Annotated in this window: 53 protein-coding genes and 2 tRNA genes (1 of these 55 cut by a window edge); 36 read left to right on the top strand and 19 right to left on the bottom strand. The window is 67.3% G+C overall.

Going from position 1 to position 56387, the window contains the following annotated elements; genetic code table 11:
- From ACLJPX_RS22535 to ACLJPX_RS22580, 10 genes are all read left to right on the top strand, one after another.
- Positions 1-48, top strand: partial view of a dienelactone hydrolase family protein gene (locus tag ACLJPX_RS22535; protein ID WP_410601799.1) — the 3' portion only. 585 nt of this gene lie to the left of the window's left edge; 48 of the gene's 633 nt are visible here — the last part of the coding sequence; the start codon falls outside the window, past its left edge; its stop codon occupies positions 46-48.
- Positions 49-95: 47 nt separating this feature from the next.
- Entirely contained in the window at positions 96-575 is a 480-nt protein-coding gene (locus ACLJPX_RS22540; protein WP_233223067.1) for a hypothetical protein, read from the top strand.
- Positions 575-1699, top strand: coding sequence for a PPE domain-containing protein (locus ACLJPX_RS22545; protein WP_410601800.1), 1125 nt, complete (start codon positions 575-577; stop codon positions 1697-1699). Before ACLJPX_RS22540 ends, ACLJPX_RS22545 begins: the two co-directional genes overlap by 1 nt.
- On the top strand, positions 1699-2460 hold the full coding sequence (locus tag ACLJPX_RS22550) for an ESX secretion-associated protein EspG (RefSeq protein WP_410601801.1): 762 nt from the start codon (positions 1699-1701) through the stop codon (positions 2458-2460). The genes ACLJPX_RS22545 and ACLJPX_RS22550 overlap by 1 nt, the downstream gene beginning before the upstream one ends.
- A 19-nt stretch (positions 2461-2479) precedes the next feature.
- On the top strand, positions 2480-4456 hold the full coding sequence (locus ACLJPX_RS22555; RefSeq protein ID WP_410601802.1) for an acetoacetate--CoA ligase: 1977 nt from the start codon (positions 2480-2482) through the stop codon (positions 4454-4456).
- 33 nt (positions 4457-4489) lie between these two features.
- Positions 4490-6145, top strand: coding sequence for a phosphatidylglycerol lysyltransferase domain-containing protein (locus tag ACLJPX_RS22560; protein ID WP_410601927.1), 1656 nt, complete (start codon positions 4490-4492; stop codon positions 6143-6145).
- A gap of 65 nt (positions 6146-6210) precedes the next feature.
- Positions 6211-6300, top strand: a tRNA-Ser gene (locus ACLJPX_RS22565).
- Between the two features lie 41 nt (positions 6301-6341).
- Positions 6342-6415 (top strand) — tRNA-Arg (locus ACLJPX_RS22570).
- 99 nt (positions 6416-6514) lie between these two features.
- Entirely contained in the window at positions 6515-7567 is a 1053-nt protein-coding gene (locus ACLJPX_RS22575; RefSeq protein ID WP_410601803.1) for a DNA cytosine methyltransferase, read from the top strand.
- Positions 7568-7607: 40 nt separating this feature from the next.
- A complete protein-coding gene (locus tag ACLJPX_RS22580) occupies positions 7608-8834 on the top strand; it encodes a DNA cytosine methyltransferase (protein ID WP_410601804.1) in 1227 nt (408 codons plus the stop codon).
- Here the strand turns inward: ACLJPX_RS22580 and ACLJPX_RS22585 are convergent.
- Genes ACLJPX_RS22585 through ACLJPX_RS22595 form a run of 3 tightly spaced genes read right to left on the bottom strand, consistent with a single transcriptional unit; the run spans position 8770 to position 12721 of the window.
- Positions 8770-9609, bottom strand: a complete 840-nt coding sequence (locus ACLJPX_RS22585) for a DUF6339 family protein (protein WP_410601805.1) — start codon at positions 9607-9609, stop codon at positions 8770-8772. The genes ACLJPX_RS22580 and ACLJPX_RS22585 overlap by 65 nt on opposite strands.
- 41 nt (positions 9610-9650) lie before the next feature.
- Positions 9651-10631, bottom strand: coding sequence for a hypothetical protein (locus tag ACLJPX_RS22590; RefSeq protein WP_410601806.1), 981 nt, complete (start codon positions 10629-10631; stop codon positions 9651-9653).
- A complete protein-coding gene (locus ACLJPX_RS22595) occupies positions 10628-12721 on the bottom strand; it encodes a helix-turn-helix domain-containing protein (RefSeq protein ID WP_410601807.1) in 2094 nt (697 codons plus the stop codon). Before ACLJPX_RS22595 ends, ACLJPX_RS22590 begins: the two co-directional genes overlap by 4 nt.
- A gap of 419 nt (positions 12722-13140) precedes the next feature.
- Between ACLJPX_RS22595 and ACLJPX_RS22600 the strand changes: the two genes are divergently transcribed.
- From ACLJPX_RS22600 to drmB, 4 genes are read left to right on the top strand one after another with little or no spacing between them, the layout of a single operon-like run.
- Positions 13141-17898, top strand: coding sequence for a DEAD/DEAH box helicase (locus ACLJPX_RS22600; protein ID WP_410601808.1), 4758 nt, complete (start codon positions 13141-13143; stop codon positions 17896-17898).
- Positions 17898-19793, top strand: coding sequence for a UvrD-helicase domain-containing protein (locus ACLJPX_RS22605; protein ID WP_410601810.1), 1896 nt, complete (start codon positions 17898-17900; stop codon positions 19791-19793). Before ACLJPX_RS22600 ends, ACLJPX_RS22605 begins: the two co-directional genes overlap by 1 nt.
- Positions 19790-23008, top strand: a complete 3219-nt coding sequence (locus ACLJPX_RS22610) for a helicase-related protein (RefSeq protein WP_410601811.1) — start codon at positions 19790-19792, stop codon at positions 23006-23008. Before ACLJPX_RS22605 ends, ACLJPX_RS22610 begins: the two co-directional genes overlap by 4 nt.
- An 8-nt stretch (positions 23009-23016) precedes the next feature.
- Complete coding sequence (gene drmB, locus ACLJPX_RS22615; protein ID WP_410601812.1) at positions 23017-24867, top strand: DrmB family protein; 1851 nt, start codon at positions 23017-23019, stop codon at positions 24865-24867.
- A 2-nt stretch (positions 24868-24869) separates the two neighbouring features.
- On the opposite strand, the gene ACLJPX_RS22620 is transcribed toward drmB, so the two are convergent.
- Positions 24870-25253: a very short patch repair endonuclease gene (locus tag ACLJPX_RS22620; protein WP_410601928.1), complete on the bottom strand. Its 384-nt coding sequence runs from the start codon at positions 25251-25253 to the stop codon at positions 24870-24872.
- A gap of 207 nt (positions 25254-25460) precedes the next feature.
- On the opposite strand from ACLJPX_RS22620, the gene ACLJPX_RS22625 reads away from it, so the two are divergent.
- Positions 25461-26768, top strand: a complete 1308-nt coding sequence (locus tag ACLJPX_RS22625) for a restriction endonuclease (protein ID WP_410601814.1) — start codon at positions 25461-25463, stop codon at positions 26766-26768.
- Here ACLJPX_RS22625 and ACLJPX_RS22630 read toward each other — a convergent pair.
- Entirely contained in the window at positions 26710-27363 is a 654-nt protein-coding gene (locus ACLJPX_RS22630) for a TetR/AcrR family transcriptional regulator (RefSeq protein WP_410601815.1), read from the bottom strand. The two genes, ACLJPX_RS22625 and ACLJPX_RS22630, sit on opposite strands and share 59 nt — an antisense overlap.
- A 46-nt stretch (positions 27364-27409) precedes the next feature.
- Here ACLJPX_RS22630 and ACLJPX_RS22635 point away from each other — a divergent pair, with 46 nt between their 5' ends.
- Together ACLJPX_RS22635 and ACLJPX_RS22640 are read left to right on the top strand one after the other, a co-directional pair.
- Entirely contained in the window at positions 27410-28066 is a 657-nt protein-coding gene (locus tag ACLJPX_RS22635; protein ID WP_410601816.1) for an SDR family oxidoreductase, read from the top strand.
- A gap of 17 nt (positions 28067-28083) precedes the next feature.
- Positions 28084-28977 carry an SWIM zinc finger domain-containing protein gene (locus ACLJPX_RS22640; RefSeq protein ID WP_410601817.1) on the top strand — a complete coding sequence of 298 codons (894 nt, stop codon included), beginning with the start codon at positions 28084-28086 and terminating at the stop codon, positions 28975-28977.
- Here the strand turns inward: ACLJPX_RS22640 and ACLJPX_RS22645 are convergent.
- A complete protein-coding gene (locus ACLJPX_RS22645; protein WP_410601818.1) occupies positions 28974-29966 on the bottom strand; it encodes a tetratricopeptide repeat protein in 993 nt (330 codons plus the stop codon). The two genes, ACLJPX_RS22640 and ACLJPX_RS22645, sit on opposite strands and share 4 nt — an antisense overlap.
- A gap of 155 nt (positions 29967-30121) precedes the next feature.
- Between ACLJPX_RS22645 and ACLJPX_RS22650 the strand changes: the two genes are divergently transcribed.
- Both ACLJPX_RS22650 and ACLJPX_RS22655 read left to right on the top strand, forming a co-directional pair.
- Positions 30122-30790 carry an HNH endonuclease family protein gene (locus ACLJPX_RS22650; protein WP_410601819.1) on the top strand — a complete coding sequence of 223 codons (669 nt, stop codon included), beginning with the start codon at positions 30122-30124 and terminating at the stop codon, positions 30788-30790.
- A gap of 28 nt (positions 30791-30818) precedes the next feature.
- A complete protein-coding gene (locus tag ACLJPX_RS22655) occupies positions 30819-31475 on the top strand; it encodes an alpha/beta fold hydrolase (RefSeq protein ID WP_410601820.1) in 657 nt (218 codons plus the stop codon).
- Here the strand turns inward: ACLJPX_RS22655 and ACLJPX_RS22660 are convergent.
- Complete coding sequence (locus ACLJPX_RS22660) at positions 31453-32088, bottom strand: nitroreductase family protein (protein ID WP_101611860.1); 636 nt, start codon at positions 32086-32088, stop codon at positions 31453-31455. The two genes, ACLJPX_RS22655 and ACLJPX_RS22660, sit on opposite strands and share 23 nt — an antisense overlap.
- 55 nt (positions 32089-32143) lie before the next feature.
- Here ACLJPX_RS22660 and ACLJPX_RS22665 point away from each other — a divergent pair, with 55 nt between their 5' ends.
- The gene (locus ACLJPX_RS22665; RefSeq protein ID WP_410601821.1) at positions 32144-32620 is read left to right on the top strand and encodes a MarR family transcriptional regulator; all 477 of its coding nucleotides are present in this window, start codon (positions 32144-32146) and stop codon (positions 32618-32620) included.
- Here ACLJPX_RS22665 and ACLJPX_RS22670 read toward each other — a convergent pair.
- The 3 genes from ACLJPX_RS22670 to ACLJPX_RS22680 form a co-directional block, all read right to left on the bottom strand.
- A complete protein-coding gene (locus ACLJPX_RS22670) occupies positions 32589-33014 on the bottom strand; it encodes an ATP-binding protein (protein WP_410601822.1) in 426 nt (141 codons plus the stop codon). The genes ACLJPX_RS22665 and ACLJPX_RS22670 overlap by 32 nt on opposite strands.
- A 77-nt stretch (positions 33015-33091) precedes the next feature.
- Positions 33092-33865, bottom strand: coding sequence for a SigB/SigF/SigG family RNA polymerase sigma factor (locus ACLJPX_RS22675; RefSeq protein ID WP_174720497.1), 774 nt, complete (start codon positions 33863-33865; stop codon positions 33092-33094).
- Complete coding sequence (locus tag ACLJPX_RS22680; protein ID WP_101611863.1) at positions 33862-34278, bottom strand: anti-sigma factor; 417 nt, start codon at positions 34276-34278, stop codon at positions 33862-33864. The genes ACLJPX_RS22675 and ACLJPX_RS22680 overlap by 4 nt, the downstream gene beginning before the upstream one ends.
- Before the next feature lie 136 nt (positions 34279-34414).
- Here ACLJPX_RS22680 and ACLJPX_RS22685 point away from each other — a divergent pair, with 136 nt between their 5' ends.
- The 6 genes from ACLJPX_RS22685 to ACLJPX_RS22710 all read left to right on the top strand — a co-directional run bounded on the left by ACLJPX_RS22685 (position 34415) and on the right by ACLJPX_RS22710 (position 37580).
- Positions 34415-34723: a WhiB family transcriptional regulator gene (locus tag ACLJPX_RS22685; RefSeq protein ID WP_101611864.1), complete on the top strand. Its 309-nt coding sequence runs from the start codon at positions 34415-34417 to the stop codon at positions 34721-34723.
- 214 nt (positions 34724-34937) lie between these two features.
- A complete protein-coding gene (locus ACLJPX_RS22690) occupies positions 34938-35291 on the top strand; it encodes an STAS domain-containing protein (RefSeq protein ID WP_101611865.1) in 354 nt (117 codons plus the stop codon).
- A gap of 57 nt (positions 35292-35348) precedes the next feature.
- Positions 35349-36134 carry a metal-dependent hydrolase gene (locus ACLJPX_RS22695; RefSeq protein ID WP_410601823.1) on the top strand — a complete coding sequence of 262 codons (786 nt, stop codon included), beginning with the start codon at positions 35349-35351 and terminating at the stop codon, positions 36132-36134.
- A 61-nt stretch (positions 36135-36195) separates the two neighbouring features.
- Positions 36196-36771, top strand: coding sequence for a TetR/AcrR family transcriptional regulator (locus tag ACLJPX_RS22700; RefSeq protein ID WP_410601824.1), 576 nt, complete (start codon positions 36196-36198; stop codon positions 36769-36771).
- A gap of 53 nt (positions 36772-36824) precedes the next feature.
- Entirely contained in the window at positions 36825-37148 is a 324-nt protein-coding gene (locus ACLJPX_RS22705) for a hypothetical protein (RefSeq protein ID WP_410601825.1), read from the top strand.
- A gap of 36 nt (positions 37149-37184) precedes the next feature.
- Positions 37185-37580: a hypothetical protein gene (locus ACLJPX_RS22710; RefSeq protein ID WP_410601826.1), complete on the top strand. Its 396-nt coding sequence runs from the start codon at positions 37185-37187 to the stop codon at positions 37578-37580.
- 45 nt (positions 37581-37625) lie between these two features.
- On the opposite strand, the gene ACLJPX_RS22715 is transcribed toward ACLJPX_RS22710, so the two are convergent.
- Both ACLJPX_RS22715 and ACLJPX_RS22720 read right to left on the bottom strand, forming a co-directional pair.
- Positions 37626-39263, bottom strand: a complete 1638-nt coding sequence (locus ACLJPX_RS22715; protein WP_410601827.1) for an ABC transporter permease — start codon at positions 39261-39263, stop codon at positions 37626-37628.
- Complete coding sequence (locus ACLJPX_RS22720; protein WP_410601828.1) at positions 39260-40156, bottom strand: ATP-binding cassette domain-containing protein; 897 nt, start codon at positions 40154-40156, stop codon at positions 39260-39262. The genes ACLJPX_RS22715 and ACLJPX_RS22720 overlap by 4 nt, the downstream gene beginning before the upstream one ends.
- 94 nt (positions 40157-40250) lie before the next feature.
- On the opposite strand from ACLJPX_RS22720, the gene ACLJPX_RS22725 reads away from it, so the two are divergent.
- The 6 genes from ACLJPX_RS22725 to ACLJPX_RS22750 all read left to right on the top strand — a co-directional run bounded on the left by ACLJPX_RS22725 (position 40251) and on the right by ACLJPX_RS22750 (position 45917).
- Positions 40251-40751: a GbsR/MarR family transcriptional regulator gene (locus tag ACLJPX_RS22725; RefSeq protein WP_101611871.1), complete on the top strand. Its 501-nt coding sequence runs from the start codon at positions 40251-40253 to the stop codon at positions 40749-40751.
- Between the two features lie 102 nt (positions 40752-40853).
- Entirely contained in the window at positions 40854-41579 is a 726-nt protein-coding gene (locus ACLJPX_RS22730) for an SGNH/GDSL hydrolase family protein (RefSeq protein WP_410601829.1), read from the top strand.
- Between the two features lie 115 nt (positions 41580-41694).
- Complete coding sequence (locus ACLJPX_RS22735; protein ID WP_410601830.1) at positions 41695-41862, top strand: hypothetical protein; 168 nt, start codon at positions 41695-41697, stop codon at positions 41860-41862.
- A 330-nt stretch (positions 41863-42192) separates the two neighbouring features.
- Entirely contained in the window at positions 42193-42798 is a 606-nt protein-coding gene (locus ACLJPX_RS22740; RefSeq protein WP_101611873.1) for an RNA polymerase sigma factor, read from the top strand.
- On the top strand, positions 42795-43274 hold the full coding sequence (locus ACLJPX_RS22745) for a hypothetical protein (RefSeq protein ID WP_007030725.1): 480 nt from the start codon (positions 42795-42797) through the stop codon (positions 43272-43274). The genes ACLJPX_RS22740 and ACLJPX_RS22745 overlap by 4 nt, the downstream gene beginning before the upstream one ends.
- A 114-nt stretch (positions 43275-43388) precedes the next feature.
- Entirely contained in the window at positions 43389-45917 is a 2529-nt protein-coding gene (locus tag ACLJPX_RS22750; RefSeq protein WP_410601831.1) for a CHAT domain-containing protein, read from the top strand.
- A 298-nt stretch (positions 45918-46215) separates the two neighbouring features.
- Here the strand turns inward: ACLJPX_RS22750 and ACLJPX_RS22755 are convergent, their stop codons facing one another.
- Complete coding sequence (locus tag ACLJPX_RS22755) at positions 46216-46656, bottom strand: SRPBCC family protein (protein WP_410601832.1); 441 nt, start codon at positions 46654-46656, stop codon at positions 46216-46218.
- Positions 46657-46705: 49 nt separating this feature from the next.
- Here ACLJPX_RS22755 and ACLJPX_RS22760 point away from each other — a divergent pair, with 49 nt between their 5' ends.
- Positions 46706-48670 (top strand): FUSC family protein, encoded by a 1965-nt coding sequence (locus ACLJPX_RS22760; RefSeq protein WP_410601833.1) that lies wholly within the window; start codon positions 46706-46708, stop codon positions 48668-48670.
- Positions 48671-48673: 3 nt separating this feature from the next.
- Here ACLJPX_RS22760 and ACLJPX_RS22765 read toward each other — a convergent pair whose 3' ends face one another.
- Positions 48674-49297 (bottom strand): AAA family ATPase, encoded by a 624-nt coding sequence (locus tag ACLJPX_RS22765; protein ID WP_410601834.1) that lies wholly within the window; start codon positions 49295-49297, stop codon positions 48674-48676.
- Positions 49298-49385: 88 nt separating this feature from the next.
- Here ACLJPX_RS22765 and ACLJPX_RS22770 point away from each other — a divergent pair, with 88 nt between their 5' ends.
- The 3 genes from ACLJPX_RS22770 (at position 49386) to ACLJPX_RS22780 (ending at position 51200) form a co-directional block, all read left to right on the top strand.
- Positions 49386-49724 (top strand): hypothetical protein, encoded by a 339-nt coding sequence (locus ACLJPX_RS22770; protein WP_101611878.1) that lies wholly within the window; start codon positions 49386-49388, stop codon positions 49722-49724.
- A gap of 234 nt (positions 49725-49958) precedes the next feature.
- A complete protein-coding gene (locus tag ACLJPX_RS22775) occupies positions 49959-50891 on the top strand; it encodes a TauD/TfdA dioxygenase family protein (protein WP_410601835.1) in 933 nt (310 codons plus the stop codon).
- Positions 50892-50954: 63 nt separating this feature from the next.
- Complete coding sequence (locus ACLJPX_RS22780) at positions 50955-51200, top strand: antitoxin (RefSeq protein ID WP_101611883.1); 246 nt, start codon at positions 50955-50957, stop codon at positions 51198-51200.
- Positions 51201-51269: 69 nt separating this feature from the next.
- Here ACLJPX_RS22780 and ACLJPX_RS22785 read toward each other — a convergent pair whose 3' ends face one another.
- The 5 genes from ACLJPX_RS22785 to ACLJPX_RS22805 form a co-directional block, all read right to left on the bottom strand.
- Positions 51270-52223, bottom strand: a complete 954-nt coding sequence (locus tag ACLJPX_RS22785; protein WP_410601929.1) for a prephenate dehydrogenase — start codon at positions 52221-52223, stop codon at positions 51270-51272.
- A gap of 48 nt (positions 52224-52271) precedes the next feature.
- Positions 52272-54290 (bottom strand): FAD-dependent oxidoreductase, encoded by a 2019-nt coding sequence (locus ACLJPX_RS22790; protein ID WP_410601836.1) that lies wholly within the window; start codon positions 54288-54290, stop codon positions 52272-52274.
- A gap of 10 nt (positions 54291-54300) precedes the next feature.
- Entirely contained in the window at positions 54301-54837 is a 537-nt protein-coding gene (locus ACLJPX_RS22795; protein WP_101611886.1) for a PadR family transcriptional regulator, read from the bottom strand.
- Between the two features lie 112 nt (positions 54838-54949).
- Positions 54950-55798, bottom strand: a complete 849-nt coding sequence (locus ACLJPX_RS22800; protein ID WP_410601837.1) for an SAM-dependent methyltransferase — start codon at positions 55796-55798, stop codon at positions 54950-54952.
- 27 nt (positions 55799-55825) lie between these two features.
- On the bottom strand, positions 55826-56293 hold the full coding sequence (locus ACLJPX_RS22805) for a MarR family winged helix-turn-helix transcriptional regulator (protein WP_410601838.1): 468 nt from the start codon (positions 56291-56293) through the stop codon (positions 55826-55828).
- Positions 56294-56387 lie beyond the last annotated feature (94 nt).

Raw genomic sequence — 56387 nt, forward strand, 5'->3', positions numbered from 1 at the left:
GAGGCCTGGCAGCGCACGTTGAATTGGTTCGACGCCCACCTACGCTGACTCCATTCGCGCTAACATCCCCCTGAGATGTGACAGGGGAGGGTCGAATGGCACAGTCACCCAAGGTGCCCGTGACGCCACAAGCCGCGTTCGGTGCTTCGGCGCCGGCCTTGGCGCCGGTGGCGGGTCAGATCCGGGACACCAAGACCGCTGCCAAGAAGGGGACCGTCAAGGTCACCGAGGACGCCGCCAAGAAGCTCGTCGACGCGCTGCTGAAAGCGCGTCACGAGCTCAACGCGCTGATCAAGGACTCGACGGAGTTCAAGGCGCCCTTGAAACTGGGCGACAACTTCGTCGGGCACACGATGAGCGAACGATTCCAGGGCGCGGCGACCGAGGGGACCGAAGCGGCCCTGCCCGTCCTCAAGGACTTCGCGGTGGTGCTCAAAGACCTCCAGCTCACCGTGATGGCGGCGCGCAAGATGTACGTCGCCGCGGACGAGGAAGGCCAGGAGCAGCTCGAACGGGTCGCCCGCCGGTTCGACCTCGAGGACATGGTCGAACCCGAGCGGAAGGACGAGCACTGATGCGCATCCTGCCCTCGCCGTGGCCGCCGCCCGAGCCCGAGCCGCAACCCGGTCCCGATCACCTGCGCGCAGACATCGACTGGATGAGCTACTCGCACCGCGAGCTCTACGAGATGGTCCACAACGAGCTGGACCTCGCGAGCGCGGAAGCCGTCGCCGCACAGTGGGCGAAGATCGGCGCGTTCCTGGACAGGGCCGCTTCCGAGCTCAAGGCGGCCATCGTCGCCACCGCCGACGGCTGGACGGGCGAGGGTGCCGACAGGGCCCGTGACGCCGCGATCAAGCTCGTCGACTGGGCCGACGAGACCGGCTGGCGCGCGGAGAACGTCGCGAACTGCGTACGCCGCCAGGCGGACATCGCCGAAACCGCGCGGCGCACGATGCCCGAGCCGCCGGGAGCCACGCCCCGGCCGAAGGTGCCGGAGCCGCCGAGGCGTCGCCCGATCCCGGTCTCCGATTCGACGCAGGCCATGTCGGCGTCGGCGCCCTCGAATCCCGGCTTCGCCGACGCTGGGCGGATCGTCGCCGAACCGGCCGACGAGAGGGCACAGGACTCGCACCGTCAGGCCGCCGACGTGATGACGCGGATGCAGCAGAGCTCCGGCGAGGTCTACGAAAACGTCCCTCGCTTCACTTCGTACGGCAAGCAGCCGCAGCTACTCAAGAGGCCCGAAGAGCCGGAGCCGCGGCCGAAACCCGAACCGGAACCGGTGCCGCCACCGGACGACACGACCCGCAGCAGCGGCACCGACGACGTCGCCCCGATCCAGGTGCGGGAGCCCGCCGAGGCGCCGCGCGGGCCCGGCGCGAGCAGCGGCGCCTTCGTGCCGTCGCCGCCAGGAACCTCCGGCGGAACCCAAGAGCAGCTCGGACAGGGCGGCCGATCCGGCGCCGGCGGCGTCGGGCCGTCGGGTCAACCCGGTCAGGTGGCCGGGACACGGGCCGCGGCCGCGGGCATGGGCGGCTTCGGCGGGATGCCGATGGGGATGGCGCCCCAGCAAGGACGTCAGGGCGAAGAAGACCACAAGGCGCCGGACTACCTCGTCGAGGATGCCGACATCTGGGGGCTGAGCGGGCAGGTGACCCCGCCGGTCATCGGCGAAGACCCGAGAGGGGGCCGCTGATGGATTGGATCCGCCTGCACATCGGCGAGCTCTTCCTGCTGTGGTCGGCGCACGGGCGCGACGAACTGCCCGCGGTGCTGGAGGTTCCGCACGTCGGGCGGACGCCGGAGTTCCGCGCCGAACTGGTCGGCACGGCGAGCCGGACACTGTCGGAACGCGGCCTCGGCACGGTGGAGTCCCCCGCGCCGGAACTGGTGGGGCTGCTGCACACCCTCGCGAACAGCGAACTGACGCTGGACCTGCGGCTCGACGGCGATCCCGCGTACCGGGCCGTCGGCTGCGTGTCCGATCGCGGCGCGGTCGCGATCGGCGTCGCGGGCACCGACGTCGAGCTGTCCGCGCTGCGGGAACCCCTCGTCGCCGCGACCCTGCTGCAGGCGTTGCCGCCGTGCGAGCAGGGGCGGGGCCTCTCGGTCAACCTGCGCGTCGACGACTACACGGCCGCGTGCGAGGCGGGGGAGCGTGGCGGGCAGCCGGCCTTCTCCGACGTCCTGCGCGACGCCGGGCTGCGCGAACCCGAGGTCATCGTGATGGTGCGGATCGCGACGCAGCGGATCGGCAGAGGACGGCTCGGGGCGGCCAGGAAGTCTTGGGAGGGCCGCTGGGAGCGCGGAGAAGGCACGCTGACCTGGGTGGACACCCCCGACGGCCGCTATGGGCTTCGTCGCGATCGAGGGTGGCTGACGGTCACCCCGCTCGACGCGGGGCGCCTCAAGACGATGGCGTACGAGCTGTTCACCGGGGCTCGCCAAGTAGGTTAACGAGGGTTAACATCGCGGGGTGACGCACACCGCCGACGCCCCAGAAGTGCTCTGGCGCCCCGAGCCGAGCCGCCTGTCCGACACCAAGATCGACGCGTTCCGCCAGTGGCTGCGCACCGAACGCGGCGTGGAAGTCGACGACTACAACGAGTTGTGGGAGTTCTCCGTGCGGCGCGGACCGGAGTTCTGGTCGGCCGTCGGCGAATTCCTCGGCCTGCGCTGGCACGACCAGCCCGGCGAAGTGCTCACCGGCGAGATGCCGAACGCCCGGTGGTTCGAGGGCGGCACGCTGAACTACGCCGAGCACTCGCTCATGCCTGGTGTCGCAGGCGCCGCGAAGGCCGACGACGAGATCGCCGTGATCTTCCACCGCGAAGACGGCCTCTCGTCACAACTGACGTACGGCGCCTTGCGTTCCGCCGTCGCTTCCGCGAGGGAGGGCCTGCGGAAGCTGGGAGTGTCCAAAGGGGACAGAGTCGTCGCGCTGGCGCCGAACTGCCCGCAGACGCTGATCGCCTTCCTCGCCACCGCGAGCCTCGGCGCCGTCTGGTCGTCGTGCTCGCCGGACTTCGGGGTTCGCGCGATCACCGACCGCTTCGCGCAGATCGAGCCGAAGGTGCTGATCGCGGTCAACGGGTACGTCTACAATGGACGGTGGTTCGACAGCCGTTCGACGGTGAACTCGTTGCGGGACGAGATCGCCACGCTCGAAGCGACCGTGCTCATCGACTACGCGGGTGGCCGCCTCGACGGAACCCTCGACTGGGACACGCTGCTCACCGACAACGCCGGCGCGGAACTGGCCTTCGAGCCCGTCGAATTCGCCCACCCGCTGTGGGTCCTGTACTCCTCGGGGACCACCGGGCTGCCGAAGGGCATCGTCCACGGGCACGGCGGGATCACCCTCGAACACCTCAAAGCCCTTGCCCTGCAAAGCGATCTCGGCCCGGGCGACCGATTCTTCTGGTTCACCACCACCGGCTGGATGATGTGGAACTTCCTCATCTCCGGCCTGCTGACCGGGACGACGATCGTGCTCTTCGACGGCAGCCCCGGCAGCCCGGACCTCAACGTGCTGTGGCATCTGGCCGAACAGCACCGCGTCACCTACTTCGGCACGTCGGCGCCGTACATCCAGAGCTGTCTGAAGGCCGGGATCAAACCGGCCGAACGCTACGACCTCACCGCGTTGCGCGCCTTGGGATCCACCGGCGCGCCGTTGAGTGTCGAGGGCTTCCGGTGGATCGTCGACGAGGTCGGTAAACGCGTCCAGATCTGCTCGGTGTCCGGCGGCACGGACCTGTGCGCGGCGTTCGTCACGTCGGCCCCGGACGTCCCGGTCTGGCTGGGCGAGCTTTCGGTGCGCGCGCTCGGCGCCGCCGTCGCCGCGTTCGACGAGCAGGGGAAACCGGTGGTGGAGACGGTCGGCGAACTGGTGATCACCGAGCCGATGCCGTCGATGCCGGTGTTCTTCTGGAACGACCCGGACGGCTCGCGGCTGCGCGAGGCGTACTTCGAGATGTACCCGGGGATCTGGCGGCACGGCGACTGGATCCGGATCACCGGCCGCGGCTCCGCGGTCATCTACGGGCGCAGCGACTCGACGCTCAACCGCGGCGGCGTCCGGATGGGCACGGCCGAGTTCTACCGGGTCGTCGAGTCGTTCGACCAGGTCGCGGATTCGCTGGTGATCGACACTTCGGCGGCGGGCAACGAGGAGGGGCAACTGCTGTGCTTCCTCGTCCTGGCCGACGGCGTCTCGCTCGACGAGGTCGAGCCCGCCTTGCGCAAGGAGCTGCGAGGAGCCCTCTCGCCGCGACACGTGCCCGACCGGTTCGTCCAGGTGACCGAGGTACCCCGCACGCTCAACGGCAAGAAATGCGAGGTTCCGGTCAAGAAGATCCTTTCGGGGGTTTCACCTGACCGCGCCGTCAGCCGGGATGCGCTGCTGAACCCCGACGCCCTTGTACCGTTCGTGGAGCTGGCAAGGAGCTGAACGTAGGGGCGGGACTTGGCGGGCGCGTGGCGGGTGGCGGGTGCCACCTCGGTGGTGGTGGTCACCTGGGTGACGCGACTGGCCGGACTGCTGGCCCTGGTCTCGGTGCTGGTCCCGGCCGGGCGGCGCACCCTGCGCGGGCACGTCGCCGAATGGCTGGAACTGCCGCACGAGGCCACGGTCGGCGCGGCGACGGTCGCGCTGGTGACCGGTGTCTTGCTCGTGCTGCTCGCCGCCGGCCTCAAACGGCGGAAGCGACGAGCCTGGCAACTGGCGGTCGCCGCCGCGGTCCTGCTGACCGTGTCGCACCTCGGCCTGCGACACGTCCTCGGCGCCGGCCTCGTGTCGCTCGCGCTGTTGATCGCCCTGATCGCGACGCGGCGCCACTTCATCGCGCTCCCCGATCCGGTCACTGGACGGTGGCGCGCGGTCCGGGTCTTCCTGCAGCTGACGGTGGCCGGGGTCGCGATCAACTTCGTGCTGCTGTCGGTCGCCAGGGCACTGGATCCCCTGGACGTCGGTGACAGGCTCGCCCAGTCGGTCCTGGCCCTGGTCGGCGTCAGCGGCCCCGCGGTGTTCCACGCGCTGTGGCTGGAGGACCTGTCGGCGGCCGTCGGACTGCTGTTCGGCATCGGCGCGGTCCTGCTGGCCGCGTACTTCCTGCTCCGCTCGGCCGAACCCGCGCCGGAGCTGACCGATGACGAGATCGAGCGGCTCAGGGCGCTGGTGGGCGAACGGGACTCGCTGGGGTACTTCGCGCTACGCAGGGACAAGTTCGTGGTCTTCTCGAAGTCGGGGAAGGCCGCGGTGACCTATCGCGTGATCGCCGGTGTCGCGCTGTGCTCGGCGGACCCCCTCGGCGACCCGGAAGCGTGGCCGGGCGCGATCGAGGAGTACCTCGACGTCTGCCGCCGCTACGCCTGGACCCCGGCGACCATGGGCTGCTCGGAACTGGGCGCGACCGTCTGGGCACGCTTCGGCCTCGAGGTCCTGGAGATCGGCGACGAAGCCGTCGTCGACACCGGCACCTTCACCCTCGAAGGCCGCACCATGCGCGGCGTCCGCCAAGCCGTCTCGCGCACGAAGCGAGCCGGGTACGCCGTCCGCGTCCGCAAGACCGAAGACGTGCCTCCCGCGGAACTCGATGAACTCCGCGGCCTCGCCGCCACCTGGCGCGGCACCGACACCGAACGCGGCTTCTCGATGGCCCTCGGCCGCATGGGCGATCCGGGCTCGGTCCTGGTCACCGCCGAGCACGAGGGTCGCGTTCGAGGCTTGCTCCAGTTCGTCCCGTGGGGCGAGAAAGGCCTCTCGATGGACGTCATGCGCCGTGACCGGACCGCGGACAACGGCGTCAACGAGCTGATGATCTCCGAACTGCTCCTGACGACCCCCGCCGACCACGTGTCCCTGAACTTCGCCGCCTTCCGCGCCGTCCTGGAACAAGGCCAGCGCATCGGCGCCGGCCCCGTCGCCCGCCTGTCCGCCCGGACGCTGCGATTCTTCTCACGTTGGATCCAGATCGAGACCCTCTACCGCTTCAACGCGAAGTTCCAGCCTCGCTGGGTCCCGCGCTATCTGGCGTACCCCGCGGCCCGCGACCTACCCCGCGTCGGCATCGCCGTCTTCGAAGCCGAAGGACTCGGAGGGCGCTCTCCGCTGCTGCTCAGAGCGCTGCAACGGATCTAAGGGGGGTCCCTTTCGCGGGGGTTCGCGGGGTGTGTAACCTATCTGGGCAGTGGTCGTTCGACCTGGGAGGCTTCGCCTAGTCTGGTCTATGGCGCCGCACTGCTAATGCGGTTGGGGGTAACCCCCCCTCCCGGGTTCAAATCCCGGAGCCTCCGCTGGCACCTGTTCCGGCAGGTGCTAGATTAAAACTGAACAAGCGCCCGTAGCTCAGCTGGATAGAGCATCTGACTACGGATCAGAAGGTCAGGGGTTCGAATCCCTTCGGGCGCACGTCTGGTTGAGACAGCACTAAGGCCCTCCCGTTCGCGGGAGGGCCTTTTTGTCTGTCCAGTGTGGACTGAAGGGAGAGCCTTCAATCAATCGGCGTCGTTGAACATCGTTCTGGGTTACGCTGAAATACGTCCGATGGTCGAGGGGCGCGTGAGGACTATGCCGGAAGCAGAACGATTTTCCTCGCTCGATGTCTGTTCTGGAGCGGGTGGGCTCGCGCTGGGCTTGGAACAGGCAGGCTTCGATCCTGTTCTTCTGCTGGACAATCGCGATGTAGCGTGTGAAACGCTGCGAGCGAATCGCCCTGGTTGGGATGTCCTCGAATTGGATCTGCTCGAGTTCGTTCCAGACGAACACCAGCAGGTGTACGACGTCGATCTGCTGTCTGCAGGCCTTCCGCGGGTGAAGGCATCGGCGACGGTCAACCGGACTCGTGGAAGTGACATCGAGCTGGAGTTGCTCAAGGCGACCATCATGCTGATGCACGGAGTTCAGCCGCGTGCGCTCCTGGTCGAGAACGTTCCGGACCTCGTCACCAAGGACGCCTACAGCGCGATCAGGGGGTTCGTCGGTGCGGAGCTCGACCACCTGGGCTATCGATACGAGTGGTTCGTGGTCAACGCGGCCGACCACCAGGTCCCACAGAATCGTGAGCAAGGCGTCCTGGTGGCGTTCAAAGGCGATGCCATGGATGCCTTCGAAATGCCCGAACCGAGCCTGGAACCTCCGGTGACGGTGGGTGAGGCGTTGGAAGAGTCGATGAAAGCGCGAGGCTGGGCCCAGGCGAGCGAGTGGGCTCGGCAGGCGAACAAACTTGCGCCGACCTTGGTCGGTGGATCCTGGGAACGAGGAGGTCCGGACCTCGGACCGACGGGGTCGAAGCGGGCGTGGGCCAAGATGGGCGTGGACGGCGCCACGGTCGCGAACGAGGTGCCAGGTCCCGACTTCGTGTGGGACCCGGCGCTCGGCCGGGGCGGCATGGTCAAACTGACCGTCGAGCAAGCCGCACGCCTGCAGAGTTTCCCCCCGGACTGGCGGTTCGAGGGCAGGAAGACCGTTCGTTATCGACAGGTCGGCCATGCTTCGCCGCCACCCGTCGCGCATGCGTTGGGATGTGCCATTCGTGCCGCACTGACACGCGGTGGAGCCTGATGATTTCAAGGCCGTCCTGCACGAGTTAAGCTTCCACCCCATGACCCCTGTGCAGCCGCAGCTGTTCACGACTGCGCAGATCCAGATGGTGGACCTGTTCGCCGGGCCTGGCGGGCTGGACGTCGCCGCACACTGGTTGGGTGTGCACGTCGACGGTATCGAGTGGGATGCCAATGCCTGCGAGACCAGGATCGCCGCAGGTCTCGGCACCAAGCACGACGACGTGCGGGCCTACGGGCCCAAGGACTTCCCCGATGCCACCGTGCTCTCGGGCGGACCTCCGTGCCAGACGTACACCGTCGCGGGGGGCGGCGCCGGTCGTCGTGCACTGGACACGGTCCTCGGCTTCGTCGAGCGGATGGCCGCAGGCGACGACATCAGCGCCGAACTCGAGAAGATGCACGAAGACGACGAGCGCGCAGGCGACGACAGTCGTAATGGCAAAGAACGATCCGGCCTGGTACTCGAGCCGTTGCGCTGGGCATTGGAAGCTCTCGACTACGAGATGCCTTACGAAGCCATCGTGCTGGAACAGGTTCCGACGGTCCTGCCGGTCTGGCAAGCATACGCCGGTGTTCTGAAGGAACGTGGTTACAAAGTCGCCTGCGGCGTCTTGCACACTGAAGAGTTCGGGGTCCCGCAGACTCGTCGTCGCGCGATCCTCATCGCACGACTCAACGGCGAGGCTTCATTGCCGACGCCAACGCATCGTCGGTACTACAAAGGCAAGGAACGGTCCGAAGGAGCAGCCACTCTCAAACCGTGGGTGACGATGTCCGATGCCTTGCGAAACAGGGACGAGCCGTTCGAAGTGGTGTCGAACTACGGTACCGGCGGCGATCCCAAGTTGCGGGGAAGGCGCAGGTCCGACGAGCCTTCCGCCACGGTCACCGGCAAGATCTCACGGAATCGGCTGTATTCGTCCGGTTCGCCCAAGCGCGAGCTCGATCGGCTGACGAAGGAGGAAGCCGGCCAACTGCAGACCTTCCCCTGCGACTACCCCTGGTCCGGCAAAGAGATCGCGCAACAGGTCGGCAACGCCATTCCGCCGCGCCTGGCCGCACACGTGCTCGCTGCGGCCTTGGGGGTCGAGTTCAAAGCCGAGGACCTTGACGCGGTTGTCGCCGCGAAGTGGGATCCGGGAATTTACGACCGACCTCAGCTGCCCTCGACGCCTGTCGCGACTCCGTCCGAAAAGGACGCTACTCCGGAGAGTCGGCAGCCTTCTTCCGTTGTCGCACAGGCGCCTCTTCGAGTAGTTGTCTGAACAGGGGTATCAGGACCTTGACTGCGTCCTCGCTGACTTCGCCGTCGTCCGGTCCGTCGGGAAGACGGTCCCAGTGCACCGGGGCCATGTCTTCGGCCTCGGTGATCCAGTCGTGCACCGCGTCCTGATCCGCCGGCTCGTCCGGCGCCAGAACGTCGTACAGCAGGGTGCTCCCTGCCGTGTTCACGGCGGACGACAACGCGTTGGCCCGGTCTCCCAGACGTGAAACGTTCGAGCGCTTCAACTCTTCGAGCACGCGAATGATCGCGAACGCGGTCGGACGATGGTCGATGACGTCCAGGCGCATCGTCGTGTTCAGGACGTCTTGAACGCTGCAGGCGACTTCCACCGGCCTGTAGTCGTCCGCGTTGCGGAACAACTCGGCCGCCCACCACAGACGGGCGAAGGCCTGGGTGTAATGCGGGCCGCTGAACCGGGCGGCCGGCGTGATCTCGGCGCCTTTGTGGCGCCACACCACATAGTCCGGAGCCGCGATCATGGAGAGGAAGTTCCACAGGCGACTGTCGGCAGCTTCGGCCCTGGTCATCCGCAGGGTGGCGTGCAGTCTCGGTGCCAGCCAGCCGTCGGCGTCCACAGGTCTTCCCGCGAAGCGCTCCATCGCCACGTCGAGCAACTCCCGGATCGGTGCGATCCCCCAACGGGCTTCCGTCGGCGGAAGAGAAACCGATGCCTTGCGGAGGGCGACCAGCGGCGGTTTCTCCTGCCCTGACTGCATACCGCGAGTCAGGAACTTGGCCACCGCCGCGTTCGGCAACAAACCCAGAACGAGCGGGAGGTCGGCCTTGTTTTCAACACTCATCGTTCATCGCTCCTGTCCGAACGATGAACAGACCGCACGGCGTTGGTCAGCTTCTTGGTGATCTGACTTCGCCTGCCTGCCGCGTACTGGACACTCGTCTGGAGCTCGGACCAACCGAACCCCTTGGTACGACGTTCGTTGATGTCGAAGAGGGCGTCCGTGAGCTGCCGTCCCGGCAGCACGTCCGGCAGCATCATCCGGACCACGGCCTCGCGCCAGCCGACAGGCATCTGAGGTGTCCCGTCTTCGTCCAGATCCAGGTCGCTGATGGCGGTGTGGAACATGGCCGTCCAGGCGTCCTGTGCGACCTGGCTCGCCGTCATCTCACGCAGCATCTTCTCCTCAGGACTGCCGCCTGTGCCGTGCAGGGCATCGATCAAACCCTCCACCGCGCTCGTGTTCAGATAGACCGTCGGGATGTCACCAGTGGTTTCGACGATCCATGGTGACTCCTTGAAAGGATGCAACCATTCGTGCGGCCCTTCGCGGAAGTCGACCTCCACGATCTCGATATCGCGCTGTCGGACCGGGGTGGTGACCTTGAGGTCCACGAACCAGTCCTTTTCGGTGGCACCGATGAAGCGGCCCGCCATTTCGCCGAGTGTGGCGACAACCGTCAGACCGAGTGAGGCGCGATTGAGATGGCGGGCATGCGCCAGTTCGATGCTCCCGCGCCAGCTACCGTCACGGGAACGGGTCAGACATGTTGTCGACCGGGCGTTGGTGGCTTTCTCGGTGAGTACCGCCAAACACACCGGATCGACCCAAGGCCCTTCGGCGAGCTCCTCATCGGGGATCTTGGCGGCGAGGTGCAGAGTCGCAACTTCCCATTCTTCCCGTCCGGTTCGATGCAACGCCACTGTCTGCTCGACCTTGGACACGTGCGAGTACGGGAGCTCCGCGCCGTCCACACTCACGGCCGTCACGTCGAGACTCACGTCACCGAAGAGCGTCGGGTAGGGGAATGCTGCTCTCACGCGACACCTCCGCGGGCCTTCTGGACGTCCACGACCAGTCGGGACAGGCGACCTTGAACAGGATGACTTCCCGGATCCGTGACACCGATGAACGAGGCCGATCGCATCCCCGGCGGGACGACCAGATTGCCGTTCTCGATGTCGCAGTTCTTCGCAGGGGTGAGAAGGCTCCACTCGACGGCAGGGCGCCCGCCGGACCTGACGTCGAACTTGGCGACCGGTGTCAGCAACCACGGGTCTTCCGCGTTGGGCAGCTTGATGTCGACACTCACGTGCCAGGCGCCCGTGTCGTCCAGCTGAGCGTTGATGCTCCGGACCGTCGGCACGCCCTGTGCGCGTCTGCTGCCGGCGGCGGCGCCGTCGAGTTTCAGCAGCTCCTTCAGAACGCTCGGGCCACCCCGATGGCCGATCTCCCGACGCCCGACAAGCTCGCGTACCGCTTTGTCGATCTCTTCGAGGAACTCGCTGATGCGGGACAAGGCTCCTCGCTGGTACAGGGACGTCAGTTCTTCCGTGCGATCCCACTTGTGGTGCTCAGGGGGCTCGGACGCGCGGAGAAACTGTTCCGCGAGGTCGACGTCTTCGCCTTCGTTCTCGGTCGCATGGCCTGCGAGAAGGACGGCCTGGAAGGCGTCGGCGCCCAGTGGGAGATCCCTGGGCCGCCTGTCGAGGATCGCCATGCGGTTGCCGCGCATGCAAACCACTCGGTTGGTTCGTTCCTCCCCTTCGGCACGGGTGAGCAGAAGGACGGCGGAGTGTCTTGCGCCTTTGCCTTGGGCTCGACCTTCGCCTTTCAGTGGAGTGACGAACAGTGGTACTTCGACACTGGCCACTTGATCGCCCGCGGTCCGCTCGGTCACGGTCTCGTTGTCCAAATACGCCTTGAGGGCTCTGCTCAGCGCGGGATGGTGAGTATGGGGATTGACCTGTTGTTCGGGCACGAGCACCCGGCCGTTGCGCAAGGTCGTGACGCGGGCTTCGAGCAGCGCGCCTGCCCGATCACCACCGATCATCGCGGCCCAGAAACCATCGGCCAGCGAACGCACCAGCTTCTCGTGCATCTCCTCGAGCGATTCCGCGTCCCCGGAGGCGTCATGCGCCCCGACGATGAGGAACGACGTGCCAGTTTCCGCGTTCGAGCGTTCGAGCTGCAGCCCTCGAACGGACTCCTCGTCCGCCCACCACGACCGGGAGACACCCTTGTGGCTCTGAGTGGTGTCCGGTTCTCCGAACCAGGCAGGCCCCGCGTAAGCCGTCTTTTCCACGGTTCGCCAAGGCAAGTCGAGCCTGCCGATGACACGACGTTCGGTCCGGCCCTCATGGGGAATCGACAGCGTCGAGTTCATCAAGACCAGACCGAAGCGACTGGTGGCCCACAGGGTGACTTTCCCGAGCCCGTAGGAACCGCCGGCTCGCTTGCCGGACTGCTTGTGGCTGTCGAGCTGCCTTCGGACGACAGCCGCGAAGCGACCGTCGCTGTACTCGGGGCCGGTGAGGCCGGCGGCGTTGTAGTCGTCCACCCTCAACAACAGCAGCGACCTGGTTCGGTCCAGGTCGTCCAGCGCCGCTCGCAGACTTCGGGAGACCTTCTGTTCCGCCGAAGCGGCTTTGTCGTAGTGCGGGCGTAACCTGTCCCACTGCAAGGCCTCGAGAAACGAGTCGAGGTGTGCGCCGCTCAACTCGTGCAATGTGTAGTGGACCCGGACCGGTTTGGAAGGATCATGGCGTTCGTCGAGCGAGTTCTGGGTCGCCTCGCGGGCGAGGACGGCCAGGTCGGCGTTGAAGGCGAAGGCGGCGGCGTTGCCGTATTCACGTCCGCCGTCCGCATGTGCCGGCCTGTGGTGCCACTCCAGCGGGAGCTTGGCGACCACGTCCGCGGTGCGGTTGTGCAGAGAGGCCACGTCGATGCCGAGGAACTCGGCGATCCGACGCTTGACTTCCTCGCGAGGTTCGGAGCGGCTGGTGATCCAGGCGGACACGGCGGCACGGGTCAGGTCCAGATATTGCGCGAGCTCGGCTTGGGATTTCGATGCCCGACGCAGCTGCCGTCCGAGCCACGGACCGAAGTCCTCGGCCTGTTGAGCGCTCATTCGCGTGGTCGCCTTCCCTGATATCTCACGGCCTCCTCAGGAGACCCCAGGGTGCAGCCTAGCAGGCCAGTTTGACACTTGCGCGTTGTAAACTTAGGTTTGATTGACCCTCGGTCGGCTGATGTTGTCCGGGGTGTGGGAGAGTATGGCTCCTCATCGCTCCGGCAGGCAGACGAACGGTTCGGAGCGTCGACTCACCTCGAGGGAAGGAATCGGGCCGCGACAGTCCTCTGATCAACCGACTCACAACCGAATCCCAGCGCGGCCCATGGTCGGGTCGTAGTTCCACCGTGCCCGAATGCGTGTCGAACGTGTGCGGCACGCGATGGTGAGCCGCGCCCTCGAATCCCGATCCGACTCAGGAGCAAGGTGGCGGTGGTCGTTGAGCCCGTCGCCCAAGGAATGAGAGAGAAGTGGCGATGACCGATCGCGCGGCCAGTGCCGTGCTCGTCATGATCGACAGGCTCGACGGCCTGGCGCTGAGGACCTACGCGCTCGACCCCGATCGCATCAAAGAGGATGCCAACGCCGAACGTCGTATCCACCAAGGCGGCTACGGAGAACGCCAGGTGTTCGAGCTGGTGCAGAACGGTGCGGACGAGATGCGGGCGCCCGAACACCGGAACGGCACGATCCAGGTCGTTCTCACCGAAACCCACCTGTACTGCGCGAACGACGGTGCGCCCATTTCGGAGCAGGGAGCGGACACCATTTTGCGCATGGGGGTGTCGCAGAAGAGCGGCAGTCAGATCGGTCGCTTCGGTGTCGGAGTGAAGTCGGTGCTGACCGTGACCGACACCCCGCAGTTCTTCAGTCGGTCCGGGGCGTTCGGGTTCGACGCGCAGCGTTCCGCCGGGGAGATCCTCGCGGCCGTCAACGCCGCACGGGTGGAGAACGGCGAGGAACCGTTGGAAACGGTGGGCGATACTCCGGTGCTGAGGCTCGCTTGGCCGCTGGACGAGGACCGGGAACGCTCGTCCGATCCCGTCCTCGACGAGCTGATGGGTTCCGGGGTGGCGACCGTCGTCCGGCTGCCGTTGGTGCTCGGCGTCGGTGATCTGCTCGGCAGGGACGTCCTCGAGTTTCCTCGCCTGTTCCAGGTGTTCTCGCATCACGTCCGTCGGATGGTGCTCGAGGATCGCCGCGAGTTGCCGGTCGTCCGTCGTGAGATCACCGTCGAGCACGACGGAGTGCGTCACGTGATCCACGAGGCTCGTGCTGGCCGGAAAGCGCGCTCGGAGCAGTACCGCGTGTTTTCCCGGAAGCACCAGGTCGGCGAGCGCACGCGGCTCGGTGCGGGTGAACTGCACGACCGTGTCGTGATCGACATGTCCTGGGCCGTTCCGGAGTACTCGGTCACGAAGAACGACCGCGGGCAGACCGTGTGTCAGGTGCCGCATGAGAGGGGAGAGTTCTGGTCGTTCTTCCCGACCGAGTACGCGACGACGCTCAGCGGTGTCGTCAATACGGCGTGGAAGACCAACGAGGACCGGCAGCACCTCCTGTCCGGAAGCGAACTCAACATCGAGCTGCTCGGCGCCGCCGCCGACCTCGTTGTTTCCTCACTGCCGGACCTGGTGGAGGCCGAAGACCCTGCCGCGTTCTTGCCGCTGCTGCCCGGACGTGCCAAGGAGTCGCCGAACTGGGCGTGCGAGTACCTGACCGAAAGGGTGTGGGCCCTGGCCGCGGTCCGGCCTTCACTTCCCGATCAGGACGGGGTCCTGCGCAAACCCGCCGATCTGCGCGTCCATCCGGAGTTGAGCCAAGCGGCGCTGAAGCTGTGGGCCGCTTATCCCGGCAGGCCGAAAAATTGGCTGCACGGGTCGGCGGACATCAGCGGGTTGCGCAGGGGAAAGGTGAACCACATCCTCGCAGCGTCGGGTGAGGAGACCGAGAGTGTCGCCTCATGGCTGGAGGCTCTTGTCGAGGACGGAACGCCGGAGGCTTCCATCGCCGCCATCCGGATCGTGGCGCATTTCGAGGAAATCGCGGCCGATGACTTCAAGATCCGTCAGATCGCGGCTTCGGCGCGAACGGCCGAGGTCGTCCTGACCGAAGGTGGTGAGTTCGTCGCGCCGACAGCCGGCCGCGTTTTCCGGCTCAACGACGAAGACGGTCTCGAGGATGACCTGGTGTACGTGGATCGCAGGATCTCCGGTGATCCGGAGATCCTGCGAGACCTCGACCGGCTCGGCATCCGTGAAGCCGATGCCGAGGGACGCCTCCGCAGCGTCCTCGACCAGGGGTTCTCCGGTTACGGCGCAGAACAGTGGACCAGGTTCTGGGAGCTGTTCCGCACGGCGGGCGGAGTGGACCTCGTGAACGTGGTTCAGGACAAGTCGGCCGGGCTCCGGGTCATGACCGTGGCCGGGGTGTTCCGTCCGATCGAGTCCTGCCTCCTGCCAGGAGCGGTCGTGCCCGAAGACGGCTCGCGTGACGCTCGCGTGACCGTGGATGTCCGATTCCACACCGACGATCTGGCGGCTCTGCGGGAACTCGGCATGACGGACCGACCGACCACGGGCCATCGACCGCCATTGAACGGCTGGTTCGACGAGTACCACCAGTGGGCGCATGATGACTACTGCCGGACGCTGAAGGCGACTGCGAGCAGGGTGCAGCTTCAGACGGTGGTATTGAAAGGCCCTCCGACGGCCGGACCGTTGCACCTGTTCCACAAGCTGTCCGACGAAGGCAAAGCCGCGTTCCTGTCCACGATGCCCGACGAAGGCTTGATCGAACACTGGACGAGGCAGATCGGCGCCAAGGTGAGCACCAGGGCGCGGGTGCTGTCGCCGGTCAATTGGTTGCTGCGGACCCAGGGCATGGTCGAGACCTCGACGGGGCTCGTCGCCGTGAGCGAAGCGGTCGGACCTCAGCTGAGCGAGTTCGCGTCCGCGCTCCCTGTCGCGGACATCAGTCCGGACAAGGCTCGACGGTTGGGGATGACCGTGTCCGTCGACGACCTGGATCCATGGCGGTGGGCCCAGTTCCTCGGACGTGTGCGGGCGAGCACTGATGACAGGTTCGTCGGCAACGCGTATGCCCTGCTCTCCCGGTACGCCTCCGATCTCGTCGAGGGAGAAGAGACCATGCGTTGCCAGGTCGGCCAGGCGTGGGAGCTGCGGCCGCGTGGTGACATCGCGGTGGCCACGACCGATGACGAGTACGCCACCCTTGTCCAGGAGAGCCATCCCGCTGTTCTGGTGGATTCCCCGGAACAGATCGACCAGGTCGAGTTCATGATCCGTGAGCTCGGCATGCGCCGAGTCGCCGATGTCGTCGAGAAGCGCCTGCGCGCGGTCTACAGCAGGCCTGCCGCCTTGATCAGCGACGAATACCCGCCGCTTCGGCAGCGTCTGGGTGCGATGGCAGTCCAGGGACTGCGGCTGCAGTGGTGCAGCGAGCTCGAGGAGATGACCAGAACTCCCCAAGGCACGCGGACCGCTGCATTGAGGAGCGCCCGACAGGACAACACGGTGCTCGTTCCGGAGGACACGTCTTCCGAGGACGTTCTCGTCTTGGCAGACAAGGAATTCGGTTGGGAGCTTGGCGTCGTCGGGTGCCAGAGAGTCCTCGAGGCGCACCGCGATCAGCAAAAGAACAGTGCTGTCCAAGCACGTCTGGACACGATCCGGGAAAGCGACAGTCTGGTCGAGAAGATCTTCCTCCTGGTGGGAGAGGACAATCTGCGCGAAGGGCTGCCGACCGGGCTGGTCGCGAGTGAAGAGTCGGAGACGGGCCGGGAGCCGGATGGCCACAGGCTGGCTCAACTGGCGTACAACGCGCACGACGATGGTGTGCTCCGAGTGCACGCGAGGGACATCGCCGAGCGTTTCGAGACCGCACCGACCCATTTCGATGGGGGGCCGGCGGCATTGCGGTTCGTGACCGATCTCGGCCTCCCCGACTCGTTCGCCGGCGTTCGGATCCCTGCTCCTCCCATGCGCGAGGAGGCCGACGGTCCGACCGCGTTCCCCGAGCTGCACGACTATCAGGAGGTTCTCGCGATCCGCCTGACCGAGCTGCTGCGGGCCGAGGTGCCGAAACGCGGAATGCTGAGCTTGCCGACGGCGGCGGGGAAGACCCGTGTCACGGCCGAGGGGGCGATCCGGTGGGTGCGGGAGGACGGCGTCCCCGATGGGCCGATCCTGTGGATCGCACAGACCAGCGAACTCTGTGAACAGGCTGTTCAGTCCTGGAAGCATGTCTGGGAGAAAGTCGGCCCCGAGCGGTCGTTGGTCATCGACCGCCTGTGGACGACGAACTCCGCGACGCCCGTCACCGGTCGGCCGCACCTTGTCGTCGCGACGGACGCGAAGTTGCGGAGCTGTTTAGGCTCGGATGAATACGCTTGGTTGCGCAACGCTTCGATCGTTTTCGTCGATGAAGCTCACGTGGCGATTTCCCGCGAGTACACGTCGATCTTCGAGCACCTCGGTCTCACTCATCGTGAGACCGAGCGTCACCTCGTGGGTCTGACGGCGACGCCGTTCCGCACCGACGCGGAGTTGACGAGACGACTGGTGCAGAGGTTCGGCAACCTGCGCCTGGACGACGGGATCTTCTCCGGCGAACCGATTCTCAGCCTGCAGGACCGCGGAGTGCTCGCCCGGGTGGAACACCGTGAGCTGTCCGGCGCGGACATCATGCTGGACCCTGACGAGCTGAGTGGGATCAAAGGTTTCCTTCCCCGAAGTGCGGAGCAACGCCTTGCCGAAGACGACGCCCGCAACAAGCTTCTCCTGGAAGAAATCGCGGCTCTGCCGGAGGGCTGGCCGGTTCTCGTTTTCGCGACGTCGGTCAGTCATGCCAAGTTCCTGGCAGCCAAGCTGGGCGATCGAGGGGTCCGATCCGCTGCGATAGACTCCGCGACTCCGCCGCCGGAGCGACGGCAGCGAATCGAGTCCTTCCGGAAGGGGCGGATTCGGGTTCTCACCAACTACGGCGTTCTGTCTCAAGGATTCGACGCACCGGCGACCCGTGCGGTCGTCATCGCCCGGCCCGTGTACAGCCCCAACGACTATCAGCAGATGATCGGGCGGGGACTGCGTGGTACCCGCAACGGCGGCAAGGACAGCTGCCTGATTCTCGACGTGCGTGACAACATCACGAACTTCCACCAGGACCTCGCGTTCACGAAGTTCGAACACCTCTGGCAGAAGGGACAAGGGTGATGGCGCCAGAGGACGTCGGATTCACACTCACGCCTGCTCAGCAACGAATCGTCACCAGCGCGCGGGACGCCAAAATGCTGGTCCCGGCGCAAGCAGGGGCGGGCAAGACCACCACGCTGGTCCATCGGGTCGAACACCTCATGAAGGCCGAGGGAGTCGGGGCCTCGGAGATCCTGATCTGGACGTTTTCCCGTGCTGCCGCTCAGGTCCTGCGCGGCAGGGTAGGGCGGAACGCGGTCGCCGGCAGACGAGTGCGCGCCCAGACTTTCGACAGCTGGGCGTCATCGTTTCTTTCCGAAGTGGGCTACCCGCCCGAACAGCTGGTGAGGATGACGTTCGACGATCGGATCGAGCTGGCCAGACAAGAAATCCTGAACGGCGCCGTCGAGAACACCGAACGAGGTAAGCCCACCCACGTCATCATCGACGAGGTGCAGGATCTTGTCGGGTTGCGGCGCGATATGGTCGAAAGCTTCCTCGATCATTTCCCCGATATCGGGTTCACCGTCGTCGGTGACACAGCCCAGTCGATCTACGGCTTTCAGGTGGCAGACCCGCAGGAGAGGGCGGACGAGACAGGTTATTTCTTCAGCTGGGTGCGCGGTTCTTTCGGGGACGAAGTCCACGAAGTGGTGCTGGACGACAACTTCCGTGCCCGTACCGTCGAGGCGCGGGTGGCGCTGCCTCTCGGAGCGCACTTGCGGAACGACGAAGAGGCGGCAGCCCGTCTCCCGCAGCTCCGGTCTTGCCTCGCCGCTCTTCCACTCTTCGGAAGGCTCGATACACCCTTTGCGCAGGACTCCTTGAGGTACTTTGACGGCACGACGGCGATTCTGTGCCGTGACAATGCTCAGGTTCTGCTGATGGCCGAGCAGCTGATGAAGATCGGGATACCGCACCGCATCCAGAGGTCGCCCAGGTCGGGCGCCGCCCCTGCCTGGGTGGCGGGGTTGATCGGTGCCACAGGCGTGGCGACTTTGAGTCAGGAACGATTCGAAGAGCTGTTGCCCGAGTTCGGCTTGCCCGGAGATCTCGACGTCGCCGAAACGTGGCGTTCGTTGAGGACAGTCGCGGGAGCCGCTCGTAACCGGCTCGACCCGGAAGCCCTGCGCCGGGCGACAGCCGACGGCAGGTTGCCGGACGACCTGACGGCGTTGCCTTCCCGGTCCGTCGTCGTGTCCACGGTTCATCGCGCCAAGGGGCTGGAGTTCGACCGTGTACTGGTCGCCGGCTTCTCCGCACAAGAGCAGCGCCGGATCGACGAGAGCGACTTGGCCGCCGAGGCGCGGCTTCTGTACGTCGCGATGACACGTCCTCGCGACGATCTGTTTCGCGTCGAAGGCCCCAAGACCTGGGCATTGCGCAAGGGCGAACAGCTTTACAAGCCGATCGCGCGTTGGTACGCGGCCGGTCACAAGAATTGGGTCCGTGCCGGCATCGAGAGCATCGAGACCGACGTGTGCCACGAAGCCCCCGCGGGCGTACAAGCACCGGGTAGGGATCCAGTGGCCGCAGCGAAGTACTTGCTCGATTCCGTTCTGCCAGGGAACTCGGTGAGTCTCGACAGGGTTCACGATCTGCCCTCGTCGGACACCGAAACACCGCCGTACGGAATCTTCCATGAGGGCATGCCCATCGGCGAGGTTTCAAGAAACTTCCGACATGACCTGTGGCGTCTGCTCAAGCAATCGGCCAACTTCCGCGTGGAGCGATGGCCGTGTCGGATCACCGGCCTGCAGATCGACTGCGTGGAGACGGTCGTCGGCCCCGGCGCTCTCACTGAACGCCACGGCCTCGGCGACCGCGGCGTATGGCTCGCTCCTCGCTTGTGCGGCCTCGGCCGATTCGACTGGACCCACGCCGAGCGACTCCCGGAAGGACATGCCCACTCGTGACCACTTCCCCCCACGCGGCGCACTATTCGCTGCGCACCGAACTTCGTGCCGCCTTGCGCGCAGACCTGCTCGGTCCCCAGGGAGACGCAGAGGAGATCCTGGCCTCAGATGCTCCGGTCACGGCGTATCCCATCGGTGTCCTGTTCCCTCAAATCGAGGAGTCGGACCAGCCTGCCGAAGAAGATGGAGTGGACACGCCGCCGGACATCATTCGCGGTGACGATCCGGAGCAAGGTGAAACCGACCTCGGAGTCGCGCTGGCCAACCAGCGGAAACCGTCGTCGATGGGCATCACGTTTGCAGTCGATGCCGATATCGCGACGGTCGTATACGCGAAGGTCCGAGTTGCGACGTATTTACCCGAGGATGAAGACGGCAGGCCTGTCGAGCCGCATCGCGGCGAAGCCCGCAGCACCAAGGAGCAGCGGGAACGCTGGCGTCGGTTCCCCGTCGAGTTCGAGCCGGTGGAGATCGACATCACGAAGCCCGGCATGCCCGGAACAGAGTTCGGCAACGGACTCGAGTTACGCACACTGGTTCGGTCTGTCGATGTCAACGGCGTGGTGTCGGTGACGGTGACCCTGGTCAACACGCGCCGCGTGGGTGTCTACGACTTGCAGGACGCAGATTGTTTCTTCCAGTCCGAGCTGGAGGTGTTCGGCGCGGAAGGAACGCGACCGTTCGTCGAGCGAAGGGCTTCCTTCGACGCGGTCGACGACGAACACGCGTTGAGTCGGTTGTTGCACCGGCACGCGCCCAATTTCGCCACCGGACACGGCTGCGCGGTCGCTTGGGAATGGGAGGCTCCTCCTGTCCGGACCCCGATGCCCGAACGTGCCGCGGTCTGGTCCGTTCGCACGGAGTTCATGCCCAGTCATGAGGTGTTGCTGACCGACTCGAACCCGGATATCGACGCCGACGCACTCGGGATGCACCGACTGGGAAACGGAAGCGTCGAAGAAGTCGGCAAGGCTCTCGGCAGCCTGCTTGACGGGTACTCGAACTGGATCGAGGAGCGACGACGGGAGATGCTCGAGCTGGAGAGGACGGAATACGACAACGTCGCGCGAGGACAGATCGAGTTCTGCTCACGAGCACTCGCACGCATGCGGCGCGGAGTCGCGCTGTTGGCGGATCCCGACCAGCCGCTGCCGTTCGAGGCGTTTCGTCTGGCCAACCAGGCGATGAGCCGCCAACGCGGCCGGGCGGACTGGATCGAAAACGGACGGGTGGGTTCACCGGATCCCGAGGCAGGCCAGTGGCGCCCGTTCCAGGTCGCGTTCATGTTGCTTTGCCTGGAAGGCATCGTCGATCCGGACCACGAGGACCGAGAGATCGCCGACCTGTTGTGGTTCCCGACCGGTGGCGGCAAGACCGAGGCATATCTCGGCCTTGTGGCGTTCACCGTTTTCCTCCGTCGTCTCCGCGACGGTGAGCACGGTGGCGGTGTGACCGTGTTGATGCGCTACACCCTTCGCTTGTTGACTCTCCAACAGTTCGAGCGTGCGGCGGCGTTGATCTGCGCCATGGAGCGCGTTCGTGCCGAACGGAGCAAGGGCGACCTCGGTACTGCTCCCGTGTCGATCGGAATGTGGGTGGGGAAGTCGGCCACCCCGAACAAGCTCGACAGGGCCCAGGCGAGGCTGGACGAGCTACGGGCAAAGCCAGACAAACCACTGCAAAAAGAAAACCCGGTGCAACTCCACTCCTGCCCATGGTGTGGAGAATCCTTGAGCGCCGACGATTACAAGGTCCGTCCGAGATTGGTTCGCATGATCGTCCGTTGCCCGCACGGCGACTGCGAGTTCAACACCGACGCGGGCTTGCCTGTGCATCTCGTGGACGAGGCCGTGTACGACGCTCATCCGACACTCGTCATCGCCACAGTGGACAAATTCGCCTCCATGCCTTGGCGGCCCGAGACAGCTGCCCTGTTCAACCGGGATCTCGATGGCGAGGTGCGGAAGCCGGAGCTGATCGTCCAAGACGAGCTCCATCTCATCTCCGGACCTCTCGGCACTCTCACCGGCCTCTACGAGACGGCAGTGGACGTCTTGGCCGACCGGCCCAAGATCGTCGCTTCGACCGCGACGATCCGGCGTGCGTCCGGGCAGGTGGGAGCGTTGTTCGATCGGAAGTTGGCCCAGTTCCCGCCTGCGGGTCTCGACGCACGGGACTCGTGGTTCGCCGTGGAAACCCCACGGTCGGACAAGGCATCTCGACGCTACGTCGGATTGCTCACGCCTGCCACGAGTCAGGCGACGTTGCTTGTCAGGACTTACGCGGCTCTCTTCCATGCGGTGTGGCGAACCACGGCCGACCCCGTTGTGAAAGACGCCTACTGGACGCTCGTCGGATACTTCAACAGCCTTCGCCTTCTCTCGGCGGCCGAACTGCAGGTACTCGACGATGTACAGGACCGCTTGGAGCTGTTGGCCAAGCGGGATGGTTCGAACAATGCGCGGCCTATGAAGGCTCACATCGAACTGAGCAGCCGTGCGGACTCGAGTGCCGTCCCCCAATATCTGAAATTGCTGAAAATCGCGCTTCCGGTGCGGGAGGCTCTGGATTTCCTGCTGGCGACGAACATGATCTCCGTCGGCGTGGATATCGACAGGCTCGGGCTCATGGCCGTCATGGGACAGCCGCAGACGACGGCCGAGTACATCCAGGCGACGAGTCGGGTCGGTCGCCGGCATCCCGGCCTCATCGCCGTTATGCTCAACTCGGCGCGTTCGAGAGACCGATCCCACTACGAGAACTTCCCCGGCTTCCACTCCGCCCTCTACCGTGAGGTGGAGTCGACGAGCGTGACGCCCTTCTCGGCACGCGCTCGCGACCGTGGCTTCCACGCGGTCGTCGTCGCGCTCACCCGACTGACGATTGCAAAGGCGTCTCCCAACGACGCGGCCGCCGACATCGAGACCTTCCTGTCCGAGATCAACTCGACGGTGCGACCCGAGATATTGAAGCGAGTCGAGTCGGTCGATCACAAGGAATTGAAAGCAGCGGAGGAGTGCTTCGACGAGTTCATCACGTGGTGGCGCGAGGAAGCAGAGGCCCAATCAGGCCTCGTGTACGAGGCCAAGCGAGGAACTCGACAACATGCTCTGTTGAAAAGCTTTGACAGCGGCGAAGACGACTTGAGCTGGGACACGCTCTGGAGTCTCCGTGACGTTGATGCCGAGTCGGCACTGTTTCTTGAGAAAAGGTAGGGACGACGATGACTCCTCCTCCATCCTCCAGACGCGGCAGCGCCGGTGGTCCGGCCCGTCCGCGGGCGCGCAAACTCGGTGCGGTGCGGCGTTCTCAGCTTGTCACCACTTACGGAGTGGGGGCGATGATCGCGATCGACAACGAGTCGTTCATCGTCTCCGGGATCGATTCGTGGAACATCGACGACGCACCGAAGATCGAGGAAGGCAGGCTCGCGAACGTGCTCCCCGGCGTCGCGTTCTTTCGCTTGCCGCCGGCACCTCACCCCGATTACGGCGTCGACGGTGTCCGGGTACGGCGATTCCCCGACTTCTACTCGTGCCCGGGTTGCGATGCCCTCCGGCCATACGCGGATTTCAATTGCCTTCCCGGTCGTGCTCGCTGCCCTGACTGTGACGAAGACCTGGTGCCCTCGCGATTCGTTCTCGCGTGCGACGACGGGCATATCGATGATTTCCCCTATTGGAAGTGGGTGCATCGTGGGAACGCGCTGCAGGGTGGCTTCTGTGGTGGGAAATTGACACTGCAGACGGAAGGAAGCGCCGCGTCTCTCCGGTCCGTTGTCGTGAAGTGCTCGTGTGGCGTTCCGAGCGTGTCGATGGAGGGCGCGTTTCGCGTCAAAGCATTGAAAGACCTGGGTATTCGCTGCGAAGGGCGGCGCCCCTGGCTCAGTGGGGCCAAGCCTCAGCCCTGCGCACGTCACCCTCGAACCATGCAGCGAGGTTCTTCGTCGGCATGGCATCCGGTCATGCGAAGCGCATTGTCCATTCCGCCGTGGGGTGAAGGCGTTCACAAGTTGCTTGAGCAAGCAAGACTGCTCGGAGAACCGGAGAGCGATGTTCGCCGACACTTCGAGAGGTGGCCAGAGCACCTGAAAAGGGTGAAGACGACTCTTGAGGAGGTGGTGGCCGTCGCGCGTGAAATAGCCGCCGAGAAAGCCTCTCCGAGTGGAACTGAAGCTGCTTCCGGGGATCCTTACACAGACCTGCGAAAGCATGAATACGATCGCTTGCGCAACGGCAACCCGGAGCGGCACTCGGCCGAGTGGCAGGATTTCATCTGCGAAAGTCCGGAAGGCGATCTCGCGCCGGTGCGCGAACTGGGCATCGCGGAAAGCATGCTGGTGAAGCGCTTGCGCGAAGTTCGTGCGTTGCAAGGATTCACTCGTGGCGTCGCCCCCTTGGAGAGTGAACCCGATCATCGACTCGCCGCACTTCATCAGTCCGACATCAACTGGCTGCCTGCGATCGAGGTCAAGGGGGAGGGGGTGTTCCTCAAGTTCGACGAAGACCGGTTGCAAGCGTGGGAGACCAAGCCCGAGGTGATCAAGCAGGTCGAGCAGATGCGGCTGAATCATCTCGCGCTTCTCCGCGAGCGAACACGGACGGACTCGAAGGCAAAGGCACCTGGATCACCCGTGTCTCCCCGCTTCGTGCTGCTCCACACGTTGGCACACGTCCTGATCAACGAGTGGAGTCTCGACGGCGGTTACCCGGCATCCGCTCTGCGGGAGCGCCTCTACGCGAACGAGTCGATGGCCGGCATCCTTCTCTACACCGCTACCAGCGACTCGGCGGGAAGCCTTGGCGGAATCGTCGCCCAGGGTGATCCGAAGAGTCTTTCCGAGACACTGCGATCAGCACTCGCTCGGGCTTCGTGGTGCTCGAACGACCCCTTGTGCATGGAATCCGGTGCCAGTGGCGCGGACAGCGTCAATCTCGCCGCATGTCACGCGTGTGTGTTGCTACCCGAAACGAGTTGCGAGCTGAACAACAGCTTCCTGGATCGCACGTTGCTCATCGGCTCTCCTGTCGGGGGAGTGCCCGGATACTTCCAACACATCTCACCGGTGCGGTGAAGTCATCGGCCCGGCCGCCTGCCGAGCACGATTTCGTGCACGCGGGCGGCCGCGGCGTCGACTGCTTCGTGTTCCCATACCCGTACGGCCAACCAGCCCGCTTCGACGAGGCGAGCGTCAGTGTCCAGGTCACGCCGGCGGTTGGTCTCGATCTTCGTGCGCCAGAACTCGGCGTTGTTCTTCGGCCAGGTCGCGTGCTCCGGACAGCCATGCCAGAAGCAACCGTCCACGAAGACCGCGACCTTCGCGGGACCGAACACGAGGTCGGCTTCCCGGCGCACGCCCTTCACCGGCCTGCGATGGACGCGGTACCGCAACCCTCGGGCGAACAAGGCTTTGCGTAGTTCCATCTCGATCCGGGTGTTCCGAGACTTCTGCTTGCTCATCCTGGCCCGGACGCCGGTCGATGCCTCCAGCTTCACGGGTTCATACTCGCAACACCCGGTCGCCCGTGCCAACCCGACAGGCAGTCGAATTGCTGTCGAGCGCATCTTGCGGCTGGGTGTCGAATCAGAAGTAGTGCGCACCGGCAAATTCCGTCTGATGTCACACTATGGTGTCTTGGCGAGGAACTTTTGTGGCACAGTCGTCGCATGGAAGACAAGCGGACCATGATCAAGGTCGGCGAAGTGCTCAGGTATGCGGCATCGAAGGACCCATCGGAACCTGAAGTCGACGGGTTCAGAAACTTCTTTCATGTGACGGCGCTGGAAGGTGCATCGAGGGTGCAACTGGAGCGTGGGATCGATTCTCCTGTCTCCATTGAAGTGTCGAACGTCCATCGACGACCCGTCGTCCTCATCCGGTCCAGCCCGTGGAAGGCGGGATCGGAGCAGACTCCTTGGCATGACGTCTTCGACTTGAACAACGGTCACGTTCGGTACTTCGGCGATCACAAAAGTGACACAGCGGAGCCTGTTGGTCGCACTTTGGGAAACAGGACACTGCTGGCTGCTTGGGAGGTTCATCATGCACCGAAGCCCGAATTGCGAAAGCCTGCCGTGCCGTTGGTGGTCTTTCGGTCTGTGCGGCGTAACAAGCGGGACAAGGGGTACATCGAGTTCTGTGGATTCGGCATCGTCGAGCGTGCGGAACGTGTTGTCCAGTGGACACGCAACAATGGATCGACGTTCGTCAACTATGTGTTCGATCTTGCCATGCTGGATCTCTCCGCAGAGGATGATCAACTTGATTGGGCGTGGGTGAACGCCCGGAGAGACCCGGGCGTGTCGACTGACGAGACGCTCGATCGTGCACCGGAATCGTGGAGGCGATGGGTTCGAGAAGGTTCCGTTGCGCTGCCGCGGTTGCGCCGACGTGTCTCTCGTGCAGCTGTGCACAAGTTGGTGGATCAACGGCCTTTGAAAGGCAGCATTGAAGAGGTCGATCTTCAGGCGATCTACGAGCGATTCGATGGCCGGAAGCATGACTTCGAGTATCTTGCGTCCGCCGTGGCTGCCAGGATCATCCGACGCCACGGTATCGAGTATCACGAAGGTTGGTTGACACGACCATCACAGGATGGAGGAACCGACTTTGTCGGAAGGCTCGATGTGGGTACAGGAATGGCCGTCGCCAAGCTTGTTGTCTTGGGGCAGGCCAAATGTGTCAAGCCTGATGCCACGATCTCTGCTGATCAGGTCGCCCGGGTGGTGGCCCGCCTCCAGCGAGGGTGGATAGGTGTCTACGTGACCACCGGTGCGTTCTCGGAAAACGCTCAGGTGGAGATCGTGGAGGACAGGTATCCGATAGTCCTGGTCAACGGACTGATGGTTGCCCAGCAGGTCCGTCAGCTCGCGAACGAAGATCATCGCGGCGACCTCGAAGAGTGCATCACTGCACTCACAGTCGGTTCCACGGCAGAGGTGGTTCACAGGCGCCCGGAGGAGATTCTTCTTTGAGTGTCGGCACGGCGAGCGAGCCTGGCTGTTGGCTACCAAAGACGCTGGTCAGCGCCTGCCGGATCAACCCCGCCAGATTCCCCTCCTCATCCGTCTCAGCCCACCGGATCAGCGCCACATGCGCCGCCCCCAGGCAAGCCATAGCCGTAGCCCGCACCCGAAACTCCTCCTCCGGCGCCGGCGAAGCCCCACAAAGAGCGGCCACGATCGCATCAGCCGTCGCGTACTGGCTGTCCAGATGCCGCGCCCGCAGCGCAGGTACCGAGATCATCAGCCGCAGCCGCGCCAGCAGGAACGCCTTCTCCGACGAGGACCCCAAAGCGGCAGTCGACTCCAAAGCGCGCCCGATCCGCAAAGGCAAAGGACCGGCAGGCTGAGCGGCCACGGCAGAAGCCGTCACCGGGTCGTACTCGTCGTAGAGGACCAGGTCCTCCTTCGTGGGGAAGTGCCGGTACACCGTCATCGCCGAGACCCCGGCCGCCGCGGCGACGTCGGCGACGGTGGTCGCGTCATAGCCGACATCGGTGAAGAGGCGGACGGCGTGTGTCTGAAGCACGAGCCGGGTCTCGGCGCGCTGGCGATCTCGGAGGCTCACGTGGTAGACACTATCAAAGTGTTAGTCACTAACATCTGGGGTGCGCATGAAGACGGCATTGGTGACCGGGGCGTCCAAGGGCATCGGGGCGGCGATCGCACGGAGGCTCGAGAGAGACGGCGTCAACGTCCTGAGGCACGACAGCAGCCAAGCGGATCTGGCACAGATGGAGGGCGTCGACAAAGCCCTGGAAGGCATCGACAGCCTCGACATCCTGGTCAACAACGCGGCCGCGCCACCGGCGGGGCCCATCGAGACGGACACGCCCGAAAGTTTCGACCATCTGATGGCGGTGAACGTGAGAGCGCCGTACTTCCTCATCCAGCGAGCACCGATCAACGACGGCGGCCGCGTCATCAACATCTCCTCGGTCGCCACGCGCATGGCCAACCCGGCGCAGGCGTCCTTCGCGATGACCAAGGGCGCGCTCGAGACGATGAGCCGCACCCTCGCCCAGCAGCTCGGGCCGCGCGGGATCACGGTCAACGTCGTCGCGCCGGGCGCCACCAGGACCGAGGCCAACGAGGGGATCTTCACGCCCGAGCTGGAGGCCGCGATCGCGAACCTCACGGCACACCGAAAGCTGGGGAACCAAGACGACATAGCGGACGTCGTCGCGTTCCTCGCCTCCGACGACGCCCGGTGGGTGACCGGGCAGGTCCTCGACGCGAGCGGCGGGTTGTTCCTCGGTCCGCGGACCTGAGGGGGTTCAATGGGCCGGTGACGTGGTTCAGCGAGGACGAACTCCGCAGGCAGGCCGGTGACGTCTCCTTCGCGCGCGGGGCCAAGTACCTGGAGTCGGTGGAGACGCTGGACGACGTCGCGGGCGGGGTCACGGCGGTGGTCAGCGGCACCGACCGGTACACGGTCCGGTTGCGCGACGTCGACGGCGAGCTGGTGGGCGAGTGTTCCTGCCCGCACGCGGCGGACGGGTTCTTCTGCAAGCACTGCGTGGCCGTCGGCCTGCTGGTCCTCGAAGGCGCGGCGGATGGGGGCGCGGCCGACATCCGCGGGTACGTCGAAACCCTCGCTCGCGACGAGCTGGTCGAACTGCTCGTCGGGCACGCGAACGAGGATCCCGCCCTGTTCCGCAAACTCTCGCTCAGGGCCGGTCGTGAAGACCTCGACGCGTTGCGGCGTCATGTCGAGGGGACGTTGCGGTTGCGCGGTTTCGTCGGCTTCCAGGGCACGGTCGCGTACACCGGGAAGGTCCGCGAGGTGCTCGCCACCGCCAGGGAAGTGATGGACGGACCGCTGCTGTGCCGCATCGTCGAGCTGGTGGTGGAGGCCCTGGACTTCGTCGAAGACTCGTTCGGCGCGCTCGCCGAAGAGGTCAGGGGCGCGCTCGCATTGTACGCGGAGGCCTGCGCGGACTCGCCGCCGGAGCCCAAGGAGCTCGCGGAGTGGTTGCTACGGCTTGATCTCGACGGATCCGGTCGTGTCGACGTGAGCATCGCGGACTTCACCGCCGGGCTCGGCTTCGAGGGGCTCACGGTGTTCCGCGCCGGCGTCGAGGAGCGGTGGCGGCTCGACGACGGCGAGGACCCGTACCGCAGCCGCAAACTCCAACGGCTGCGCGAGGGCTTCGCGGCGATGAGGAACTGGAAGGCCTAGAACCGCTGCCGGTTGCGGTACAGCTCCTCCAGATCCCGTTGCCCCGCCTGATCACCGGTGTCGGCGGCCGCGCGGAACCAGTGTTCGGCCTCTTGGAAGTTCCCGTGGTCGGCGGCGAGCCTGCCGAGGTTGGTGTACGCGGGGACGCTGCCGAGTTCGGCGGCCTTCCGGTACCAGGCGGTGGCCTCGCCGGGGTCGTTCCGGTCGTTGGCGAGGACGCCGAGGTTGGTCATCGCCGCGGCGTCGCCTCGTTTGGCGGCCTTCAGGTACCAGCGTTCGGCGGCTTCGACCTCACCGCGCCGGTGCAGCACCAGGCCGAGGCGGACGGCGGCTTCGGGGGCGCCGGCGGCCGCGGCGGCGTGATAGCAGCTTTCGGCGCGCGCGAGGTCGTTCCGGCGTTCGGCCTTGAGGCCGAGTTTGCAGAGAGCGGAAGCGTCGCCTTCTTCGCCCGCCCTGCGCCACCACGGTTCCGCTTCACGCGCCCGATCGGTGTCGCACAGCACGGCGCCGAGCGTGATCATCCCTTCGACGTTGCCCGCCTCCGCGGCCTGGCCCGCCCAGCCCTCGGCCTCCCGGAGCTCACCGCGCCGGTGCAGCAACCGTCCGAGTTCCGCCATCGCCTCGACGCGGCCCTCGTCGGCGGCGCGCCGCCACCAGTCCTCGGCGTCGTCGAGACTGCCCCGCTGCGCACAGAGATTTCCCAGCTGCGACATGGCATGCGAATCACCGGCGGTCGCGGCTTCGCGGTACCAGCGTTCGGCCTGTTCGGGCGCGCCGCGTTCGCGCAGGAGATGCGCCAGGTTGCCCATCGCGACCCGGTCCCCGCCCGCGGCGGCCTTGCGGAACCACGCCTCGGCCTCGTCGGGATCGCCACGCTCCAGCGCGGTGGATCCCATACGTGCCATGGCGATCACGTGTCCACGTTCCGCGGCCTTCCGGTTCAGATAGTCGTCGACCCTGGTGTTCCATTTGCGTTTTTCGGCGCCCACAAGCCCGCTCCTTCCGGCAGCGTCCCAGGGGTAGTCGCTGATCAGACCCCCGATGTGACAACAACTACCTGCTGTCATCGTCGTGTCGCTCCCGGTTTCCCGCGGGGCCCGGCGATACTGGGTCACTCCCCATCCCCGTCGAGAGGAATCGCGCGGTGGCCACGCGTACGCGGCAGATGACCACGGCTCAGCGACTGCTCCTGCTGATCACCCTCGCCGCCGTCGTTCTCGCGGTGTTCTGGTTCGTGAGCGGCAAGGGCGACGCGCTGCAACCGAAGCCCGCCAACACCGCCAGCGCGGCGGACGCGCGCAAGCAGCTGGACGAGCTCACCGTCGCGCCGCGCGGTTCGATGGACGGCTACGACCGCAAGAAGTACCCGCACTGGGACAACCAGGGGAACAACTGCAACACGCGCGAGTTCGTGCTCAAGCGTGACGGCAAGGACGTCAAGGCCGGTTCCGACTGCGCCCCGACCTCCGGCAGCTGGACGAGCATCTACGACGGCGACACCTGGACAAACCCGACGGACGTCGACATCGACCACATGGTCCCGCTCGCCCAGAGCTGGGTCAGCGGCGCGAAGTCCTGGACCGACGAGAAGCGCCGCCAGTTCGCGAACGACCTGACCCGGCCGCAGCTGTTCGCCGTCACCGACAACGTCAACCAGGAGAAGAGCGACAAGGCGCCGGACCAGTGGAAGCCGCCGCTCGTCTCGTTCTGGTGCACCTACGCCACGGACTGGATCACCGTGAAGCATTACTACGGCCTCACGATCACCACGGCGGAGAAGAGCGCGCTCGGCGACATGCTCGGTCGTTGCTGATCTCCCCGGCTTCGGCTTAGCTGGAGCGATGGCGACCTTCGTACTGATCCACGGCGGTGGCGGCAGCGCCTGGGACTTCCACCTCCTCGAGGCGGAACTGACCGGCCGCGGACACGACGTGGTCGCGGTGAACCTGCCGATCGAAGACGAGAAGGCGGGCTTCGCCGAGCACGTCGACACCGTCACCAAGGCGATCGGCGACCGCGGCGACCTGGTGGTGCTCGGGCATTCCTACGGCGGTTTCACCGCGCCGTTGGTCGCCGCGAAGCACTCGGCGCGGCTGCTCGTGCTGCTGACCGCGATGATCCCGAAGCCGGGCGAGTCACCGGGGGACTGGTGGGGCAACACGGGTTTCGCGGACAACCAGGACCTCGGCGACGAGGAGAAGTTCTACAACGGCGTCCCGGCGGACCTCGTCGCGGAGGCGGGCTCGCACGCCCGTAACCAGGTCAGCGCCGAATGGGGCGAGCCGTGGCCGCTGGAGAAGTGGCCGGACGTCCCGACGAAGGTGCTCATCGCGCGCGAAGACCGCTTCTTCACGCCTGAGTTCCAGCGCCGGGTCGTCCAGGACCGGTTCGGCTTCGCGCCCGACGAGATCGAGGGCTCGCACTCCGTTCCGTTGAGCCACCCCAAGGTCCTGGCGGACCGGCTGGAGTCCTACCTCACCAGCGATCCAGGCGCATGACGTCTTCGAGCGGCTGACGCGCGGCGGGCTTGAAGGTGTCGCCGGTGTAGAACGCCGTCGGGATGAGCGCGGCCTGGTGCACGTTCTCCGGCAGGCCGAGGATCTCCGCGGCCTCCTTCTCGTACGCGAGGTGCAGCGTCGTCCACGCCGTGCCGAGCGTGACCGCGCGCGCCGCGAGCATGTAGCTCCACACGGCGGGCAGCAGGTTCCCCCACAGTCCGGCCTGGTTGCCGGCGGGCAGATCGGCGGTCTTCGTCTCCAGGCACGGGATGACGTGCACCGGCACCTCGCCCATCTTGTCGGCCAGGTACTCGACGCTGGTGCCGACGCGCTGCTGCACCTTCGAACGCGCCGGGTCGTCCGCGAACAGTTTCCCGGCCGCGTTCGGCGAATCCAGGTACTCGCGGCACGCCCGCTGGTAGAGCTTGCCGAGTTCGGCGCGCTGCCCGGGGTCGGTGATCACGAGCCAGTGCCAGCGCTGCGTGTTCGACCCGCTCGGCGCCTGCAGCGCGACCTGCAGGGCGTGTTTCACCAGTTCGAGGGGGACCGGCCGGGTCAGGTCCAGTCGTTTGCGGACGGTTCGAGTGGTCGTCAGCAGCTCTTCGGGCGTCATCCGGAGATTATGTCGTTATGATCCGCTGGTGGGGAGGCCGCCGCGCGAACGAGGGATGGGTACCTTGCTTCGCCACGTCCTCGAATTGACCGAGGCGGACGTCTCCGCGTTCTTCGAAGACATCGGGCTGGGCGACTACCGTCCGCGGTTCACCCCGATCGTCCGCGCGATCGTCGCGCGCGGGCCGATGCCCATCCGCGATCTCGCCGCGGAAGTCGGTGTCACGCATTCCGCCGCGAGCCAGACCGTCGCGCAGATGGCGCGCCAGGACCTCGTCTCGCTGAAGCCGGGGAGGGACGCCCGGCAGAGAATCGTTTCCCTGACCGAGAAGACGCGACGGCTGATGCCGACGCTCGAAGCCGAATGGGCGGCGACCCAGGCCGCGGCCGAACAGCTGGAAGCCGAACTGCCGTACCCGCTGAGGGAGGTCCTGGTCGCCGCCGTCGAGGCGCTGGAACGGAAATCGCTCCGCGACCGCATCGCCGAAACGGACGCCGCGCTCAGGATCGAGCGTCGGCCCGATCAAGGCTGAACACAGCCCAGACGTACTTGCCGCCGTCGTACGGCTCGTGTCCCCAGTCGTCGGACAACGCGTGCACGAGCTGCAGACCGCGGCTGCGCGCCGCCATCGGCGACGGCTCCTTCAACTTCGGCCAGTCCGAGCCGGAGTCGAAAACCCGCAGGGTGAGCCTGCCCTCGGCGTACTCGACCTCGAGCTTGTCCGGCTTCTCACCGTGTTCGAAAGCGTTGGTGACCAGTTCGGAGGTCGCGAGCAGGACGTCGTCGACAGCCGGGCCGTCGAGGCCGAGGCTCGCCAGAGTCGCCCGCACCGCCTGCCGCGCGACGGCCGGGGCCGTCACATCGACCGGCAGGGGCAGGGAGACCACCGGCAACGAGCCCTCCGATCGCGTCTTGGACATCGTCATGGTTCCGCACCTCCCCTCACGAGAGACTCCCAGATCCGCTGTTCGTCTCCCAGGTACCCACAAGGGTGAGGGTCGAATCAGACTCCGTCGGTGAGTTCTGTCTCGGTCAATCCTTCACGCAGTTTCTTGAGGGTGGAGGACAGCAACCGTGACACCTGCATCTGGGAAACCCCGACACGGCGGGCGATATCCGACTGACTCATCCCGGATCCGAACCGCAGCGCGACGATCTTGCGCTCGCGATCGGGCAGCCGTTCCAGCATCGGCCGCAGCGCCTCGCGGAGCTCCGCCTGGCTCAGGTTGGCGTCCGCCTCGCCGAAGCGGGTGTGCGCCGAGTTCTCCAGGAGGTTGTCCAGCGAGGCCCCGTACCGGCCCTGGCCGGCGCGGAGACCCTCGTAGACCTCGTCGATGGGGACGCCGAGATGGGCGGCGATCTCACTGGGCTTCGGCGCGCGGGAGAGCCGGACGGTCAGCTCTTCGCGCACGGCCGAGATGTTCGCGTTCAGCTCCTTGAGCCGCCGCGGGACCCGGACCGACCAGCTGTTGTCGCGGAAGTGGTGCCGCAGTTCGCCGGAGATGGTCGGGACCGCGAAGGCCAGGAAGTCACTGCCTTGAGTGGGATCGAAGCGGTCGACGGCGTGGATCAGCCCGATCGTCGCGATCTGGACCAGGTCCTCCATCGACTCGTCCCGGTTACGGAACTTGCGCGCCAGGTTGCGCGCGAGTTCCAGATGCGCGCGCACCAGTTCGTCCCGAAGCCGTTCACGTTCGGGGGTTTCCTGTGGCAGCGCGCACATGCGCTCGAACAGGGCCGGGACGTCCGCGCCGTCTTGCTCGACGGGTTCGGTCACGGCCGGGCCGCCTCGCTCTCCCGGATGAGCTCCACCCTCGACAGGTAGCCGCCGTCGGCCGGGGTGACACTCCGTCGCGCGGACGTCGCCAGCGCGGTGAGCAGCTGCCAGGACAGACCGGTCTCGTCGTCGTGTTCCGGGGAGTCCGAAAGCACCGAGACGGTCACCTCGATCCGTCCGTTCTTCCACGAGAAAACGCAGGTCAGGTGGCCGTCGGAGGCCGCGGGAAGCAGCATCGAGCAGGCCTCGTCCACCGCCATCCGGAGGTCTTCGACCGCGTCCAGGTCGAAGTCCTGACGCATCGCGATGTCCGCGACGATCGTCCGGAGGGTCGGCACCACATGCGGTACCGCGGCCGTGCGTACCTCGATGAGTTGAGCGCCCTCCCCATTGGGCGGGGTGTTGTCCACCACGTGTGTTCCTCTCTCAAGCTGCACTGCCGACTCGTCAGATGCCCTGAGTGTGAGCAAACCAAACCCACGTTTGACTCGCGCAGGCGGCGGGCATGTAACCCGCGACAAACGATCTCCTGGAAAGGCGGGGACCGACATGGCTGACGTGAGCCGGCTGCCGAACGTGGTGGCGGAAGAGTGGGATTGGCAGCTCCGTGGGTCGTGCCGAGGCGCCGACAGCAGCTTGTTCTTCCACACGGACAACGAGCGCGGTTCGGCCCGTGAGCGGCGCGAATCCCGCGCCAAGGCGATCTGCCAGGCCTGCCCCGTGCTGGCGCAGTGCCGCAAGCACGCGCTGGCCGTCCAGGAGCCGTACGGCATCTGGGGTGGTCTCGGCGAGATCGAGCGCCGCGAGCTCTTCCTCCGGGAACGCCGCGCGGGGCGCAAGGCCTTGACGGCGCATTGAGCGCGTCCCGGGCACCGGTCGGCGACGCGCGTGACGGCGATCGTGGCGCCCCGTCCGGACTGGGTTAGGGTTGGGACTGTCGTTGCGGGGACAGCCACGCCTACCCGCCGAAGAAGAGCGTGCGTCCGTGTCCGGACTGGACGCGGCCGTAGCTTGAGACCACAGGCGAGCTCCGGCGCCGAGCGTCGGTTCTCACCTGATGAGGAGAATGTGCATGCCCGCAGCGGACCAGAACACCACGCCGCCCGGTTTCAGCATCACGCTGGACGCCGACGCTTCTGTACCGCGTGTGGTGGTCACCGGTGAGCTCGACCTGCTGACGAGCCCGCAGCTCCAGGAGACCCTCGGGGCACTGATCACGGACAAACCGTCCGGCCGGGTCGTCGCCGACCTCACCGGCGTGACCTTCTTCGACTCCTCGGCGCTGAACGTGGTGCTCCAGGCACAGCGCCAGGCCGCCGAGAAGGCCGTCGAGCTCGAAGTCGTGCCCAGCCCGCAGGTGAGCCGAGTGATCGAGCTCACCGGCGTCGCCGAGCACCTCAGCGTGTCGGAAGAGCCCCCCGCCTGATCCCCCGCTACGGTCGTGGGCTCGTGATCCGCGACACCTGGGGGAAGCAGCACGATGATGGGGCGGACGCATGCCCTGACAGGCTGGTGCGCGGGTCTCGCGCTCGCGCCCGCCGTCGGAGCGGGCACGGTGCACCAGGCGGTCGTGTTCGCCGCGACCACGGCCGGTTTCGCCCTCCTTCCCGACCTCGATCATCCGGGCGCTCGCGCGTCGAAGCTGCTCGGCTGGTTCACCGGCGCGATCTCCTGGGTGCTCCGCCGGGTTTCGGCGGCTCTCTACGCGCTGACCAAGGGACCCCGGGACGAGAAGGTCACCGGTAAGCACCGGCACCTCTCGCACACCGTGCTGTTCGCCGTCGGCCTCGGCTTCCTGACCTCCTGGGGTACCACCGAAGGCGGACCGTGGGCGGTGTTCGGCGTCGTCGTCCTCGGGTTGCTGCTCGCGGAAGGCGCGCTCGGCGACTGGCTGCTGCCGGTCAGCGGCGCCGCGGTCGCGTGGTGGGTGTGGACCGCCCCGCCGGACAAGGCGGCGCAGCTCGCGGAGATCTCCGGCTGGCTCGGCATCGCCGTCGCGGCCGGGTGTTTCGTGCACTGCCTCGGGGACGCGCTGACCGAGTCCGGCTGCCCGTTCCTGTTCCCGATCCCGATCGCGGGCGAGACCTGGTACGAGATCCGGCCGCCGAAGCCGCTGCGGTTCCGCACCGGCAAGAACGTGGAGAACCGGCTGATCTTCCCGGTGTTCGCGGTCGCCGCGGTGGTGCTGATCCCCGGCGTCTGGGAGTACCTCTTCACCACGGTCCAGGGCCTGCTCACACCGGATGGGACGCAGACCGCGGTGCAGTGAGGAATGCCCCCGCCGACGGCGGCGTTGAATCGGAACGCCGGACCCGGTTGAGGGGAGAACAGTGGACAAGCCCGTGCTGCGCGCCGACGCGCGGCGTAACCGAGCGAAGGTGCTCGCAGCGGCCGAAGAGGCCTTCGCCCTTGACGGCCTCGCCGTCCCCCTCGACGAGATCGCCCGCCTCGCCGGTGTCGGCGCGGGTACGGTCTACCGGCATTTCCCCAGCAAGGAAGCACTTTTCCAGGCCGTTGTCCTGGAGCGCCTGGAGCAGTTCGCGCGGGAAGCACGCGAGCTGCTGACCGCCGAAGACCCCGGCGAAGCGTTCTTCGGCTTCTTCAAACGCGTCGTCAAGCAGGCATCCCTCAACCGGGCCCTTTGCGACGCGCTCGCGGAGACGACGGGGCTGGGCTTCAAAGCGAGCGCGGGCACCGATTTCCGGTCGGCGCTGCAGGCGTTGCTGACGCGGGCGCAGGCCGCGGGCGTGGTTCGCGAGGACATCGACGGCGAAGACCTGCGCGCCCTGATCGCCGGTTGTCTCGCCGCGGAACGGTATTCGCGCCCGGACCGCCACCTGGTGCGGATCCTGATCGACGGCTTGCGGACATTCGACTCAACTTGCACGCTGCGTAACAAAAAGTAAGATCAACGCGAGTAGTCCTCGTACCTGCGCTTAGCATGGCGAGGGGGTGCCGGATGTTCGGTCAAGGTCCCACCACCGGTTCCGTCATGGTCGCGGCCCTCGCGGGGCTCGCCACCGGACTGCTCGTCGCCGCCCTCCTGGTGGCCGGTCGCGAGCCACCGCCCCGCGTCTATGAAGTCAGTAAGACCCCTTCGCCGACGTCGACCTCCCGTTCGGTCGGGCCGGTCACGGTGACCTTGCCCGCGGTCGTCCCGGAACCGCTCACCATCACGCGCACCAGCACGCCCGCGCCCCGGACGGTGACCCGTACCGTGACGCCGTCGACCACCTCGACGGTGCTCCCGCCCACCTCGGTCACGGGATACCGAAGCGATTGATGCAACCTGAACGGCCTCTCGTGTCGTCTGCCCGGTATGCGGCGGCTCCCCGTTTTCGTGCTCCTGTTCGCGACTTTGACCGCGTGCGGCCAATCCGGCGACAAGGCCTGCCCGGCCATCGCCCTGTCGCCGGGGATCTCGCTCGACATCCCACGGGAAGTGGCCGCCGGGCTCGAGCGCGTGTCGCTGGAGTTGTGCTGGGCCGGTGACTGCGTGACCGGATCCGCGCCCGGTGGCGAGCAGGTCTTCGTCCCGATCCAGGGTCTGCCGACCACGCCGATCAAGACCACGGTGACCTTCGACGACCGGAAACCGCACTTCCTCGTCGTGACACCGGCGATCGCGTACCCGGCGGGCGAGGAGTGCGGTGGTGGGGTGCCGGTCGCGAAACTGGTCGTCACGCCCGGCGGCGACGTACGGCAAGAACCGTGAAGGCCACCCTCCCCGAAGAGCGGCCTTCACGGTTTCCCCTTGTGGCTAGCCGACGTCGCGACGCCGCCAGCCCATGAGCCCCGCCACGAGCGCGACCACGGCGACCCCGGTCAACCAGAGCAGCGGTGTCGCGGTGAACTCCGCGGCGGGCAGTTTCGGAACATGTGAGAACGGCGAAGCGTCGAGCAGCACCTGCGGCAGGTTCAGCACCGGGCCGAACAGGCTGAGCAGCAACGCCAGCCCGGCGATCGCCCACGCCGCCGTCGAGAACTTCGGGGCCAGGCCGAACAGCGTCACGGCGAGGCCGACGATCACCCACACCGCCGGAAGCTGCGCCAGCGAAGCGACCACCATGTCCCCGACGGAATCGCCGACGCCGCCCGACCGCATCCCGTTCGACAGTCCCAAGAGGACACCGCTGAGCACCATCATCAGCGCGGTGCCCGCGAACGCGAACACGAGATGGCTGCCCAACAGCCGCAGCCTGCCCACGCTCGTCGCGAGCAGCGGCTCGACCCGGATGGCGGTCTCCTCGGCGCGGATCCGCAGCGCGGCCTGCACCCCGTAGAGCGCGATGACCATGGCGAACAGGCCGGTCATCGCCGCCATGAAGGCGTCGATCAGCCCGTCCGTGCCGCCGAGGCGCTGGAAGATCTCCTTCGCCTGCTCGCTCTGCCCGACGACGTCGCCGATCCCGCTCGCGACCGAGCCGAACACCGCGGCGCAGACCGCCGTGCCGATCAGCCAGCCGATCAACGGGCCGCGGTGCAGCCGCCACGCCAGCGCGAACGGGCTGCGCAGGGACGTCACCGCTTCGGCGGGTCCCGGCCGCGGCGGGATGATGCCGGTGCCGACGTCACGCCGCGGGAGCAGCGCGTACCCGGCGGCGCCGACGACCACGGTCGCGGCCAGCGGCAGCAGGAACACCCACCAGCGCTCGTCGGCGAACGGCCGGATCTGCTGCGCCCAGCCGATCGGGGACAGCCAGGAGACCCAGGTCGCGTCCGTCGTCGAGTCGCCGACCGCGCGCAGCAGGAACGCGACCCCGACGGCGGTGGCGCCGATCCCGTTGGCCGTTCTCGAATACTCGGCCACCTGGACGGCGACCGCCGCGACCGCCGTGAAGACCAGCCCGGTCGCCGCCGTCGCGCCGCCGAGCGCGAACGACCCCGCGACGGGCAGCTTCGCGCCGATCATCAGCGCGGTCTCGACGAGTCCGATGAGGACACTCGCCCCGGCGGACACCAGGACACCGGCGCTCAGCAGCGCGTACCGGCCGACCACCGCGGAAGCCAGCAGTTCCGCGCGGCCCGTGTCCTCCTCGGCGCGGGTGTGCCGGGTGACGGTGAAGACCGCCATCAGCCCGACGATCAGGGCGAGGAACCCGCCGAGCCGCCACGCGGTGAACCCGCCCGCGGTCGAGAGGTCGAAGGCCGGGCCGTAGATCAGCGAAAGCGACGGGTTCGAGCCCATGCTCGCGGTGAGCCCGGTCCGTTCGGCGGCCGTCGGGTACAGCGTTTCGAACGTTCCCGACGACGCCGAGGGCATGATCCCGAGCAGGATGATCCAGATCGGCAGGACGATCCTGTCCCGCCGCAGCGCCAGCCTGGTCAGCTGCCAGGTGCCGACCAACCCGTGCGACGGACCGGAGACGGCCGCCGGGCGATCCAGCGTCGCGGTCATTTCGCGCTCGCTTCGGTGGTGTAGTGACGGAGGAACAGCTCCTCCAGCGTCGGCGGCTGGCTGGTCAGGCTGCGGACGCCGACCTGGGTGAGCTGGCGCAGCGCGTCGTCGAGGGACCGGGTTTCGACGTCGAAGCGGACCCGGTTGCCCTCGACCTTGAGGTCGTGGATGTTCTCCAGTTTCGTCAGCCCGTTCGGCGGGCCGGCGAGCTCGGCCGAGATCGACGTCCTGGTGAGATGCCGGAGTTCGGCCAGCGTGCCGGTCTCGACGGTGTGCCCGTTGCGGATGATGCTGACCTTGTCGCAGAGCGCCTCGACCTCGGCGAGGATGTGGCTCGACAGCAGCACCGTGCGGCCCTGCTCGCGTTCCTCCTGGATCGCGTACTGGAAGGTGGCCTCCATCAGCGGGTCGAGGCCGGAGGTCGGCTCGTCGAGGATCAACAGGTCCACGTGCGAGGCCAGCGCGGCCACGATCGCGACCTTCTGCCGGTTGCCCTTGGAGTAGGTGCGTCCCTTCTTCTTGGGGTCGAGGTCGAAACGTTCGATGAGGTCCTTGCGGCGGCGCTGGTCGAGCCCGCCCCGCAGCCGCCCCAGCAGATCGATCACCTCGCCGCCGGAAAGGTTGGACCAGAGGTTCACGTCGCCGGGGACGTAGGCGAGGCGCCGGTGCAGGCTCGCCGCGTCCTTCCAGGGGTCGCCGCCGAGCAGGCGGACGTCGCCCGAGTCTGCGTGGAGCAGGCCGAGCAGGACCCGGACGGTGGTCGACTTCCCCGCGCCGTTCGGACCGAGGAAGCCGTGCACCTCCCCAGCGGGTACCTGCAGGTCAAGGCCGTCCAAAGCCTTGGTCCGGCCGAAGGATTTGTGGAGGCCGGAGATGGAGATGGCGTTTTCCATGCAACTGAAGGTACAGTGAATTCACGAAGTTGTGAAGTTAAGAAAACGTATGGATGGTGTGATCACTCTGGGGGTTGTACGAGAGGATGTACTCATGACGACGCCTGAGAGTGCCTCGAGCACCCAGAGAGACGAGGACGCCGTCCGCCGTTACGTGGAACACCTGGGCATCACGCTCTCCCAGATCGGGATGCAGCGGATGCCCGCCAGGGTGTTCGCCGCGTTGATGACCACCGACGCCGGTCGCCTGACCGCCGCCGAACTGGCCGAACAGCTTTCGGTGAGCCCCGCGGCGATCTCGGGGGCCGTCCGCTGGCTGGAGCAGATCGGGCTGGTCGCCAAGGAACGTGAACCGGGCTCGCGCCGTGACCACTACCGGCTCTTCGACGACCTTTGGTACGCCACCTTCATGAAACGCGACCGCATGATCACCTTGTGGCGCGACGCCGCCGACGAGGGCGTCGCGGCGCTGGGGTCGGACACGCCCGCGGGCGAGCGGGTCGCCGAGATGCGGGACTTCCTGAGCTTCATGATCAAGGAACTCAACGACATGTACGCGAAGTGGCACGCGATGCGGGCCGAAAAGGGCAAGTAGGTCAGAGCGCTCGCGCCTGCCCCGCGACTAGTCCTCTAGTTGCGGTTGTTGCGTGCACAACGATCGCAACCAGAGGACGAAACGCGGAAGTAGAGTCGCCCGGTGATCAGTCGCGCGGTGATGCTCGCCCCGATCCTCCTCGCGCAGGCGGTCCGGGTGCGCCGTACGACGCCGCGGCTGCCCGGCGCGACGGGACCGGTCAGCGGCCTCGTGGCCGGCGACGGCCGCCCGTTGCGGCTCGCGGTACTCGGCGAGTCCACTGTGGACGGCGTCGGCGCGGCGACGCACGCCGAGGCACTGACCGGACGGCTCGCGGACGAACTCGCGCGGGACGGCCGCGCGGTCGCCTGGCAGGCCGTCGGCAAGACCGGCGCCAACGCCAAGGTGGCGCGCGAGGAGCTGCTGCCGCTGCTCGAACCCGCCGACCTCGTGGTGATCGCGCTGGGCGTCAACGACACGATCGAACTGCATTCGGCCGCGCGCTACCGGCGTGACCTGCTCGATCTGATCGTCTCCCTGCGACGCCGGGCCGGACGGGTCCCGGTGGTGCTGGCGGGTGTGCCACCCATGGACCGCTTCCCCGCACTGCCGCGTCCGCTGCGGGACGTCCTCGGCGCGCGGTCGGCCGTCCTCGACGCCGCGGCCGCCCGGCTGGCGTTGCTGCCCGGCGTCGTCCACGTCCCGATGCCCGCCGCGATGCTGGATCCCGCGACCTTCGCCGAGGACCGCTTCCACCCCGGTCCCGAGGGCTACCGGCGCTGGGCCGAACAACTCGCTGACGTGAGCCGTCAACTACTCAGCGACACGATCAGGCCGGAAAAGCGCTGATCAGGTCACTCGCCTGCCACAGATTAAGAAATTTCTGCGAAAAAGCTGGCTCTGCGTGTATCTGGTGGCAGCCTCGTTGCGTCCTATGGAGCAGTCGAGGAAATGAGGGCACCCGATGACTACCGAGACCAACACCGCACCCGTCGAGGACGAGGCCACGGCCACCGAGGACCTCGAGGAAACCCCGAAGCCGGGTCCGATCACGGCACCCGTCCCGCCCCGTCCGGGCACGCGGCCGGACGGCAACTGGGAACCGAACGGCACCAAGCCGCCGGTGAACTGAACGAACACAGACAGGTGATGTCCGGAGGCCGAGGGGGCCTCCGGGCATCACCTCCGGGTGCTCCTTCGGGGGAGGGGGACGCCCGGACGCGGGCCCGTTGGGGAGCGGGCCCGGGGGGAGGGAAAAAGGACCGGCCGGTGCGCAGTCCACACCTACTCGCGCCGGCCGGTGCCTTTGCCCTTCACCACCTGACCGAGGGGGACGACCGAATCCCACAAAAAAGTTAGTGACTTGATGTATCCCAGAGCCTCTTGCACGCTCCTTCTCCCCGAAGGGCCCGCGATACTGCCAGCGCCGACACGAAGACACGTCCGAAGTGGGGCAGATACGGTGACCGACGTGCAAACGACCGAGGTAGACCCGCCATGGGAAGGACTGACCGGTGCCGACCTGCATGCCGCCTGCATGCGCGCGGCGCGGGCCGGTGACCGCCAGGCGATGGACAGACTTGTGCACGAGCTGACCCCGCTCGTGTGGCATGTCGCGCGTGCGAACGGGCTCGATCGCCTGACCGCCGAGGACGTGGTCCAGACGGTATGGCTCGCCCTGTTCAGCCAGCTCGACAAGCTTCGTGACCCCAAGGCGCTCGCCGCCTGGTTGATCACCACCACCAGACGCGAAGCACAGCATCCCTTCGGCCGCCGCGCTCAGCCCGTCCCGCTGACCGACGAGCTGGCCGAAAGCATGGAGAGCACCCACCCGGCTCCCGAGGAGGAAGCCGTCCGCGCCGACCGGGATCGCCGGGTCTGGCGCGCCTTCCTCCGCCTGCCGCACCGCTGTCAGCAGCTCCTTCGGCTGACCGTGCTCGCCGGGCGGGCCGAATACCAACTGGTCGCCGAAGCACTCCGCATGCCGCGCGGAAGTGTCGGCCCGACCAGGGGCCGTTGCCTCGAATCGATGCGCGACCTACTGGCCCACGAAGGGGGAAGCCGATGAACGACCTCGGGACGCCGGGGGAGATGACCTCCCCGGGCGATGAGGCCTTGCTCGCCGATATCGGGCGCTTCATGGACGAATTGGACCCGCCACCGGGAGATCTGGTGCAGCGGGTTCAGTTCGCGCTCGCGCTCGAAAACCTCGATGTCGAGGTCGCCCGCTGGGAACGGATGGACGCCACGGCCGGCGTTCGCGGCAGCGACACCGGCACGATCACCTTCACCGTCAGCGATCTGACCGTGATGATCAACCTCACCAAGATCGGCAAGAAACACCGGATCGACGGCTGGCTCGTGCCCGCCGGAGAGTACGGAGTGGAGGTTCGCGTCGCCGAGCACGGGACGAGTTCCACCACCGCCGACGAAGGAGGCCGGTTCGTGCTGGACAACGTCCCCCAGGGAACCACCCAGATCGTGATCCACCTCGGCGACGTGACGTGCCGGCGGACCGTCGTGACCCCGACAGTGGTGCTCTAACCGGACGGCTGTTCCGTTATGCGGCGTGGGTGTGCTCCCATAGTGCGTGTGCCCGCGTCGTCTCCTCCTGTCGCCGATCCCGTAGCCGAGGCCGCGGAGCTCCATCGTCAGGCGATGGCCGCCGCCGCCGACCACGGACCGGGCGCCGCGATCAAGTTGCTGCTGCGCGCTTTGACCTGCCTCGGGCCGGTGGAGGCCGCCGGGCCGGACAGGCTGGAGATCCGGGCCAGGGTGCTGATCAGCCTCGCCGCGGCCGAGGCCGAGGTCCTGTCCCAAAAGGACGGATTCGCTCGGCTGGACGAAGCGGAACGAGTGCGGCTTTCGCTGCCGGAAGGCGAAATCCGGCGGTTGCTCCGGTTCACCGTGGTGCTGCAACGCGCCGTCGTCCTGATGCGGGTCTGGCGGCTGGACGAAGCGCTCGCGCTCTACGACGCGGTGCTTCCCAGCCTGGTCGACGAGGTGGAAGACCACAGCCTGCTCCTGACCCGGAACATGATGAACCGGGCGTGGCTGCATCTGCAGATGACCAATCCCGACGGCGCCTACACGGATCTGATGGGCGCGCTGGACATCGCGGTCGAGTACGGCCATCGCCGTCTCGAGGGGAAGATCCGGCACAACCTGGGAGATCACGCCCAGTTGCTCGGCGACATCCCCGAAGCACTCCGGCACTACGAGCAGGCGGCCTCGATCTTCGTCACCGAAGGACCCGGCTCACTGCCGCTCGTCCGGCTCGACCAGGCGAAGGCCCTGCTCACCGCCGGGCTCGCCGAAGAAGCGGCGCGACATCTCGACGAAGCGATCCCCGAACTCCGCGGCAACGGCGCGCACCACGTCGTCGCGGAAGCGGAGGTCGCGCGAGCGGGCGCGGCCATCCTGGAGGGTGACCACGTACTGGCGAAGAAACTCGCGACGTCCGCGCGGCGGAGCTTCTTGCGGCGCGGCAACGGCCGGTGGGCGGAGATCGCCGAGTTGACCAGGCTGCGCGCGGACGCGGTGAAGGTGCTGGCGGACCGGGAAAAGAAGCCGTCCGCGAAACTGCCGGAACGACTGGCCGACCTCGCGATCCGGCTGGCCGAACTCGGCCTGCGCGACGAAGTGGGCGCGGCCAGGATGTTCGCGGTGCGGCTGCTGATCCGTCGCGACGAGACGGCCGCCGCACAGGCACTCCTGGCGCAGGTGCCGAAACCACGGCAGACCACGCCGATCGACCACCGGATGCTGCTGCGGTTGTGCCGGGCCGAACTCGCGGTGGCGTCCCACCGGCCGCGTTCGGCGCTCGCGCAGGCACGGGCCGGACTGGCGGAGCTCGGGCAGATCCGCGACCGCATGGGCGGGCTCGACCTCGTCTGCGGGACGGCGGCGCACGGCGAGGAACTGGGCAAACTCGCGCTGACGCTGGTGCTCAAGAAGGCGAGGCGCAGCGGCGCCGGCGCGAAGAGCCTGTTCGCGTGGCTGGAACGCACGCGAGCGCAGGTGTACCGGTACGAACCGCTCCCCGTCATCGAAGACCCAGCGCTCGCCCGGCACATCAACGAAATGCGGCACGTGCAGGGAACGATCCAGGCGCGGCGGCTGTCCGGCGAACCGGTCGGGAAACTCGAGGAGCGCTACGACCGGCTGCAGCAGGAGGCGACCCGGCTCGGGTGGTACACCAGCCAATGGGGTCGGCCGCGGCCGGTCTCGGCACCCGAAGAGGTGGTCGAGCAGCTCGGGGATCGCGTGCTGGTCAGCCTGATGGGGTACCGCGACACCTTGTACGCGGTGGTCGTCGATCGCGGCCGGTTCCGGCTCGTGAAGCTGGGGCCGCTCGGGGAGATCGTCGAAACCGCACGGCAGTTGCACGCGGACCTCGACGCGCTGGCCCCGGACAACCTGCCCGCGCCGCTGGTCGAGGTCGTCACCGGGTCCGCCCGGCGCCGGGCGGACAAACTGGACAAGCTGATCTCCGCGTCGCTGGCGAAGACGCTGGAGAACCGCGAGCTGATCATCGTGCCGATCGGTTCGCTGTACGCGTTGCCCTGGGGCGCTTTGCCGTCACTGCACGGGCATCCGGTGTCGATCGCGCCGTCGGCGACGGCCTGGGTGACCGCGTCCGGGCGGCGGAGCGAGGGACCGGTCCTGCTCGCCGGCGGGCCGGGGGTGCCGGGTTCGGTCGGTGAGGTGCGGAACCTGCGGACGGTCTATCCGGACGCCCTGCTCGTCGACGGGAAGGACGCGACCAGCGACGCCGTACTGTCCGCTTTGGACGGTTCGGGAATGGCGCACCTGGTCGCGCACGGGGCGCACGAACCGGCGAACGCGCTGTTCTCGCGGCTGGAACTCGTCGGCGGCCCGTTGTACGCGCACGAAACCGCCCGGCTCGCGAAGCCGCCGGAACGGGTGGTGCTGGCCGCCTGCGAACTCGCGATGAGTCACATCCGGCCGGGGGAGGAGGCGCTCGGGTTCGCCGGGACGCTGCTCGCCAGTGGCTCGCGGACGGTCATCGGCGCGATCGCGCGGGTCGGCGACAAGGCCGCCGCCGACGCGATGGCCGATCTGCACCGGCGGCTGTCCTCGGGGACCGCGCCCGCGTTGGCGCTCGCCGAAGCGACGGCCGCGGACCCGCTGCGGCGTCCCTTCCTGTGCCTCGGCGCGGGCTGAAGGGGACTTTCGCCGCATGGGACGCGGCGAAGGACGCTTTCGCTGCATGTGATGCGGCGAAGGGAGCTTTCGCGGCAAGTCCTTGTGGCTGAAGGGGACTTTCCCCGAATCGCACGCAGCGAAGGCTCCCTTCACGGCGTCCTACGCGGCTATGGCGTCCTTCAGCTCCCCAGTAGCCCACAGGAGTTGTCCACAATCACCGTCACCTGTGGACAACTCCGCTGAGCAGCCACTTCCGACCCCCACCACCGATAGACTGGACTCGGGGTCGCCCCCCTGGGACGGGCGGGGGGTGGGGTCAGGGGCGTTCGGCGTGTTTCACCAGGCGCGTGGCCAGGAGTGAGACGACGGTGCGCAGCGCCGTGCGGACGGCGGTGCCGGTGCCGGGCAGCGGTTCGGTGAACCGGCCCGTCCAGCGCAGGTCGGTGCCGCCGGAAGCATTCGGCGTGAACGAGACTTCGGCGCGGTAGTCCTTCAGCAGCTTGAGGCCCGCGAAGCCGTAGACGTGCTTCCGGTCCTGTTCGTATTCCAGCGTCTCTTCGTGGAGATACACCGGCCACAGGCCGACGGCCCGGACGGCGCCCACCCCGTCCTCGCCCGGTCCCCGCGCCCAGCGCGAGTGGAACACCACCGGCTTCGCCCATTCCGACCACCGGGAACCGTCGGCCTCCAGCGCGAAAAGGGAAGCGGGCGAGGCGCTGCTCGTCCGGTTGATCTCGAAGGAGTACGTCTTGCCCATGTGGCGACGATAACCGCTCCAGCCGCGATGGATAAGTCAAGATAGGGGCGTGAGCACGACGCGCCGCGAGATCGCCGCACCACATTGGCTGGTGCAGCTGCTCCGCAGCACGCCGGTTCCCATCCCGTGGAACATGGTCGCCCGCGCCGTCCTCGCGCTCGCCGTGCCGCTGGCCGTCGGGTACGCGCTCGGCGACATCGGCGTCGGCGCGCTCGTCTCCACCGGCGCCCTGCCCACCGTCCTGTCCGAATCCGCAGGCCCGTACCGCTACCGCGCCCGGCGGCTCGGCGGCGCCACCGCGGCCGCCGCCCTCGGCTACTTCGCCGGGTTGATCACCGGCGGCATCCCCGCCGCGTCCATCCCGGTCGTCGTCGGAGTCGCGGCGGTGTCGGCGCTGGTCAGCGCGGCGGGCAGCAACGCGTCGGTCGCCGGACTGCAGATGTTCGTCTTCTGCGTACTCGGCACCGGCCAGCACGTCACCGGCCTGCGCGTCGAAATCCTCCTCGGCTACTTCTGCATCGGCGCCGCGTGGAGCCTGCTCATCGCGCTCGCCACCTGGACCTTCCGCGCCACCAGCCCGGAACGCGGCGCCGTCGCGCACGTCTACGTCGAACTCGCCGCGATGCTGTCCGCGACCGACGAAGCCACCTCCCGCGTCGCGCGCCACCAGCTCACGACCGCGATGAACACCGCGTACGACCGGCTGCTCACCGCGCGATCCTGGCTGTCGGGCCGCGACGCCACCTACCGCCAGTTGCTCAACCTGCTCTCGGCCAGCACCCCCGCCGTCGAGGCGTCGGTCGCCATGGTCAACGCCGGCCGCCGGGCCCCGGACGACGTGATCGACCACTTCATCGCCACCTCGGCCGCCGTGCTCGCCAACCAGGAACCGCCGGAACCACCCGAGGCGCCCGAAGACGCCGACCCGGTCCTCGCCGCCCTCTACGCCGGGCTCGCCCGGATCGGCAAGGGCGACAACCGGAAACGGCGCGAGGTCCAGCCGTGGCACAAGCGCCTCCGCGGCTGGGCGGGTTCGCTCGTCTCCGGCCCGCTCACCTGGTTCGCCGCGCTCCGCCTCACGCTGTGCGTCGCGATCGCCGAAGTCGTCGCGCTGTTCGTCCCGTTCGAACGCTCCTACTGGATCACGCTCACCGTCGGCATCGTCCTCAAACCGGACTTCGGCTCGGTGTTCGGCCGCGCGGTCCTGCGCGGCATCGGCACGGTGATCGGCGTGGGCATCGGCGCGGCCGTGCTCGCCGCGGGCGGCGAAGGCTGGCTGCTGGTCCTGCTGATCGCCGTGTTCGCGGGTGGCGTCGCGGTCGGCAAGGTCCGCAACTACGGCATCCTCAGCGCCTTCGTGACCCCGTTGATCATCCTGCAGATGGACCTCGCCAGCACCGGAAGCTGGGACGTCGTGCTCGCGCGGCTCGTCGACACCGTGCTCGGCTGCGCGATCGTCCTGCTCTTCGGCTACCTGCTCTGGCCGGGCAGCCGTCGCCCGCAGATCGGCGGACGGCTCGCCGACAGCCTCGACAGCCTGGTGAAATACGTCGACAAGGGGCTCGTGCTCGCGCCGTCGGGCGAAGCACGACTGGACCGCTCACGCGCCCGTCGCCGCGCCTACCGCGCACTGGCCGACCTCCGGACCGCGTTCCAGCAGGTCGTCGTCGAACCTTCCGCCGCCGGACGCCAGGCCGTCGCCTGGTGGCCGGTCATCGCCGGGCTCGAACGCGTCGCGGACGCCGTCACCGAAGTCGGCGTCACCCTGGGCCGCGGCGCCCCGGCACCGGACGAGGCCGACATCGCCCTGCTGACGGCCGCGCTCGCCGAACTCGCCGCCGCCGTCCGGGAGGAACGGGAGCCGGCGGAGATGCCGATGCCCGACAACGAGCAGCTGTCCGGCGTCGTCGACCAGATCGGCGCCGCCTTCGACGCCGTGCGCGGTCCCGACCTCGTCGAACGCGCGCCGCTGCGGCTGGTCCGGCGATTCCTGCCGTACCACCGCCGCGCCTGAAGATCAGTCGAACCGGATGTGCTTGACGCTCGTCCACTTGCGACGGACGAATCCCCGCAGCGCGCCGTCCGTGTTCGGTTCGAGGGTCAGCCCGGCCGACGCGGCGATCCGATCGGCGACCTCGGCGACGCCGATCCGGTCCGTGTGGATGTGCTCGCCGAACTCCGCGCCGCTCAGCCGCTCCAGGCAGAGGTCGAGCTTCGACACCGCGAAACTCTCGCGTTTCGGTGGCATCCCCTTGCGCCGCAAGGAATGGACGATGCCGCGTTCGCTCAGCCGCCGCAGCACGGTCTCGCGTTCGGCCAGCAACGCGAAGTGGCGGACGTCGTGCCCGCGCTCCCGCAAGCCGCCGATGATCTCCTCGAAGTACGTGGGCTCCACCAGTGTCATCGGCACGACCACCGGGCCGTCCTGCTTGCCGAGCATGAGGTCGAGCACCTCGAAGACGCCCCGGCGCCACGCGGAGAGGTCCTGGAAGTCGCCGCGCAGCCGCGGCGGCATCATCCGCTGCAGGCCGAAACCGGCGACCTCGGGATCGGAAAGGACACTGCCGGGCAGGCGCCGGTGCAGTTCGTGCGCGGTCTGCGTCTTGCCACCGCCGAACGGGCCGTTGATCCAGACGAGCATGCCGCGACCCTAGCGAGACACCCACCCGTCCGGGGGAGGGTGAGCATCGTCTCGAACGAATGTTCGAGTTTTCACGCATAATCGACGCATGCTCGACACTGGTGACACGCTGCCGCCGGGGCCGCGTCACCTGCACATGGTCCGTCCGAATCAGCCCGTTTGGGTCGACCTGAAGCTGGTGTACCCGGTCAGCGCGTCGAAGATCCGCCTGCCCGACGGCCTGGACCTGACAGCCACCGTCCCCGGCCTGCTGGGGATGTGGCGGGCGACGACGACGGCGCACTGGGTCGGCTGGGTCACCTTCCAGCTCGGCCCGATCGGGCGGGGTGGCACGACGCATTCGCAGTGGGTGCTGGCGGAGGCATTGCGGCCGCGCGAGGAGCGGAACGCTTGGTCGGGCAGCTTCCCCTACGAGCGGAGACGATGATCGTCCCGTCTTCTGGACGGTGTTGACCAAGCGTCAGAACGCGCCCACTATGGCGTGGTGTCCGTCACCTGGGAGTTCGCGCCCCGCCGCACGGTGGGTGAAGGCGTCGCCGCACTGCTCCTGCGCCGTGGACGGCTGGGCTCGCCGCCCGCGTAACCGCATTTCCCGCGAAGGCCATCCGTGAAGGTGGCCGTCTTCGTCGTCCCCGGAAATCGGAAACCCTGGAGCCCGAGCATGTCCATCGAACTGCCCGACCGTGTCCGCCTCCGCCCCGCGACCGTCCCCGACGGCGGCATCCTCGAAGGACCGCGCGTGCTGCGGCGCCTGCCGGAGGGTGCGGAAGAACGCCCGTACGAGCTTTTCGCGCTGCGCCCGCTGGGCCGGGTGATCGGTGCCGAGATCGGCGGCGTCGACCTCGCCCGCCCGCTGACGCCCGCCCTCCACGCGGAGCTGAACCGCGCACTGCTGGAGTGGAAGGTGCTGTTCTTCCGCGACCAGGACATCACTTCGGCGCACCAGCGCGCGTTCGCCGCCAACTGGGGTGAACTGGAAACGAACCCGTTCATCCCGAAGGGGGAAACCGAGGACACCACCCGGTTCACCAGGTCGGCGAGCATGCCCGCGTTCGAGAACATCTGGCACGTGGACGTCACGTTCCGGCCCGCTCCGGCGCTCGGCTCGGTCCTGCGGCTGATCGAGGTCCCGCCGTTCGGCGGCGACACGATGTGGGCCGACATGGCCGCCGCCTACGACAACCTGCCGGAAGACATTCGTGCACGTATCGACGGGCTGACCGCGGTCCACGACTTCATCCCCGGCTTCGACCGCTTCTCCGACCCGGAGCTGCTGCTGCGTCACCAGGACGCCTTCCCGCCGGTCGAGCATCCGGTCGTCCGCACGCATCCGGAAACCGGGCGCCGCACCCTCTTCGTGAACCAGGCGTTCACGACCCGCATCGCCGGCATCGACCGCGACGAGAGCGACAGGCTCCTGCGGTATCTGTTCAGCCGCGCGCACATCCCCGAGTTCCAGGTGCGTTTCACCTGGCGGCCCGGTTCGGTGGCCTTCTGGGACAACCGCGCCACGCAGCACTACGCCGTCAACGACTACCACCCGCACGCGCGGGTCGCCGAACGTGTCGCCATCGTGGGTGACCGGCCGTTCTGAGCGTGTCCCCGCGACGGGTGATCGTGCGGGCGGGTTGCCCGGTACCTGTGTGACGATGAGGTCATGGGCATCAACTTCGATGAATTGAAGAACAAGGCCACCGACGCTCTCCGCGAGCACAACGACAAGATCGAGGGCGGCCTGGACAAGGCGGCGGGCTTCGCCAAGTCGAAGTTCTCCGGTCACGACTCCCAGATCGACTCCGGCGTGGACAAGGCGAAGGGGTTCATCAACAAGTTCGACGACACCCCGGACAACCCGCCCCAGGACCAGCAGCAGCCGAACCAGCAGCCGCCGCAGGGCCAGTAACCCCTCGCGAGTAGTCCTCTAGTTGCGGTCCTTGAACGTGCAACTACCGCAACTAGAGGACGAAACGCGTCAGGAGACCTCGCCGAGAGCGGTGTCGCCGTCGATCGCCGTGATCCGGCCACCGCGCTCGCCGAGGGCGATCAGGCCGTCCCGCGCGTCCGGGGCGGTGAGGCTGACGCGTACTCCGGCCCGTTCCGCGTCCTTGCTGGTCGCAAACGCTTGCGCACCCTCGTAACCGGCGTTGACCGTCACCGCGAGGCCGCCCGTCGAGGCCAGCGAACCCCGGGCGGCGCCCAGCCGTCCGAGCGCTTCGTCGACGATCGGCAGCAACGCTTCCCGGTTGCCCTCGGTCATCGCCCGCACCAGCGCCGGGCTCGACCCGGCCACCCGCGTGCCGTCCGTGTAGGACCCGGCGGCCAGCGACATCGCCAGCGGCCCGCCCTGCGCGCCGATCGTGGCCAGGATGGCCGCGAAGATATGCGGCAGATGCGAGATCCGCGCGACCGTCTCGTCGTGCGAGTCCGCGGGCAGCGGCACGACGTGCGCGCCGACGTCCAGTACCAGCTGCGCGACCTCGGCCCACGCGGTCAGATCGGTGTCGTGCTCGACGCCCAGCACCCAGGCGGCGCCGCCGAACAGCGCCGGGTTGCTCGCCTTCCAGCCCGAGTCCGCCGTCCCCGCCATCGGATGCCCGCCGACGAACTTCGCGTACGGCGCCCGGCGCCGGACGGTGTCGAGCACCGGGCCCTTCACGCTGGTGACGTCGGTGAGCACGCAGTGCCCGGCCACCCGCGAGACTGTCCGGAGCACGTCCTCGACCGCGGGCAGCGGCACCGCGAGCACGATCATCGCGTCCCGCTCCGCCGCCTTGCTCAGCGCCGCTTCGACCTGCGTGGTCACGTCGTAACCCGCTCTGCTGGCCGCGTCCGCGTCGCGGTCGGAGATCGCCGCCCCGAACGTGGTGCGGCCGATCGAATGCGCCGCGCGCAGCAGCGAACCGCCGATCAACCCGAGCCCGATCACGCATACGTCTCGCACAAGTGTTCATCCTGCCATCTGCGGGCCCACTCGTCAGAGAACGGCGGCGAGGCGCGTTCCCTGATCGATGGCCCGTTTGGCGTCCAGTTCCGCCGCGACGTCGGCGCCGCCGATCAAGTGCACCGGCAGTCCGGCCGCCCGCAGGTCGTCGGCGAGGTCGCGCACCGGCTCCTGACCCGCGCAGACGACGACGGTGTCCACATCGAGCACGCGCGGCTTGTCACCGACGGTGATGTGCAGGCCGTCGTCGTCGATCCGGTCGTAGGTGACCCCGGTGAGCTGCTCGACACGCTTGGCCTTCAGCGCGGCCCGGTGCACCCAGCCGCTGGTCTTGCCCAGCCCCGCGCCGATGCCGGACTTCTTGCGCTGCAGCAGGAAGACCTGCCGCGGTGACGGCTCGACCTTCCGCTCGGTCAGCCCGCCCGGCGCCTGCTCGGGATCGGTGACGCCCCATTCGGCCATCCACGCGCCCAGGTCGAGCGCGGGGGAGGTGGTGTGCGTGAGGAACTCGCTGACGTCCACGCCGATGCCGCCCGCGCCGATCACGGCGACCTTGCCGCCCACCGGTTTCCCGTGCCGGACGACGTCCACATAGGACAGCACCTTGGGATGGTCGATACCGGGGAGCGACGGCACCCGGGGGGTCACGCCGGTGGCCAGCACGACCTCGTCGAATCCGGCGTCCACGAGCCCGGCGGCGGTCGCGCGGCTGCCGAGGTGGACCTTGACGCCGGTGACCTCCAGCCGTCGCGTGTAGTACCGGATGGTCTCCGCGAACTCCTCCTTGCCGGGGATCTTCCGCGCGATCCCGAACTGGCCGCCGATCTCGTCCTCGGCCTCGAACAGTTCGACGGCGTGCCCCCGCTCGGCGAGGCTGGTCGCGGCCGCGAGCCCGGCGGGTCCCGCGCCGACGACGGCGACGCGTTTGGTCTTCCGGGTGGGCGACAGGGTCAACGTGGTCTCGTGGCCCGCGCGCGGATTGACCATGCAGGAAACGAGCTTCCGCTTGAACGCGTGGTCGAGGCAGGCCTGGTTGCAGGCGATGCAGGTGTTGATCTCGTCCTCGCGCCCGGTCTCGGCCTTGCGGATCCATTCGGGATCGGCGAGGAACGGCCGCGCCATCGACACCAGGTCCGCGTCACCGCCGGCCAGCGCCTCCTCGGCGACCTCGGGCATGTTGATCCGGTTCGACGTGACGACCGGGATCCCGACGTGCGGCTTGAGCTTCCCGGTCACCCAGGTGAACGCCGCCCGCGGCACGGACGTCACGATCGTCGGCACCCGCGCCTCGTGCCAGCCGATGCCGGTGTTGATGATCGTCGCGCCCGCCTCTTCGACCTCCTTGGCCAGGGTGACGACGTCTTCCCAGCTTTGGCCGCCTTCGACGAGGTCCAGCATGGACAGCCGATAGATGATGATGAAGTCCTCGCCGACCGCCTCGCGCGTGCGACGCACGATCTCGACGGCGATCCGCCGCCGGTTTTCCGCGCTGCCGCCCCATTTGTCGGTGCGCTTGTTGGTCCGCTCGGCGAGGAACTGGTTGATGAAGTAGCCCTCGGACCCCATGATCTCGACGCCGTCGTAGCCCGCTTCCTTGGCCAGGAAGGCACAATCGGCGAACGCGCGGATCTGCCGCAGCACGCCGTAGCCGGAAAGGGACCGTGGCTTGAAGGGGTTGATCGGCGCCTTGATCCCGGACGCCGAAACGCTCAGCGGATGGTAGGAATACCGGCCCGCGTGCAGGATCTGCAACGCGATCTTGCCGCCCGCCTCGTGCACGGGATCCGTGAGTTGCTTGTGCGCCTTGGCTTCCGCGCGGGTCGAGAGCTTGGACGCCAGCGGCAGGAGCCAGCCCGTCCGGTTCGGCGCGAACCCGCCGGTGACGATCAGCCCGACGCCACCCCGGGCGCGTTCGGCGTAGTACTCGGCCAGTTGCGGGAAGTGCGCTTCCTTGTCCTCGAGGCCGGTGTGCATCGAGCCCATGATCACCCTGTTGCGCAGGGTGGTGAAGCCGAGATCGAGCGGGGACAGCAGGTTCGGGTACTGGCTCATCGCTGGGTCCTTACGCATCGTGGTGGAATGCCTGGAGGACTTCTTCGAGCCACTCGACGTGGCCCTGTTCGGTTCGGATTCCTCCACGTAGCACGAGGAACTGGTGCAACGACTGTCCACTGAGGACGCTCGGGTCGGGGAAGTCGCGCTTCTCGATCAGCAGGTAGGCGTCGAGCTGGGCCGCGTGCGCGTCGCGATGCCGGGTGACTTCGGCGGCGACGGCGCCGGGCTCGCCGAGGGTCGCGCCGCGGATCTTCACGGCGAGCTCCCTGGCGGTGGCGGCGGGATCGGGCTCGGCGAGCCAGCGGGCCAGTTCGGCCCGGCCCGTGTCGCCGACGGTGTAGACCTTCTTGTCGGGCTTCCCGGACTGCGCGACGTGGTCGACTGCGATCCAGCCCGCGTCCTCCATGCGCTTCAGGACCCGGTAGATCTGCTGGTGGGTGGCACTCCACCACAGCCCGATGGACTTCTCGAAGCGGCGCGCCAGCTCATAGCCCGAGCCGGACCGCTCGGACAGCGAAACCAGGATCGCGTGCTCCAGTGCCATGCACCTAGTTTCATATGCACCTAGTTGCACTGCAAGGCGACACACATCACACGCGTGCGAAGGCCCCCTTCCCTCGGCTGAGCCGAGGGAAGGGGGCCTTCGCACGGGAAAGTTACGGCTTGCGGGCGATGCCGCCGATGACTCGGGATTCCGAGGGCGCACCGGCGAAGACCGTCTTCTCGTCCGGGTGCCACGCCGGCGCGTAGACCAGGCCCGGCTCCAGCAGCGGCCAGCCGCCGAAGAACCGCCGGAACTCGTCCATCGTGCGCAGGAAACCGGGGTTCGTCGTGGTCTCGTAGTACTCGAGGATGTCGAGCAGTGCCTGCCGCTCCTCGTCGTTGGCCGGGTTCTCGTTGGTCATCTGCGAGAGCACCAGCAGCGAGCCCGGCGCGAGCCGGTCGCGGTAGAAGTCCAGCAGCGCGTCGGGGTCCTGCTCGTCCTTGATGAAGTGCATGACCGCGTTGATCACCAGCGCCACGGGCTGCCGGACGTCGATGATGCCGGAGTCCATCACCCGCTCCCAGAGGCCCTCGGGGTCGAACAGGTCCGCGGCGATGGCGTGGTGCCGGTCCGGGTCGGCGGTGTCGGCGAGCAGCAGGGTCGAGTGTGCGAGCGCGATCGGCTCGTTGTCGATGTAGAGGACGTGGGTGTCCTCCTCCGGCCGCGCCTCGTCGGCGACCTCGTGCACGTTGCCCGCGGTCGGCAGGCCGGAGCCGATGTCGACGAACTGCCGGATGCCCAGTTCGGCGCAGTGTCGCACGGCCCGGCCGAGGAACTGCCTGCTGGTCAGGCAGTAGTCGCCCATGAGCGGCAGACGTTTGCGCACCTTCTCGGCGAACTCGCGGTCGATGGCGTAGTGCGTGTCGCCGCCGATGAAGTAGTCGTAGACCCGGGCCGCGGACGGCCGGTCCAAGCTGTTCTCGACGGCCTTGAGCGCCGCGTCGTGATCGATCATCGTCATCCCTTTGTCCGCGCCGGAAATCCCATGCTAACCGGCGGGAACGTAGGTCTCGCGGTAGGCGTTGACGGATTCGGTCAAGCGATCGAGTTCCGCGCGGGTGCGGGCGAGCCCGGCCGCGTCGAGGCCCATCGCGTCGCCGATGACCTTCGGGATCCCGCTCGCGCGCTCCCGGAGCCGGGCGCCGTCCTCGGTCAGGCTGATGCGCACGGACCGCTCGTCGTCGGCCTGCCGGTCACGGCGGACCAGCCCGGACTTCTCCAGCCGTTTGAGCAGCGGCGACAGCGTCCCGGAGTCGAGGTTCAGCAGGGTGCCGAGTTCCTTGACCAGCCGCTCGTCCTTCTCCCAGAGCGCGAGCATCACCAAGTACTGCGGATAGGTCAGGCCCAGATCGTCGAGCACCACGCGATAGAGCGCGGTCACGGCCCGCGATGCCGCGTAGAGCCCGAAGCACAGTTGATCGTCCAGGCACAGCGATCCGGTGTTGTCCGTTGGCATCGGTCCTCCTCAACCCCATGGTGTGCCGATCATGCCTCAGCGCGCCACTTCAGTGGGCTAAATCTCCTTGGGGGCATTTTAGTTGTGCACAACT

Source organism: Amycolatopsis sp. lyj-90 (assembly GCF_046549035.1).
Classification (GTDB): Bacteria; Actinomycetota; Actinomycetes; order Mycobacteriales; family Pseudonocardiaceae; genus Amycolatopsis.

Coding starts and splice junctions, on each gene's coding strand:
- ACLJPX_RS22540 (WP_233223067.1), top strand. CDS start 96: ATGGCACAGTCACCCAAGGTGCCCGTGACGCCACAAGCCGCGTTCGGT.
- ACLJPX_RS22545 (WP_410601800.1), top strand. CDS start 575: ATGCGCATCCTGCCCTCGCCGTGGCCGCCGCCCGAGCCCGAGCCGCAA.
- ACLJPX_RS22550 (WP_410601801.1), top strand. CDS start 1,699: ATGGATTGGATCCGCCTGCACATCGGCGAGCTCTTCCTGCTGTGGTCG.
- ACLJPX_RS22580 (WP_410601804.1), top strand. CDS start 7,608: ATGACCCCTGTGCAGCCGCAGCTGTTCACGACTGCGCAGATCCAGATG.
- ACLJPX_RS22595 (WP_410601807.1), bottom strand. CDS start 12,721: ATGAGCGCTCAACAGGCCGAGGACTTCGGTCCGTGGCTCGGACGGCAG.
- ACLJPX_RS22600 (WP_410601808.1), top strand. CDS start 13,141: ATGACCGATCGCGCGGCCAGTGCCGTGCTCGTCATGATCGACAGGCTC.
- ACLJPX_RS22605 (WP_410601810.1), top strand. CDS start 17,898: ATGGCGCCAGAGGACGTCGGATTCACACTCACGCCTGCTCAGCAACGA.
- drmB (WP_410601812.1), top strand. CDS start 23,017: ATGACTCCTCCTCCATCCTCCAGACGCGGCAGCGCCGGTGGTCCGGCC.
- ACLJPX_RS22620 (WP_410601928.1), bottom strand. CDS start 25,253: ATGAGCAAGCAGAAGTCTCGGAACACCCGGATCGAGATGGAACTACGC.
- ACLJPX_RS22625 (WP_410601814.1), top strand. CDS start 25,461: ATGGAAGACAAGCGGACCATGATCAAGGTCGGCGAAGTGCTCAGGTAT.
- ACLJPX_RS22635 (WP_410601816.1), top strand. CDS start 27,410: ATGAAGACGGCATTGGTGACCGGGGCGTCCAAGGGCATCGGGGCGGCG.
- ACLJPX_RS22655 (WP_410601820.1), top strand. CDS start 30,819: ATGGCGACCTTCGTACTGATCCACGGCGGTGGCGGCAGCGCCTGGGAC.
- ACLJPX_RS22660 (WP_101611860.1), bottom strand. CDS start 32,088: ATGACGCCCGAAGAGCTGCTGACGACCACTCGAACCGTCCGCAAACGA.
- ACLJPX_RS22665 (WP_410601821.1), top strand. CDS start 32,144: ATGGGTACCTTGCTTCGCCACGTCCTCGAATTGACCGAGGCGGACGTC.
- ACLJPX_RS22670 (WP_410601822.1), bottom strand. CDS start 33,014: ATGACGATGTCCAAGACGCGATCGGAGGGCTCGTTGCCGGTGGTCTCC.
- ACLJPX_RS22685 (WP_101611864.1), top strand. CDS start 34,415: ATGGCTGACGTGAGCCGGCTGCCGAACGTGGTGGCGGAAGAGTGGGAT.
- ACLJPX_RS22690 (WP_101611865.1), top strand. CDS start 34,938: ATGCCCGCAGCGGACCAGAACACCACGCCGCCCGGTTTCAGCATCACG.
- ACLJPX_RS22695 (WP_410601823.1), top strand. CDS start 35,349: ATGGGGCGGACGCATGCCCTGACAGGCTGGTGCGCGGGTCTCGCGCTC.
- ACLJPX_RS22705 (WP_410601825.1), top strand. CDS start 36,825: ATGTTCGGTCAAGGTCCCACCACCGGTTCCGTCATGGTCGCGGCCCTC.
- ACLJPX_RS22710 (WP_410601826.1), top strand. CDS start 37,185: ATGCGGCGGCTCCCCGTTTTCGTGCTCCTGTTCGCGACTTTGACCGCG.
- ACLJPX_RS22715 (WP_410601827.1), bottom strand. CDS start 39,263: ATGACCGCGACGCTGGATCGCCCGGCGGCCGTCTCCGGTCCGTCGCAC.
- ACLJPX_RS22720 (WP_410601828.1), bottom strand. CDS start 40,156: ATGGAAAACGCCATCTCCATCTCCGGCCTCCACAAATCCTTCGGCCGG.
- ACLJPX_RS22725 (WP_101611871.1), top strand. CDS start 40,251: ATGACGACGCCTGAGAGTGCCTCGAGCACCCAGAGAGACGAGGACGCC.
- ACLJPX_RS22735 (WP_410601830.1), top strand. CDS start 41,695: ATGACTACCGAGACCAACACCGCACCCGTCGAGGACGAGGCCACGGCC.
- ACLJPX_RS22745 (WP_007030725.1), top strand. CDS start 42,795: ATGAACGACCTCGGGACGCCGGGGGAGATGACCTCCCCGGGCGATGAG.
- ACLJPX_RS22750 (WP_410601831.1), top strand. CDS start 43,389: ATGGCCGCCGCCGCCGACCACGGACCGGGCGCCGCGATCAAGTTGCTG.
- ACLJPX_RS22755 (WP_410601832.1), bottom strand. CDS start 46,656: ATGGGCAAGACGTACTCCTTCGAGATCAACCGGACGAGCAGCGCCTCG.
- ACLJPX_RS22765 (WP_410601834.1), bottom strand. CDS start 49,297: ATGCTCGTCTGGATCAACGGCCCGTTCGGCGGTGGCAAGACGCAGACC.
- ACLJPX_RS22770 (WP_101611878.1), top strand. CDS start 49,386: ATGCTCGACACTGGTGACACGCTGCCGCCGGGGCCGCGTCACCTGCAC.
- ACLJPX_RS22775 (WP_410601835.1), top strand. CDS start 49,959: ATGTCCATCGAACTGCCCGACCGTGTCCGCCTCCGCCCCGCGACCGTC.
- ACLJPX_RS22780 (WP_101611883.1), top strand. CDS start 50,955: ATGGGCATCAACTTCGATGAATTGAAGAACAAGGCCACCGACGCTCTC.
- ACLJPX_RS22790 (WP_410601836.1), bottom strand. CDS start 54,290: ATGAGCCAGTACCCGAACCTGCTGTCCCCGCTCGATCTCGGCTTCACC.
- ACLJPX_RS22795 (WP_101611886.1), bottom strand. CDS start 54,837: ATGGCACTGGAGCACGCGATCCTGGTTTCGCTGTCCGAGCGGTCCGGC.
- ACLJPX_RS22800 (WP_410601837.1), bottom strand. CDS start 55,798: ATGACGATGATCGATCACGACGCGGCGCTCAAGGCCGTCGAGAACAGC.
- ACLJPX_RS22805 (WP_410601838.1), bottom strand. CDS start 56,293: ATGCCAACGGACAACACCGGATCGCTGTGCCTGGACGATCAACTGTGC.